We start from the raw sequence: 56603 nt of genomic DNA, 5'->3' as shown, positions 1-56603 counted from the left end.
GCTCCTTGGCCATCCAGGTGGTGAACTGGGCGGTCGTGCCGGAGCCGTCGGAGCGGACGACGGGGATGATCTGACGGGCGGGCAGGGTCAGCCCCGGGTTGTCCGCCTTGATCGCGCCGTCGTTCCAGCGGGTGATCTGCCCGGTGAAGATCTTCGCGAGGACCGGACCGGAGAGCCGCAGGTTGGTGACCCGCTTGCCGTTGATCTTCAGGTTGTACATGAACGACGTACCGCCGGCGACGATCGGCATGTAGGCGTAGCCGCGCTGCGGGGGCGAGTCGCGGACGCCCTGCTCGTACAGCCCGTACGGGATCTCGGAGACGGCGAAGTCCACCACGTTGTTGCGGAACTGCTCACGGCCCTGGGAGGAGCCGTTGTCGGTGAAGTTGACCGTCATGCCGAAGTTGGCCTTGACGTTACGGACCCACTGGGTGACCGCGTTGGCGCTCCAGGTGGAGCCGGAGCCGGTGATCTTCGCGTACGAGGCGGCCTCGGCGACGGGTGCCCGGACGGCCGAGAGCGCGCCGAACACCAGCAGCAGGGCCAGCAGCATCACCCCCGAACGGGCCGGGGCGTTGACGGGTCTCACGATGTTCTCCTTGGCGGTGTGCGGGTGCGCGGCACGCGGGTTCTGGGGGTGCGGGCAGGGGTGACGGCCGGACGGGGCGGGCGTCACGGTGTCGAGGGGTGTGCGTGCGGCGCCGGGCCGGTGGGCGGCTCGGCAGGGCGTACGGGGCGTACGGGGCCCCGCGCCGCGAAGCGGGCCGCGTCCCGGCGGGAGGCGGTGACCCTGCGGTGCTCCTGGCCCCGCGAGAGCTGCCCCGGGCCGCGTCCGCCCAGCACCCGGGCGAGGACGAACAGCAGCAGCACCAGGGCCATGAGCAGCGCGGCGGTACCGAATCCGCGCGAGATCATGTTCGGCTCGGGCGAGCGGACGAAGGTGAAGGTGGCCAGCGGCAGCGACACCATCGGCCCGGAGAACGGGTCCCAGTTCATCTCGGCGGTGAAGCCCGCGGTGAGGAGCACCGGCGAGGTCTCGCCGATGCCCCGGGCGGTGCCGAGGATCACCGAGGTCGTCAGCCCGGAGCGGCAGGTGGGCAGGACGACGTGCCAGACCGTCCGCCAGCGGGAGGTGCCGAGCGCGTAACTGGCCTCGCGCAGGGTGCCGGGCACCAGTCGGATGACGACGTCGGCGGCGCGGATCACGATCGGCAGCATCATCACGGAGAGCGCGAGCGCCGCCGCGAAGCCGGAGCGGTCCATGCCGACGGCGAGGATCACGGTGGCGTAGATGAACAGTCCGGCCACGATGGACGGCAGCGCGGTCATCGCTTCCACCACCGTGCGGACGAACCGCGCGAAGGGGCCGGGCACCTCGGTGAGGAAGACCGCGCAGACCAGCCCGACCGGGACGGTGACCAGCAGCGCGATGGTGATCATGATGAGCGTGCCCACGGCCGCGTGCAGCGCGCCGCCCACCGACAACGGCTCCAGCGGACCGGCGAACCGCATGTCCTCGGTGAAGAAGTTGAGGTGCGCCAGCGCCTGGCGGCCCTCGAAGAGCGCGTAGACGACGACGTAGACGAGGATCGCCACCAGCAGCAGTCCGAGTGAACGGATCACGGCGGCGGCGACCCGGTCCACGACCGCCGGGCCGTCCTCGTCCAGCGAGACCACCAGGGCGTACAGCCCGAGGAAGAGGACGTACGCCACGACGACGAACCCGACCGCGCCGTTGAACGGGGTGAGCCGGGCGAAGACCAGCCAGGTCAGCGAGAGCGATCCGGCGGCGGAGCCGAACAGGGCGTACAGGTCGCTCGCGCGCAGCGGGGGCAGGGCCCGCCGCCGTTCGCCGGCGGGGTCCTTCGTACGGGCGGGCCCGGGCAGGAAGGTACGGGGCGCGGCGCCGGGGGCCGGGTCGGCGCCACCGGACGCGCGGGGCGCTTCAGGGGCCAGAGTCATGGTCGTAACGCTCATTTCTGGGGCAAGAAACCGGGCAGAACCGGGCGCGTACCGCGCGGGGTGAGGGCGGCGCGCTCACGCGTCGCTGGACGCGCCGGAGCGGCTGCGGGCGACGATGGACGACGCCGCGAAGTTGACGATCAGCGTCATGACGAACAGGGCGAATCCGGCCGCCATCAGCGCCGACATCCCGAACTCGCCCGCCTCGCCGTAGCGGAGGGCGATGAGCGAGGAGACCGAGCTGGTACCGGCCTGGAGCACGTGCCACTGCACGTCGAAGGTGAGCGAGATGACCATGAAGACACCGATCGTCTCGCCGAGGGCACGGCCGAGCCCGAGCATCGTGCCGCCGATGATGCCGCCCTTGGCGAAGGGCAGGACCACGCTGCGGATCATGCCCCAGCGGGTCGCCCCGAGGGCGTAGGCACCCTCCCGCTCACCGGCCGGGGCCTGCGAGAAGACCTCGCGCATGATCGAGCAGATGATCGGCGCGATCATCATCGCGACGACCAGCCCCGCGAGCATCGAGGACGAGGTGTAGACGCTCGGCGGCGAGAGCGGGTCGTCCGGGTCCGCGCCCTCGACGCCGAACACCGGTATCCAGCCGAGGTAGGTGGCGATCCACCGCGCGGTGGGCACCACCTTGTCCTGGAGGAAGAAGAAGCCGAACAGGCCGTACACCACGGACGGCACGGCGGCCATCAGGTCGACCACGCTGATGAGCGTGCGGCGCAGCCTCGGCGAGGCGTACTCGGAGATGTAGAGCGCGGAACCGAGGGCCAGCGGGAACGCGAAGGCGATCGCGATCAGGGCGATGAGGACCGTCCCGACGAGCACGGCGGCGATGCCGAAGTTGCCCGCGTCGGGCGCCCATTGGGAGGTGGTGAAGAAGGACCAGCCGGCGTCCTCCAGCGCGAGCCGGGCCCGCGCGAAGAGGAACCCGCCGACGAGCAGCATCACCAGCAGGACGAGGGTCCCGCCGGAGCGGGCGACCGTGCGGAAGACCTTGTCCGGCAGGCCGGGGTCCGCGTACAGCCGCCGCGGAGCGTCGCCGGCCCGCCCGCCGCCCGCCGCCGGAGCTCCGAACGGGCCGGCGGCGGCTCCGGCGGCGGCTCCGGCGGACGGAGCGCCGTCAGCGCTTCCGGGGAGGACGCCGTCGTCCGTCAGGCGTCTGGATCTTTTCAGCGAAGGCACGCCCCGACGCTCGACCGATCCGGTGGACGGACACGTCCTGAGAGGTGAACGAGAGGGGCCCTGGGGGCAACTTCGGCATTCCTGGCACCGTTGTGCTCAAGAGCTACCCCAGAACGCCTCCTCTTCCACCTTCAGTCCGGGCAGCATCGCGCGGAATCGGTCATAGGCGGAGCGGCAGGTCGCATGCCGCTCGTACGTCCTCGGCGAGGCGGCCACCACGGTGCCCGACCCGTCCCGCAGCACCCAGACCCAGCCGCCGCCCCCCTGGCGGTGCTGAATCCCCCCGGAGTGGTGCGCGTGCGCCGCGCACAGCTCGACGAACGCCGCCCTGCACCGCGCGTGCGAGCCGAACGACACCCTCGCCACCGCCATCGGCCGGCCGTTCGACGCGACCAGCCGCCAGCCGTACCCCCCGTGTGTGTCGATGTCTATCTGACATCGCGTGCCCGTCGTACCGGCGGCCGATCTCGCCGCCTCCTTCGGCTGTTCCATGCCCCACCCCTCGCCGCCCCTTCACAGAAAAGACCGCAGGGTACGCACCTGCGTGGGCGGCAGAGGCAATCTACTGAGATGCGGGGAACCATGGAGAGGCAAAGGAGACCCCAAAGGTCACGATTCATGACGCGGTAACCATGCGGCCATGCTGGGGAAATCGCCCGAGACCGCCCCCTCCGCGCGGGAGTGCGCCGGGAGTGCGCCGAGGGGCGGAGCGGTGGGGGAGGGACGGGTGTTCCGGGGCGGAACTGGGGCCTCCGGATTGTTTCCGCGGCCGGGCAGGGCGGGGGCGCCCCGCGGGTGGGCGAACCTGGGCGTGTGCCGCCCGGGCCCTGAGTGCGTGGGGGCGGATCGGAGCCGTACACGAAGGTGCTCGGGGGCACGGGCGGGCGTACGGGTGTGGGCACAGGAACGGGCACGCGTACGGGCACGCGTACGGGCACGGCTGCGGGGCGGGCGGGGGCTCCGTCCGTTGCCCCCGCCCGCCCCGTACGCTCCCGCGCCGCCGCGCGTTCGCCTCAGCCGTGCAGGCGTACCGGCAGCCGCTGCACGCTGTTGCCCACGAAGGAGGCGTGCCGGGGCAGTTCGGGCTCGGGCACCGCCAGGTCGAGGTCGGGGAAGCGGGTGAACAGCTGCTCCAGTGCCGCCGTGCCTTCCATCCGGGCCAGCGGAGCCCCCATGCAGTAATGGGCGCCGTGGCCCAGCGAGAGGTGACGGGCCTTGCTGTCGCGGGTGATGTCGAAGCGCGCGGCGTCGGGGCCGTGGGCGTTCGTGTCGCGGCCGGCCGCCGAGTAACCGGCCAGCACCGGCGTCCCCTTGGGGATCACGGTGCCGTCGAGCTCCAGGTCGCGCGTCGGGTAGCGGAACGGGAAGTAGCTCACCGGGCTGTCCCAGCGCAGCGTCTCCTCCACCACGTCCTCCCAGCTCGCCTCGCCCGCGAGGACCAGGGCGAGCTGGTCGCGGTGGGTGCAGAGCGCCCGCACCGCGTTGGTGATGAGGTTGAGGGTCGTCTCGTGCCCGGCGATGATCGTGAGCATCAGAGTGCCGAGCAGCTCCTGCGGGGCCAGCCGGTCACCGTTCTCCTCGCGGGCCGCGATCAGCGCGGTGGTGAGGTCGTCCCCCGGCTCCTCGGTCCGGGCGGTGGCGACCGCGCTCAGCACCTCCACCATCTCCCGGTTGGCGGCCATCGCCTCCTCCGGGCCGATGTCCGTGGCGACGATCTGGTTGGACAGCCGGTGCAGCCGGTCGTGGTGTTCGGGCCCCACGCCCAGCAGTTCGCAGATGACGCCCATCGGCAGCGGCAGCGCGAAGTGCGTCCGCAGATCGGCGACCCCGTCCCCGGCCTCGGCGGCGGCCTCCAGGCCGTCCAGCAGCGAGGCGGTCAACGCCTCTATGCGCGGCCTGAGTTCCTCCACCCGGCGCGGGGTGAACGCCTTGCTCATCAGGGACCGCAGCCGCCGGTGGTCGGCGCCGTCGGCGGTCGTCATCCCCTGCACGGTGGCGAACGTCTTCAGCGGCCAGCCGTCCGCGATCTCACCGGCCTGGAGCGCCGCGAAGTGCGCCGCGTTCTTCGCGACGTCGGGGTGCTGGAGGAACTCCTTGAGCGCGTCGTGCCCCAGCACCGCCATGCCCGCCACCTCGCCGGGCATGATCACCTCGGTGACCGCGGAACGCTGCAGCAGCCGTGCGTTGGCCGCGTGCGGGCAGCCGCCCGCAGGGTCGAGGCGGTACGGCCCGTCGGCCGCGGAGTTCACCGGTGACGTGTTCAACAGAGCTCTCCAGATTCGAGGATGAGTGGTCGCGGGGCGGTACGCCGTGCTCCGCGGAGCACGGGTCCTCGGCGCGGGCCGACGGCGCGGAGTCGTCGGCGGGGGCGGCGGCGCGGGGTCGTCGGCGCGGGTGGTGGCGCGGGTTCGTCAGTACGGCACGGTCGAGGACGGCCGGGGCACGGCGGTGCTCCAGGGCGCCGTCCGGGCCGGCGCGAGGTCCCTCGCCGACTGCGGGGAGACCTCCCCCTGCGGCAGCTGCGGCGTGCCGAACCGTACCGGGAGCGCACCCAGACCCTTGCTCCAGGGAGACTTGATCCACTCCAACTCCGATTCGGCCACGGCGAGTTCCAGATCAGGAAGCCGGTGCCGGATGGTGTCCACCGCGGTCCGGGTGATCAGCCGGGCCGGGTCCTGCGCGGGGCAGGTGTGCGGTCCGGCACCGAACGCCAGATGGGAGCGGTTGCCGACCACCGGCACACCGTCGGCCGGCAGGATCTCCGGGTCCGCGTTGGCCGCCGCGAGGCCCAGGATCAGCATGTCGCCGGTACGGACGTCCTGTCCGCCGAACCGCATGTCGCGGGTGGCGTAGCGGGCGGGGAAGTTCTGGGTGGGCGGGAAGCGCCACAGCACCAGGTCGAGCGCGTCGTCCACGCTCAGGTGGCCGCCGGCCAGCGAGGAGCGGAACGCCGGGTCGCACAGGAGGATGCGCAGCGTGGTGGCGATCCAGTTCACCGTGGTCTGGTTGCCCGCGACGAACATCACCACCAGGTTGTGCAGCACCTCCTCGTCGGTGAGCTCCGCCGGGTGGTTCAGCAGCGTGGAGGTGATGTCCTCGCCGGGCTCGCGCCGCTTCTCCTTGATCAGCCCGTAGAGGATGGCGCCCATCCGGCGGCTGGCGTCCGCCGAGCCGCTGGTGGCGGAGACGGTGCCCGCGACGGCCTCCACCAGCTCCCGCCCGGTGCGGTCGTCCAGCCCGAGCAGTCCGGTGATCACCCGCAGCGGCAGCGTACGGGCGTAGTCGGCGACCAGGTCCGCCTCGCCCCGCGCGGCGAACGAGGCGATCAGCCCCTCGGAGGCGGCCCGGACGCTGCGGCGCAGCTCGTGGCCGTTGATCCCGGCGAGCCCGTCCGAGACGGCCGCCCGCATCCTGCGGTGCTGCTGCCCGTCCGCGAAGAGCAGCGCGGGGCGCCAGCCGACCATCGGGAGGATCGGCGAGTCGGCGGGCACCCGGCCTTCGCGCAGCAGACGCCAGTGGCGCGGGTCGTGCGAGAAGTCCCCTTCGTCGCGGGTGAGCTTGAGCAGCTCGCGGTGGCCCAGCACCAGCCAGGCGTCGATGCCCGGAGCCACGGAGACCGGGGCGACCGGTCCGTGCGCGTCGCGCATCTGCTCGTACAGCAGGGGCATCCGGTCACCGTCGAGATCCGGCCCGTACAGCGGCGTCGCCGTGGACGCGGACGGGGCGGCGGGCCAGGGGCAGCCGGCGGCGGACCCGGCCGGGGAATGCGGGGTGCTCATGAAGGCTCCGTGGCGACATGGATGAGGTGGCTGACGAGGGCGATCAGGGCCCGGATCGACGACTCCTCGTCGCGCGCGTCGCACAGGACCAGGGGCGTCCCGGGCAGCAGATCGAGCGCGTCGCGCAGTTCGTCCGTGTCGTGCAGAGGACTGCCGGGGAAGACGTTCACGGCGACGGCGAACGGCAGATCCAGGTCCTCCAGGTTGCCCAGCGCGTCGAAGGAGGCGGTCAGGTCCCGGGTGTCGACCAGGGCGAGCGCCCCCAGCGCACCCTTGGCGAGGTCCCGCCAGGCCGGCAGGAACCGCTGCTGCCCCGGCGTACCGAACAGGTAGAGCACCAGATCGCCGTCGACGGTCAGCCGACCGAAGTCGAGGGCGACCGTGGTGGTCGTCTTGGTGCTGTCCACGACGGTGTCGACCCGGGCGCCCGCCTGGGTCATCGCGGCCTCGGTGAAGAGCGGCTCGATCTCCGAGACCGTCCCGATCAGCGTGGTCTTGCCCACCCCCAGCGGGCCGACGACCAGGATCTTCGCCGCCCCCGCCACGCTGGACGCGACGTACTTCCCGGAGGTGGGACCGGCCGGGGTTCCCCGGCCCGGGGCGGGTGCCGGACCGGCCTCGACGAAGGCTTCAGATACGGCTTTCGAGACCATCGAGGACCTTTCTGAGCATGGTCACATCGGCGCGTTCGGCCGCGGGAATGGGAGGGCGGGTCACGATCAGCCCCCACTGGACGAGATCGGCGAGCAGCACCTGCACGACCGAGGGCGGCTGGCGCAGGTGCGCGGCCACTTCCGCGACCGAGATGAGCCCCTCGCAGTGCGTCAGGATGGCGAGGTGCTCCGGCTGGAGGGACGCCGGGAACGCCGCCTCCGTGGCCATCACCAGCGACTCCCAGGACAACGGCTCGGCGCCGGACTCCGCACGGCCGCGGGTGATGACGTAGGGGCGTACCGCCGAGGCTCTCGGCTCCTCGGACCGTCCCGTCATGACGACGCGATGGCCTGATCCCGCGGCAGACTGCTCAGGTGCGCGCCGATCTTCGCCACCAGCAGCTGCATTTGCTGCGCCACGAGACCGACGTCCGCCTCCAGGTCCGTGGCGACACCCAGGTGCGCGCCGACCCCGGCATGGGTGAACAGGACGAACCCGTGGTCGGACTCGAGCATCAGCTGGCGCAGCCCCACACCGGAGCCGAAGAGCAGGGTCGTCGTGGAGCGGCCCGTCATGGTCATCGCCGCGCAGGCCGCCGAGAGCGACTCCGCCTCGGCGACGCTGAGACCCGACACCGGGCCCTTGAGGTTCTCCGCGGACGCGTGGCCGAGACGCAGGCCGTCCTCCGAGACGACGACCGCGTGCCGGACGCCGGGGATCTCGGTGAGCGGGCGGAGCATCCAGCCCAGGTCGGGGAGTCGAGTGATGGTTCCGGTCACGACCGGCCTCCGTGCTGCTGGTTCGGGCTACTGGGCAGAGACGGTTCGCCGGGCGGCGCCGCCTCGGGTTGAGCGGTGGCCGGCCGGGGCCGCGCCTCGTCCGCGCCGAGGGCGGCGCGTCCGCGCAGGGTGCCGGAGACCACGCTGGCGATCGACGCGCGGGCCGCCTCCGGCGTCCACGGTGCGGACTCGGGGGCGGGCCGCGCCGGGGGCACCGAGTGCCGGGCCGCCCGCGGCGGCACGGCGTCCGGGGCGTCCGCGGTACGGGCCGGGCTCCGCCGGCTGCGGCGGCGGGGGAGACCCGCGGTCCGCGGGCCGTCCTCCGAGGACGGCCCGGCCGGGCCGAGGCCGTCGTCCCGGGTTTCCGCCCGGGTGTGCTCCGCGTACTCGGCGCTGCCGGCGCTGCCGGCGCTCCCTGCGTACACGTCGTGCTCGGCCTCGGCGTCCCCGGCCGGTCGCGGCTCTTCCCGCGCCGGGAGCTCCAGGGACTCCGGACCGTCCCCGGGCCACGTGTCCGGACGCCGGTGCGCCGGGACGCGCGCCGCCGGCTCGGTCAGCAGCCGGAACGGTACGAACATCACGGCGCGGGTCCCGCCGTACGCGGACGTCCCGCTCAGCTCCACGTTGAAGCCGAGCTCGCGCCCCCACCGGCCGACACAGGCCAGGCCGAGCCGGGGCACCGCACCCAGCCGGGTCAGGTCCAGATCGTCGTGCAGCTGGCCCCGGGCCTGCTGCAACACGTCCGGCGGCATGCCGAGCCCGGCGTCGTCGATCTCGACGACCGCACCGGCACCCACCTCCCGCACGCTGACGATGACCTGGGAGCGCGAGGGCGAGAACACCGTGGCGTTCTCCAGGAGTTCGGCGATGGCGTGCATCAGCCCTTCCGCCGCCGGAGGCGCCGCGTACAGCGTCTGCCCGCCGTGCACCTCGATCCGCCCGAACTCCACGATCCGCGACTGAGCGCCGCGCACACAGTCGTACAGCGAGACCGGACGGGTCTCCCGGCGCGCGGGCCAGATGCCGCACATCACCAGGAGCGTCTGCGCCTTGCGGGTCATCTGGGAGGCCGCGTGGTCGGCCTTCATCACCTCGGCCATCAGGCGGGGATCGTCCAGCGAGCGTTCCACCTGGTCCAGCACCTGCTGCTGCACCGTGGCCATCACGTGCATGGTGCGCGCCACCGACTCGAAGGCGGCCATCACCGAATCGCGCAGGACGCGTTCGCGGTGCACCGCCTCGTCGGAGCCGAGCACGTCCACCACCAGGTCCAGCGACCGTGCGAACTCCTCGCCCGTCTCGCGACGTTCACGCAGCGGACCCGGCGCCCCGTCCACCCGCTGCCCGGTGCGCAGCAGTTCGGTGATGGCCGGTACGCGCACCTGGGCGAGGTGCGCCACTTCCGCGTCCCGGGCGGCGGCGAGCGACACCGCCTCGGCGCGGTGGGCGCGTTCGGCGTTCAGCTTCCGGGCGAGCAGCACCACCGGGGCGATCAGCAGCACGGCGACGGCGACACCACCGGCCGCCAGCACACGCCGTGCGTCGCCGGTGACGACCAGGGCCGACACCGCGCAGCCGGCCGCGAGCACGGCGGCGGCCGGCCAGACCACGGCGGGGCGGAGCACTCTCTCGTACACCGGCCGCTCGGTCCGCTTCGCGGGACGCGCTGTGCCGGTCTGCGGTCTCACCACGACGGCCTCGCCCCGACGGCCTTGCAGAACACAGCGCCAGCCACGAGGAATGGACCCTTCCAGGACACGTCGAACTCCCTTGCGAGATCAAAGGCATGCAGAGCCTAGACCAAACGGTCTGACTTCCAAGGGGGGTGAGGAGGACTGCTCGTCAAGATCGCAACAGTTATGGCGACTTGTCGTACACGTACTTCCGGAATTCGAGATGTCGCGGGGGTGCTGCTCCTCGTGCCACCCATGGGCCGGTCCACCAGCGGCGATGGACCGGCCCGGGGGCGGGGCCGGGTGACGTCGTCGCGCGGACGGACGCGCGGACGGAGCTCCCGGCGCGGGAATTCCCGACGGCATCACCCGGTATCGCCGGGAACTCCACATACGAGCCGCATTTCCGGCCGGCTCTTTCCGGCCGACTTTTCGCGGCCCTGTCCGGCCGCCCCTGCCCTGCGTTGCACACAGGCAGGGGCGGCCGTCACGGGCGGGGCTGCCCGTCCTTCGTCGCCGTGGACCTGGCGGCGGCCTCGATCAGGTCGAGGACAGCGCCGGGGTGGGAGACGAGGGCGGCGTGCGAGCTGTTGATCTCCACGGTACGGGCCCGGGCGCGGCGCGCTTCGAAGCGCTCCAGGTCGCTCCCGAGGGTCTTGTCCTGCCGGGCGACGAGCGCCCAGCTGGGGATGGTGCGCCAGGCCGCGGCGGTCGCCGTGGCACCGAACGCGGCTTCCGCGACGGGGCGTTGGGCGGCGGCCAGCACGCGCGTCGTGGCCTGCGGAAGATCGGCGGCGAAGACGTCCCGGAAGAGGGCGGGGTCGATGAAGAGATCGGCGCTCCGGTTGCCTTCCCCGGCGGTCCCGGTCGGGATCCGCCGCAGGGCCGGGGCCAGCTGCGACTCGGTCGAGCGGGCGGCGAGCGCGCCGAGGTTCTCGCCCTCGTCGGGCATGAGCGCGGCGATGAAGACCAACGCCTCGACCTGCGGATTTCCCGCCGCCGCCTGGCTGATCACGGCACCGCCGTACGAGTGCCCGACCAGCACGATCGGACCGTCGACGGTGGCCAGCACACTGCTCAGGTAGCCGGCGTCGGAGGCGAGGCCGCGCAACGGGTTGGCGGGGGCGAGGACGGTGTATCCCGCCTGCTGGAGCCGGGCGGAGACGGTGTTCCACCCCGAAGCGTCGGCGAACGCGCCGTGTTCGAGCACGATGGTCGGCCGGTGGGCCGCACGGTCCGCCCCCGCGGGGGCGGCGGAGGCGTGGGGCGTCAGAGCGAGGGCCAGCAGCCCCGCGACGGCGGGCAGGGCCGCCAGGCTTCGGATGCGTCGGAGGTGCACGGGTTCTCCCGGGTGGGTCGTTTCGGTCGGTGAGAGACCCGAAAGCGTATCCAAATCGGTCAAAAATGAACGTAACGGCACGGCAGATGTTCGCCGGGTGGTGGAGCTTCGCGGAGCGGCGGAGCTTCGCGGGGGCGGGCGTGCACCGCGGGGAACGGCAGGGGCCCCCGGAAGGGTGCGGGGGTCGATGGTGACGGAGGAGCCGGCCCCGGGGAGCCCGGGATCACCCTTCCCCGCGCGGGCGGATGGTGGGATCTGGCGCGCGCAGACGTCTTGTCACTGAGTGACACCCGGACCTACTCTCCAGTATGACTCGCGAGTAACCAGCGTGTTTCCGCGGGGTTTTCGGGCTCGGCGCACCCCTGTCCGACCCGGAGCCCGGCGCGGCAGCCCCCAGTGCACACCCCGGTGCGGGATCAGGGTCCCGGTGCCCCCGCGGCACGAGTCGCCGGTAGCGAACTCTCGTCCTTCCCCCCGAACCGAGGAGTGAGCCGCATGGAACGACCGAGCAGCGCCCGTCCCCCTCACGCGTCCCCGCCGGCGGGCCGACGCCGGACCGCCCGACCGGCCCGGCGCGGCACCATGGGGGTGATCACCGGGCGACTGCTGGCGGCCGGACTCGCCGCCGCGGCCTGCCTGGGCGCCCAGACGCTTCCCGCGTCCGCCGCCACCGCCCCGGTGGTCTCCCGGGGCGTGGAGATCCCGGCCTTCTACACCCCGCCCCAGACCCTGCCCGCGGCGGACGGCGCGCTGGTGCGTACCGAGCCCCTCAAGCTGGCGCTGAGCCTGCCCAGCCTGGGCGGCCCGCTCCCGGGCAAGGCGACCCGGCTCATGTACAAGTCCACCGACTCCAACGGGCTTCCGGTGGCCGTGACCGGCGCCTACATCGAACCGACGGCCGCGTGGAAGGGGAGCGGACCGCGTCCGCTCGTCGCCCTGGCACCCGGCACGATGGGGCAGGGCGACCAGTGCGCCGCCTCGCTGGGCCTCCAGAACCCGATCACGCTCAACGGCGACACGGTGTCGATCGGTTACGAGGACCTCTCCGTATACCGGCTGCTGGCCGCCGGTACCGCCGTGGTCGTCACCGACTACGCGGGTCTCGGCGCCACCGACCGGCTGCACACCTACGTCAGCCGGGTCGACGGCGGCCACGCGCTCCTCGACGCCGCCCGCGCGGCGCGCGGGGTGAGCGGGGCGTCCGTCACCGCCGCCTCCCCGGTGGGTCTCTACGGCTACAGCCAGGGCGGCGGCGCCAGCGCGTCGGCCGCCGAACTCCAGCCCGCCTACGCGCCGGACGTCAAACTGGCCGGTGCCTACGTCGGCGCGCCCCCGGCCGACCTGACCGCCACCATCAAGGGGATCGACGGCAGCGCCCTGGCCGGCGCCCTGGGCTGGTCCCTGAACGGCTTCCTCCAGAGCGACCCGTCCCTCCAGCCCATCGCGGACGCCCAGATCAACGCGGCCGGCAAGGCGGCCCTCGCCGACCTCTCCACGATGTGCATCGGCGACGCGCTCTTCGGGTACGGCTTCAAGAAGAGCAGCTCCTGGACGACCAGCGGCAAGTCCCTGAGCCAGCTGGTCGACACCATCCCGCAGCTCAAGGCCACGCTCGACGCGCAGCGCATCGGCAACCTCAAGCCCACCGCCCCCGTGCGGGTGGCCACCGGCATCCAGGACGACATCGTGCCGCACGCCCAGGCCCGCCAACTCGCCGTCGACTGGTGCCACAAGGGCGCGAACGTCACCTACGACGCCGTCATCCTCCCCAACCTCGGGGACAAGATCGTCACCAACCACCTGGTCCCGCTCCTCACCGACCAGGGCGACGCCATCTCCTGGCTGACCGACCGGCTGGCCGGCAAGTCCGCGAGCTCCAACTGCTGGACCATGCCCCTGCAGCCCTGACCCGCACCGAAGAACGCCGAGGGTCCCCCCGCCCCGCGCGGAGGGACCCTCGGTCGTGGTGCCCGGAACGTCAGGGCTTACGGGCGACGAGACCCCACTGGTCGACGCCGGGGCCCTCGGGCTCGCCGTCCGGGCGCCAGAACGTGATGGAGAGGAACCCGGGGTCGACCAGCTCCAGCCCCTCGGCGCAGCCGGTGATCTCCTCGGGCTCGCGCACCAGGTAGGGCGGGTTGTCGCCCGAGTCGTACGCCTCCTGGGCCGCGAGGGTCTCCGGGGTCTTGATGGTGTCGCAGATGACCAGGTAACTGCCCGACGGCATCCGGGACATGTACGACTGGACCACCTTGATGCCGTCGTCGGGGAGCAGGTGACCCAGGGTCGACAGCAGCAGCACCGCCACCGGCTGGGTGAGGTCGAGGGTCTTCGCCGCCTCGTCCACCACGGCGTCCGTGTTGGTGAGGTCCTCGTCCACGAAGGCGGTGGCGCCCTCGGGCGAGCTGGTCAGCAGCGCCGCGGCGTGCACCAGCACGATGGGGTCGTTGTCCACGTAGACGATCCGGGACGTCGGGTCGACGGTCTGCGCGACCTGGTGGGTGCTGTTCTCCACCGGCAGCCCGGTGCCGACGTCCAGGAACTGGCGGACGCCCAGACCGCCGAGGTAGCGGATCGCCCTGGCCTGGAAAGCGCGCGAAGCCTTCGCGATGGCGGCCGTCGCCGGGTAGGCGGCGGTGACCGCGTCCGCCAGCTCCCGGTCGACGGGGTAGTTGTCCTTTCCGCCCAGCCACGCGTTCCACACCCGCGCGGAGTGGGGTATGTCGGCACGGATCTTCTTGCGGAACTCAATGTCGTCAGGGGCCATCAGAATCTCCTACTCGCGCTTCAACGGGTGCAGTTGGCCGGGAAGTGACCGGCTGCCCGCACGGCATGACCGTACCTCCACGTGCACCGTGCGCGCGGGTGCCCCCGGAAACCCGTGATCGGAAATGAGTCGTGCCTGGTGAAAGGGCGGGTGACGGCCCGTCACACCGTCGGGTCCGGCGACCTGTGTGCCGGGCGATCGGGGGCCCGGGATCGTGACCCGGCGCGGGGAACGGGGGCCAGGAACCGTGACCGGGCGCGGGGGAGCGGAGGCCCGGAACCGGAGCCGGGCGCGGGGGGAACGGGGGCCGGAACCTGAGCCGGGCGCGGGGGGAACGGGGGCCGGAACCGTGACCGGGAGGCCTCGCGCACCCGGGTCTGTTCGATTCGGCCAGTGCGTCCGGTTCGGCCCCCTTTCGCGGCACCCGGACGCCGAGGACCCTTCCCGCAGGAGAACCGTGCCGACGGCGCCCGGGAGCACCTCCCCCGGCGGGGAGAGCCTCCTCGGTACGAACGCGCCGCGCCGCCGGAACGGCCGTCAGGGATCGCAGGACCGCCCCCAGGGGAGCCGCCATGCCGAGACTTCTGTACGTTCCCGTACTCCCGGTGCGCAGCCATGCCGCCCGGGCCTACCGCGATCTGAGGCCCGCCGTCCGGGACGGCGTCACGCCCCTGTGGAGCCTGCCGCCCCGCCCCGAAACGCGGGGTGCCTCGCTTGCCGCCGCCGTCCGCCGGGAGGTCGCGGAGGTGAGCCGGGTCCAGTCCGGGGGGCCGGCGTGGCTCGACGCCCCCTTCGCCGACGAGGCGCAGGTCGAGGTGCTCGCCGAAGTGTTCGCCGCATACGTGGAGTTCGGCGCGTTCCGGCCGGTGACCGGGCCGCTGCGGCCCGCCGCCCAGCAGGGCGCGGCGCTCGCGACCGCGACGGAGTACGGGCGCCCGCTCGGCATCCGGGTGCCGGTGCCCGGCGAATGGGACCACGGGCTCACCGAGGCGGTGGCCCGGCTGGCGGCACGGGCGGGCCGTGCCGTGGAGCTCGACCTGCTGATCGATCTCGGCAGTGTCCTCGCCGGCCGGCCCGGCGCCCCCAAGGAGGCGCTGCGCGCCCTCGACGCCCTGGTCCCGCTGGCCGACTGGCGCTCCGTCGTCACCATCGGCGGAGGATTCCCGCAGGTGACGGCCGAGATGCTGCACCGGGGCGTACGGGAGGAGCCCCGCAGGGACTGGCAGCTCTGGCAGGAGATACGGCGGAACCCCGCCGGCCGCCTCACCGCCCTCGGGTTCGGGGACTACGGGGTCCAGCCGGCCACCGCCCTCGCCCGCCCGTACCGGCCGGACCAAGGAGGCGGGCCGGAGTGGGGGTACCTGCGCTACACCACCGACCGGACCTTCGCGCTGGTCAAGGTCCTGCACAGCGGACCGGACCGGGCGAGAGCCAACCGTGAGGCCGCACGCGCACTCCTCCGGCTGCCCGACTTCCGTGGCGCGCTGGCCAGTTCGGGGGAGTGCTGGCTGCGCGACTGCGCCCGCTCGCTGACCCACCCGGCCGTGCGCACCGGCTCGGACGGCCCGGGCACGGGCAACGCCGCCACCTGGCTGCGGGTCGGAAACGTCCAGCACATGACCCATGTGGTGCGGAGCCTGGCCAAGGCGTGAGACGCCCGGTCCGCCCGCCGGGCCCAACCTCGGCGTGCGGGCCTTTGGGTCTCGGCTCCGGCGCGCGGGCCTCAGCTCCGGCCGTCGCCGCGCGGGTCCTCCAGTTCGGCGAGCCACGCGGTGAGGGCGCCTTCCAGCGCCTCGGCCCGCGCCGGGGGCAGCGCGGCGAGGAGGCGCCGCTCGTTGTGCATGTGGTCGGTGAACGCCCGGTCGATGAGTTCCCGGCCCGGCACGGTGAGGGCGACGACCCGGCCCCGGCCGTCACCGTCCCCCCGGCGCCGGGTCACCAGCCCCGACCGCTCCAGCCGGTCGATGCGCTTGGTCATCGCCCCGGTGGTCACCATGGTGTGCGCCGCCAGCTCCCCGGGGGCCCGCTCGTACGGGGCGCCGGCCCGGCGCAGCGCCGCGAGGACGTCGAACTCGCCCTCGCTGAGGCCGTACCGCTGGTACACCACGCACAACTCCCGGGTGAGCAGGGCCGCGAGGCGGTGCAGACGGCCGATGACGGCCTGCGGACCGACGTCGAGGTCGGGGCGCTCGCGGCGCCAGGCGGCCTGGATGCGGGCCACGTGGTCGGGCGGCGGGTCCTGGTGCTCGTGGGGCTGCTGCATGGCCCCACCCTAGTGATTAGCTTCCTGGGAAGCTAATATGTCTTCCATGGAAGCCAACGTGCGAGGCCTGCTCATCGCCGCCGTGGCGCCGGTGGCCTGGGGTACCACCTACTACGTCACCCGCCACTACCTCCCCGCCGGAAACCCGCTCTGGGGAGCCGCCCTGCGCGCCCTGCCCGCCGGAGGCCTGCTGTTCATCCTCGCCCGGAGCCGGCCCACCGGCGCCTGGTGGTGGCGGTCCGCCGTGCTGGGGCTGCTGAACACCAGCGCCTTCTTCGTGCTCGTCTACATCGCCGCCCAGCGCCTGGCCACCAGCACCGCGTCGATGGTGATGGCGCTCTCCCCGCTGGTCATGACGGTGACGGCCTGGGCCCTGCTCGCCCAACGCCCCCGCGCCGCCCACCTGGCGGGCGGCGCGAGCGGGCTCGCCGGGGTGGTCCTGATGATGTGGGGCCGTACCGGAGGCGGCGGGACCGGCGGCCTGATCGCGTCCGTGCTCGCCATGCTGGTCTCCTCCCTGGGGTACGTGCTCTCCCAGCGCTGGAGCTCCGGCGCCGGGGTCCTCGCCACCACCGCCTGGCAGCTCTGCTTCGGCGGGGTCCTCCTGCTGGTTGCGGCGGTCGTACGCGAGGGAGCGCCGCCACCGCTGGACCGCCGGGCGCTGCTGGGGTTCGGCTACGTCACGCTCGTCGCCACCGCCCTCGCCTTCCTCGCCTGGTTCGCGGCCCTGCGCCTGCTGCCCGCCGCCACGGTCGGCCTCGTCGGCCTCCTCAACCCGGTCACCGGCGTCCTGCTCGGCACGCTCCTGGCGTCGGAGGGCCTCACCGGCCGACAGCTCGGCGGGATGGCGCTGATCCTCGCGGGCGTGCTGCTCGGGCGGCCGGGCCGGGCGGCCGTCGAACCCGAAGAGGCGACCGCTTCCGGTCCTGCTCCGGGGAAGGGCCGCCCTCGGGCGCGGCTTCGAGGCGGGCCGCGTCAGCTGAAGGCGCGACGGTAGGTCTGCGGGCTGACGCCGGTGGTCTTCTTGAACCGGTCACGGAAGGCGGTGGGCGAGCCGAACCCGACCTGAACACCGATGCGTTCGACGGAATGGCGGGTGGTCTCCAGGAGGTGCTGGGCCTGGCGGACACGTGCGCGGTGGAGCCACTGGAGCGGGGTGGTGCCGGTCTGTTCGCGGAAGCGCCGTATCAGGGTCCGGGTGCTCGTTCCGGCCCGGGCGGCCATGTCGGCGAGGGTGAGATCGGAGCCCAGGTTCTCCCGCAACCAGTCGAGCAGCGGATCGAGCGTCGCCCCCTGGGGGGCGGGCACGTGATCGTGGACGATGAACTGCGCCTGCCCGCCCTCGCGTTCCAGAGGCATGACGGACAGTCGGGCCGCGTCGGCGGCGACGGCCGAGCCGTAGTCACGGCGGATCATGTGCAGACACAGGTCCAGGCCCGCGGCGGCGCCGGCGGAGGTGAGGATCTGACCGTTGTCGACGTACAGGACGTCCGGGTCCACCTCGATGTCCGGGTGGGCGGCGGCCAGGAGACCGGCCGCGGCCCAGTGGGTGGTGGCACGCAGGCCGTCGAGGAGTCCGGTGGCGGCCAGCGGGAACGTGCCCGAGCAGATGGAGGCGATGCGCGTGCCGTTCGCGGCGGCCGCGCGCAGCGCGTCGCGGACGACGGGAGCGAGCGGGGCCGAGAGGTCGGCGGTACCGGGAACGATGATCGTGTCCGCGGCCGCGAGACCTTCCAGCCCCCAGGGCGCGCGCACGGTGAAGGCGCCGGCATCGATCTCCGGCCGTTCGCCGCAGACGCGGATCTGGTAGCCGGGGCGTCCGTCCGGGAGACGGGTGCGGGAGAAGACCTCGATCGGCGTGGACAGATCGAAGGGGATCACCTGTTCCAGGGCGAGGACGGCAATGACGTGCATGGCGAGAAGATACCTGACCCTCGGTAGCCATGACACGGCCCCAGTGCCCCGAGTCCGGTGGTTTGGCCAGTTCAGGGCCTTACCCAGCGTCATGGCGCTATCCCGTTGAAAGGTGTCACTCTTGCCACTGGGGCGCGGGTCGACGCCGGACTAGCGTCGGGAGCGACTCCGGCATCGGCCGGATGCCGACCGCCCGCGAAGGAACTTCCCCATGCATGCCCAGATCGTCCTGTACGACGGCTTCGATCCGCTCGATGTCGTCGCCCCCTACGAAGTGCTGTACGCCGGCGGCACCGCCTCCAACGGCGCGGTGAGCGTGGAACTGGTCTCCGCGGAGGGACCCCGGGACGTGGCCGGCGGCACCGGGGGCCTGGTGCTGCGCGCCACTGCCGCCCTGGATCCCGCACGAGCGGGCCTGATCCTGGTCCCCGGCGCCTCGGGCCGCGTGGGAGAGCCCGGCGAAGTGCCCGACCGCGCGGTGTCGGCCGGGGCAGAGGGGCAGAAAAGCGAGGCTGCGGCCGGGGAAGGGCGGCAGGAACGCGCGACGGAGGCCGGGGAGGCCGGCGAAGGGTGGCAGGACGAGTTCATCCCCGTACTGCTGGGCCGCGCCCTGACGACCGAACTGCCCGCACTGCTGAAGGCGGCCAGGGACAACCCCGAGGTGACGCTCGGCGCGGTGTGCGGCGGCTCCCTCGTCCTGGCCATGGCCGGCCTGCTGGAGGGCCGCTACGCCACCACCCACCACCTGGGCCTGGACCTGCTCGACGCCACCGGCGTCCACGCGGTCGGCGCCCGCGTCGTCGACGACGGCGACCTCGTCACCGGGGCCGGCGTCACCTCCGGCCTCGACCTGGGCCTGTACCTGCTGGAGCGCACGGTGGGCCCCCGGATCGCCCACGCTGTCGAAGAGTTGTTCGCCTACGAGCGCCGCGGCACCGTCTGGCGCAACGAAGGCCCCGCGCCCGCCGGCCTCTGACCGCACGGGCCGCACCGCACCTCAACCGCACCGCACGTCAACCGCACCGCACGCGTAAGGAAGAACAGCACCATGGCCGCAGAAGGCGTCTGGGACCTGTCCGTCTCCACCCCCATCGGCAGGATCGAAGCCGTGGTCGAATTCGCCCGGCAGGAGGGTGTCCTGACCGGGGCAGCCCACGGAGCGGGCGAGGTCGTCCCGCTCAGCGACATCACCCTCGAAGGTGACCGGATCACCTGGAAGCAGGCCATCACCAAGCCCCTGCGCCTGAACCTGGCCTTCGCGGTCACGGTGGACGGCGACACGCTGACCGGCACCTCCAGGGCCGGACGTCTTCCGTCCTCGAAGGTCACCGGCCGGCGCCGCCCTGCCGACCCCGCGACCGCGGAGCGTCGAGCATGACGAAACTTCTCCTCTCCCTGCACGTCCTGGCTGCGGTACTGGCCATAGGGCCGGTCACGGTCGCCGCGAGCATGTTCCCCGGAGCGCTGCGTCGCGCTCACGGTGCCCCGGGCGACCGTGAGGCGCTCGCGGGCCTGCGCACCCTGCACCGCATCTGCCGCGTCTACGCCGGCGTCGGCATCGCGGTTCCCGTCTTCGGGCTCGCCACGGCCGGCAGCCTCGGCGTCCTCGGCGACGGATGGCTGATCACCTCGATCGTCCTGACCACCGCGGCGGCCGCCGTCCTGGGCCTGCTGATCCTGCCCGCCCAGGACCAGGCCCTGACCGCGGCGCAGGCATCGGGACCCGGCGCCACACTGCCCCCGGCCGCCCGACTCGCCATGCTCACCGGTGTCTTCAACCTGCTGTGGGCAACCGTCACCGTTCTGATGATCGTCCGCCCCGGCTCCACCACGGGAGCGTGACCGTGCACCGTCGCCCCCTGCGCATCGCGGCGCACACCGAACTCATCTCGTTGATCGTGATGCTGGCCAACCTCGCCACCGCCCACCTCCGGCCCATCTCCTCCCTGATGGGCCCCACCCACGGCTGCGCCTACCTGTTCGTCGTGATCGCCACCTGGCGGTCGGCGTCGGCCACGACCACCACCAAGGCCATCGCTGTCGTCCCCGGCGTGGGCGGCCTCCTCGCACTGCGCAGGCTCCACCGTCCCGGTGCCACCGGCCGGCCCGCCAAGGGCCCGGCGTGCCCGGCATGATCCGGACACCACCTAACGCGTGGCCGTCGACTGCGCCGTCGCCCCCGCCCGGTAGAGCCGGCGCAGCCGCACCACGCCCAGGTCGTGCTGGTACAGGTTCTCCCGCTGGTCCGCGTCGGCGGGCAGCGCCTCCAGCATCACGCGGTCCTGTTCCAGCACCTCCCAGTGGCGCTTCTCGATCAGCGTCCGGTAGAGGAAACGCCAGGAGGCCCGCTGCCAGTCCGCCACCCGGCGGTAGCGCCAGAAGAAGACACCGGAGCGCTCCTCGTCGACCGGGCAGACCATGCCGACGATGCCGAACGGACCGCCGGGGCCCGCCGACGGCGGGTACGGGATCGACAGGTCGACCCAGTCCACGCCGGTGCGGCAGAGCTCCACCCAGTCGAAGTTGACGCCCCGCTGGTCGGTCTTCTCGAAGAAGTAACCGCGATCGGTCTCGCGGATGCGGAACTTGGCCGTGGTGTCGCCGTCGAACATCGTGTGGGAGTCGTGGTGGAGGAACGCCCCGTGCATCGGGTCGAGCAGGTTCTCCACGGCGTAGCGCCACGGCACGTTCCACTCGGCGTAGCAGAGGAAGGCGGACACCCCGTCGTCGACGAGCGGATCCGGCAGCGTCAGCTCCGGCGGCTCCGGGTGCTCCTCGTCGCCGAAGTACGCGAGGACCGCGCCCGCCACCTCCCGTACCGGCAGCGAGGCGACCAGCTTCTTCCCCTCCAGGCTGCACCCGGGCAGGCCGGGGACGGACGACACGGTGCCGTCGCCCGCCACCTCCACCCCGTGGTACCAGCAGGCGACCCGGTCGCCGAGGTGCTTGCCCAGGGAGAGCGGTGCGCCCCGGTGCGGGCACCGGTCGGCCAGCATCGACAGGGCGCCGTCCGGGCGGCGGAACAGCAGCCACTGCTCGCCGAGCGCGGTCACCCGGCGCATCGCGCCCGGGGCGACGAAGTGCGAGGGGACGACGGGGTGCCACTGGTTGCGCAGCCCCGTGGCGTAGATGTGGTCCGCGGTGGCGGAGGACGACAGCGTCATGGTCAGGCTCCCAGTCGGGTGATCTCGGCGCGGAAGGACTCCTCGGTCCAGGGCGTGCCGTCGGCGGTGTGCACCTGACGAGCGTTCAGGCCACGTACCACGTCGGCGAGTTCGTGGCCCTCCTTGGTGAAGACCTCTTCGAGGGTCGCGGCGAGTTTGTACTCGTACGGGGTCGGCTCGTGGGTCCGGGACTGGTGGACGTCCAGATACGGCCAGGCGCCGGTCGTGGTGTCGGTCATGGTGTCTCCAGGAAGTGCGGGGGGAGGTGTCACAGGTCGAGGACGAGACGGCCGGAGGCGCACCGCGAGACGCAGATCATCATCGTGGCGCTCGCGGCGTGCTCCGCCTCGCTGAGCAGGAAGTCGCGGTGGTCCGGGGTGCCTTCGAGGACCCGGGTCTCGCAGGAGCCGCAGATACCGTCGCGGCAGGAGCTGGCGACCGACAGCCCGGCCTCCTCGGCGGCTTCGAGGACGGAGGTGTCCGCGCCGACGGTGAGGGTCACCCCCGACGTACGGCACTCCACCTCGAACGAGGCGTCGTCGCCGCCGCGTTCGACCACCGGGGCGGCGAAGCGCTCCAGCCTGAGCCTGCCCTCGGGGCAGCGTTCCTGGACGGCGGCGAGCAGCGGCTCGGGCCCGCAGCAGTACACCAGCGCGTCCTCGGGCAGCCCGGCCAGCGCCGCGTCGAGGTCGATGTGGCCCCGCTCGTCCTGCGGGACGAGCGTGACGTCCCCGGCGAGCGCGTCCAGCTCCGAGGTGAACGCCATGGAGGCGCGGCTCCGGCCGCCGTGGACCAGCCGCCACGGCACCTCGCGCCGGGCCGCCTCCCGGGCCATCGCCAGCAGCGGGGTGATGCCGATGCCGCCCGCGACGAACACGTAGGAGCCGGCCTCCTCCAGCGCGAAGTGGTTGCGCGGCTCGGAGGCGGTGACCGGCTGTCCGGGGCGCAACCGGGTGTGCACGTACCGCGAACCGCCCCGCGAGGACGGCTCGTCGAGCACCCCGATGCGGTAGACGTCCAGCGCCTGGGGGTCCCCGCACAGGCTGTACTGGCGGACCCGGCCGCCGACATGGACGTCGAGGTGCGCGCCCGGGGTCCAGACGGGCAGGGGTTTGCCGAGCGGGTCGGCGAGCTCGACGGACAGTACGCCCTCGGCCTCCCACGTCATACGGCGGACGAACAGCTCCAGCGACTTCTCGCTCATGGCCAGGTGCCTCCTTACCGGCGGTTTTGGCGACGGGATCCAGCGGACACGGACTACTGCCCGGGAATCCGCACGGGCGGGGTGAACGGGTTCTTCATCGGCCCGAGGGCCGCCAGGTCGACCTCGACGAGCATCGGACCGCCCGAGGCGACGGCGTGGTCGAGCACCGGGGCGGCGTGCTCCTCGGCGGAGATCCGCGCGTACGGCAGACCGCAGGCGCGCGCCAGCAGCTCGAAGTCGGGGGTCACCAGGTCCACCCCGGAGCGCCGCTCGCCGTACCGGTCCTGCATGTTGCGGAGCACCCCGTACCCGCCGTCGTTGAAGACGATCAGGGTGAGGGGCGGGCGTTCCTGGGCGAGGGTGAGGAGTTCGCCGAGGTGCACGGCGAGCCCGCCGTCGCCCGCGATCACCACGGTCGGGGAGTCCGGGCGACCGAGCGCGGCACCGATGCCCATGCCGAGCCCCTGGCCGATGCCGCCGCCGCGTGGGAAGACGTTGTCGCGCGGGTCGTACATCTCCAGCAGCCGGTTGCCCCAACTGCTCGACGCGATGGTGACATCACGGGCCACCACGGCCTCGCGGGGGAGTGCGGCGCGGATCGCGTCGCAGATCGCCGCCTGCGGGCCGATGGAATCGCGCAGGTTCGCCCGCACCTCGGTGCGGACGGCCGCCACGCGTTCCGTCCAGCCGTCCTCGGCCGGCCGGGCGTGCGCGAGCAGCGCCGTCAGGGCCGCCGACGCGTCCGCGTGCAGGGCGTGGGCGGCGGGGTATACCCGGCCGAGCGCTGCCGCGTCCACGTCTATCTGGATGTGCGACCCGGGGAGTCCGAGGGTGTAGTCCGCCGTCTCGTTCGAGCGGAAGTGCGTACCGACCGTGAGGAGCAGGTCCGCGTCGGCGAGGAGCGCACGCACCGCCGGGGTGGTGGCGAAGTTGCCGATGACCTGCCCGTGGTCCTCGGGCACCGCCCCCCGGCCGGAGTTGGAGGTGAGCAGACCGGCACCCGTCGCCTCCAGCAGCCGGGCCAGCTCGTCCCGGGCGCCGTTCGCCCCGCCGCCCGCCCAGATCAACGGGCGGCGCGCGGCGGCGAGAAGGGCCCCGGCGGCGGCCGCGTCGCTCTCCACGAGCGGGGCAGGCGCGCGGACGGCCGGCTCGGCCGCCTCGTCGGTCTGCGCCGCGTACTGGAGGTCGATCGGCCACTCCACGCTCGCCGGACCGCCGGGCGAGGCGAGCGCCGCACGCGCCGCCTCGCGCAGGATCAGGCCCGCCCGGACGCTGTCCGGCACGCTCGCCGCGTACACCGAGACCGCGTCCAGCATGCCGAGCTGGTCCTTGGTCTCATGGATGAACCCCCGTCCGCTGCCCAGGAATTCGCTCTCCACCTGGCCGGTGATGTGCAGTACCGAACTGCCCGCGGCGAGCGACTCGACCAGCGAACCGGCCGCGTTGCCCGCGCCCGTACCGGTCGAGGTCAGGGCGCAGCCGATCGAGCCCCGGGCACGCCCGTAGGCGTCGGCGGCGTTGACGGCGGACGCCTCGTGCCGCACGGGTACGAACCGCAGTTCGCGGTCGACGGCTTCCACCAGCGGCAGGTTGTGCACGCTGACGATGCCGAAGACGGTGTCGATGCCGAGTTCCCGCAGGACGGCGACGAGGAGATCGCCTCCGTTGTCGTGACGCATGGTGTCTCCTCAGAGGATGGAACGGCCGACGCCGCCGCAGACGTCGATGGCGGTGCCGGTGATGTACGAGGCGCGGGGCGAGAGCAACGCGACCACGGCGTAGGCGACTTCCTCGGCGCGGCCGAGCCGGCCGAGCGCAACCCCGCGGTCGGCGGCCAGTTCCGCCTGCCAGTCCTCGTAGGACTGCCCGGTGCCGGCCGCCGTGTGGCGGCGGGTCCACTGGCCGGTGTCGATGAGCCCGAGGCAGACGGAGTTGACCCGGATGCCGTCGCCGGCCAGCTCCACCGACAGGGACTTGGAGAGGTTGAGAATGCCGGAGCGGGCGGCGCTCGTCGTGATGAGCCGGGTCTCCGGCTGCTTCGCGAGCACCGCGTTGATGTTGACGATGCTCGCCGCAGGAGAGGCGGCGAGATACGGGCGGGCGGCCCGCAACGGGTGCAGCACCCCGGCGAACTTCAGCTCCAGCTCGTCCCGCCAGTCCTCGGCGGTCGAGTCGTCGAGCCCCTTCATCCGGGACTGCCCCGCGTTGTTGACGAGTCCGTCCACGCCGCCGAACTCCTCGGCGGCCCGCTGGACGAAGCCGTGCACCGCCTCGGCGTCCCGTACGTCGCACACCTCCGTCAGCAGCCGGCCGGGCCGGGCGCCGAGTCCGTCGGCGGCCGCGGCCAGCCGTGCGGCGTCGCGTCCGCACGTCGCCACGTCGGCGCCCTCGTCGAGCAGGGCGCGGACCGTGGCCAGGCCGACGCCCGAACTGCCGCCGGTGACCACGTAGGTGCGGTTCGCGAGGCCCAGATCCATGGTTCGTATCTCCTGCGCTTCAGTTCATGGTGAAGCCGCCGTTGACGGCGACCACCTGTCCGGTCAGATAGCGGGATTCCTCGCCGAGCAGGAAGGAGACGATCCCGGTGAGGTCGTCGGGCCGCTGCGGCCGGGAGATGGCCCGGTTCGCCCGGTAGAGGTCGTGGCGCTCGGCGGGCACGGTCTCGGTCGCCTCGCACTCGGTGAGGCCGGGGGCCACCGCGTTCACGGTGATCCCCCGCTCGCCGAGCTCCCGCGCCATCGCCCGGGTGAGCGCGATGACCGCGCCCTTCGAGGCGATGTAGTGGGCGAGCCGGGGCGAGCCGTAGAGCGCCGCGTCCGAGGCGAGGTTGACGATCCGGCCCACCGGGCCGAAGAGCGGGTACAGCGCCTTCGACACCAGCCACGGGCTGCGGGCGTTGACGGCCATCAGCCGGTCCCACACCTCGACGTCGAGGTCCCAGAACTCCTTGCCGCCCACCCCGTTGGCGAGCGCCGCGTTGTTCACCAGGCCGTACAGCGGACCCAGTTCGCGCACCGCGCCGGCCAGGTCCGCCACCGAGGCGGGATCGGCCACGTCGCACCGTACGAAGTGCGCGTCGGTCCCCTCCGCGCGCAGCCCGGCCACCGCGCGCTCGCCCCGCTCCCGCTCCAGCTCGGCGACGACGACCCGGAAGCCGTCGGCGCCCGCCCGGCGGGCCATGGCCAGTCCCAGGCCACGGCCCGCACCGGTGACGACGACCGTGCGCACGCCGTCCGGGGAACGGTCAGCCACGGGTGACACCGTGCATCGGGGAGTACTCCGGGTACGACGGCACCTGCGGCTTCTGGGTACCGATGACCACGCAGAACAGTGCGTCGGTGTCGCCCTCGTTCTTCAGCGAGCGGGTCACCCCGGCCGGCACGACGATCATGTCGCGGTAGCCGAGGGTGCGGTACTCCGCCTCGTCCGGGCCGCGGTGGATGCCGACCTTGACCTCGCCCTCCAGGACGAAGAAGGCCTCCTCGACGTCGTGGTGGGTGTGGGCCGGGCCCTCGGCGCCGGGGGGCAGCAGCATGTTGGAGAAGGTGAACCCGCCGGACGGGATGATCCGGCTGTCGCCCTCGTGGTCGCCGGTCGCGCCGGAGCCGACGTAACGGATCTGGCCGCGCCGGTACTGCGGGCCGGCCTTCTCCTGGAAGGACAGCGTGTCGAAGTCGGCGACGCGCGACTCCTTGGAGGCGATGAGCGAGTCGGTGTACGCGGAGAGGTCGTCGCCGTTGTCGTACGCGGTGGTGGTGAGCGGCATGGGAAGAGCTCCTATTCGGGGATGGACGCGGTGATCCGGAGGTGGGCGAGCACCCAGGCGTTGAAGTGCCCGGGCTGCTCCTGGTTGGCCAGGTGACCGGCGTCGCGGACGATCACGTAGGCGGACTTGTGGACGGCCCCGGCGATGACCTGGCTCGCGTCGACGCCGGTGACCCGGTCCTGGTCGCCGCAGAGCACCAGCGTGGGCGCGGCGACGGAGGGAAGCTCGCTCCGCAGGTCGGCCGAGGCCATCGACTCGGCGGCGTGTGCGTAGCCGGGCAGCCGGACCGAGGCGGCCATGGTGTCCACGACCCGCCGGACCAGCTCGTCCGGCGCGTCGGGGGAGACCAGGCGGGGGCCGCGGGCCTCGGCGAAGGCGCGCGGGCCCAGCTCCGCCAGCTCGGCGGCCCTGGCGCGCATCCCCTCGGCCTTCGCCGGATCGGTGCCGGAGCCGGCGCTCGAATCGGCGACGATCAGGGACGCCACGAGCTCCGGATGGCGGGTCGCGAGGCGCAGCGCGATCACCCCGCCCCAGGAGACGCCGAGGACGTGGGCGCTGCCGCCCCGCTCCCGGATCAGCCCGGCCGCCGCGTCCGCGAAGTCGTCGAGGGTGAGCGGCCCTTCGGGGTCGGGCGAGGCCGCGTACCCGGGGGCGTCCCAGGCCACCACCCGGGCGTGCGCGGAGAGTTCGGCGAGCTGCGGCGCGAACGCCGCCGACGAGGAGCCGATGCCGTGCAGGCAGAGCAGCAGCGGCCCCCGCTCCCCGGCCTCCGCCACGTGGACGGCGACGGGCGCGGTCACAGGATCTGCCCGCTGCGGCCGGCCAGCGCCGCCAGGCCGCGCAGCACCGCGTACGGCACGACCTGGCTGGTCGCCGGGTTCTCGGGGTCGGGCCGGTGCGCCACCTCGAACCGGTACGAGCCGTGCGGGCCGGACGCCTCGATCAGGTGCCGGGTGCGGTGCGCCGCCGGATCGGCGACGACCTGGACCCGCACAGTGTCCAGGTCGCCGACGGCCAGCGCGACCGAGGCGGCCACGTTCGTCGACTTGGGGAATTTGACCGGGACATCGCGCGCGGTACCGGACATGACCTCGACCGGTCCCGTCGCCGTCCGCATCCGGGTCAGCAACTCCTCGTCCATCCACGGCTGTTCGAGGGTCGACGGCAGCTTGGTGGTGGTGAGGCGGACCTCGTCCAACGGGCCGAGCGAGCACGCGGCCTGGAGCAGGTCGAGCCCGCCGACCGCGCCCCCGGTGAAGTACACCCGGCCGGGCCCGGTGTTCAGCAGCCGCTTCGCCAGGTCCTCGTCGGTCAGCGCCCCGCTGGAGGCGATCAGCAGGTCGGTGCCGGAGGCGAGGACACGCTCGCCCCACTCGCGGACGACGCCCTGCCCGGCCGCCTCCACGATCAGGTCGCAGAGCTCCAGGGCCTCCTCGAAGGAGACCTGCCGGGCGGGCGCGGCCTCACCCAGCGGGCGGTTGTCGACGATGCACGCCAACTCGGCCCCCGCCACCCGGCCTTCGGCGAGAGCGGTGCCGACCACGCGGCCGATGGCCCCCCAGCCGACCAGGCCAACCTTGCGTACGGCGCTCATGCGGCGGTCTCCTTCGGTGCGGGTGCGGGTGCGGGTGCGGGTGCGGGTGAATCGGTTGTCGGCAGGGCGTCCACGGGGGCGAGCGGGCCGGGATCGGGCGCTCCGGCCATGTGGCAGCGGATCTCCTTCGAGGGCGCCCCGGCGGTCCCCCAGAGGTCGGACAGCTCCGGGACCCGCCGCCACACCCGGGCGATCCAGGCGTCCTCGACGATCTGGGCGACCTCGGAGGTGTACTCGCAGACCAGCCCGGAGGGATCGGTGAAATACGAGAAGGTGTTGTCGCCCGGACCGTGGCGGCCCGGGCCCCACTGCGGGGTGATGCCGTGGTGGCGCAGCCGGCCGATGCCCCGCATGAAGTGGTCGACCGAACTCATCTCGTACGCCACGTGGTTGAGCGAGGTCCACTCGGCCTGGTTGAACGCGATGCAGTGGTGGTCCGCGTTGCAGCGCAGGAACGCCATCTGGTGCTCCGACCAGTCGGAGACCCGCAGCCCCAGCACCTCGCGGTAGAACGCCACCGCCGCGTCGATGTCCGTGGTGTTGAGCACGGCGTGCGTCACGCCGACCGGTACGGCCTCCTCGCGGCCGCGCGGGGTGACCGCGTGGACCTGGGCGCTGATCTCGATCAGCCGCCCCTCGGGGTCGGTGAAGCGCAACCCGTAGCCACCGCCCACCTGTTCCAGCGGACCCGGCCCGAACACCGGCACGATGGCCCGCGCTTCGAGACGGCGGGCCGCCTCGTCGACCTCGGCGGGGGTGGCCACGGCGAACGCGAGGCGGCCGAGGCCGACCCGGTCCCGCTCGGTCAGGTGGAGGACGTGGTGCTCGTCGCCCGTGCCCCGCAGCCAGCGCGCACCGGTGTCCGACTCCACGGTCGCCAGGCCCCAGACCTCCTCGTAGAAGTCGGCGGCCTCCGAGAAGGCGGGCGTGTGCAGCTCGACGTAGCGCAGGGAGCGGAGCCGGGCGACCGGTCCGGGCGGTGGCTGGTGCATGAGTGTCTCCAGGGGGCGGTGGGGTAGTTCGGCGGCACGCCCTGAGGCGTCCGTCAGAGCGCCCAGGGGAGGGGGAGTTCGGAGGTGCCCCAGTACAGGGACTTCTGGCGCTGGTACGCGCGGATCGCGTCGCGCCCCTTCTCCGTACCGAGGCCGCTGTCCTTCCAGCCGCTGAACGGGGTGGCCGCGCTGAACTGCTTGTACGTGTTGATCCAGACGGTGCCGGCCTGGACCCGCCGGGCGATCCGTGCGGCGGCGCGGTGGTCGCGGGTCCAGATTCCGCAGGCCAGGCCGTAGACCGAGTCGTTGGCCTGGCGGACCAGGTCGTCCTCGTCGTCGTACGGGAGGGCGACGAGTACCGGGCCGAAGATCTCCTCCTGGCAGGTCCGCGAGGTGTTCGGCAGGCCGTCCAGCACGGTCGGCAGGTAGTAGGCGCCCCCGGCGTACTCCTCGCCCTCGGGCACCGCGCCGCCGCAGAGCACCCGGGCGCCCTCGGAGCGGGCGAGATCCACGTAGGCGGCGACCGAGTCCCGGTGGCGGTGGTGCACCAGAGGCCCCACCTGGGTCCGCGGATCGGTACCGGGTCCGACACGCAACTTGGCGACACGTTCGACCAGTTCACCGACGAAGGAGTCGTAGATCTCCCGGGCGACGAAGAGCCGCGAACCGGCGATGCAGGACTGGCCGCTGGACGAGAAGATCCCGAAAAGCACCCCGGCGAGGGCCTGTTCGACATCGGCATCGGCACGCACCACGGTCGGCGACTTCCCGCCGAGTTCGAGGGAGACCGGGATCAGTCTCTGGGCCGCGGCCTTCGCGATGGAGCGCCCTGTCTCCGTACCGCCGGTGAAGCCGATGCGGCCGACCAGCGGGTGACGTACGACCGCGTCCCCGACCACCCGGCCGCTGCCCGGCAGCACCGAGAGCAGCGCGGTGGGGAGTCCGGCCTCCTCCAGCGCCCGGGTGATCAGGCGGCCGAGCGCGAGGGAGACCAGCGGGGTCCAGCCCGCGGGCTTGAGCAGCACCGCGTTGCCCGCGGCGAGCGCCGGGGCGATCTTCTGGGCGTCGCTGGCGACGGGGGAGTTCCACGGGTTGACCGCCGCGACGACACCGATCGGCTCGTGCGTACTCACCGTGACGTACGGGCCCCGGGACGGGGTGACCGTGTCCTCGGCGGTCTCCAGCGCACCGGCCAGGTAGCGGAAGGTGCCGGCCGCGCTGAGGGCGAGGGCCCGCGTCTCGGCGAGGGTCTTCCCGGTGTCCGCCGTCTGGATCGCGGAGAGTTCACCGGCCGCCTCCTCGGTCAACTCCGCTATCCGGTGGAGGAGTCGGGCGCGCTCGTGGGGGAGCAGGTCCCGCCAGGCCGGGTCCTCCACCGCCACGGCGGCGGCCTCGGCCGCCTCGGCGACATCGGCGGCGGACGCGGAGACGACGGTGGCGAGGACCTGGCCGGTCGCCGGGTCCACGGTGGCGACGGGCTCGCCCGTGCCGGGCCGCCACACGCCCGCGACCAGGATGTCGGTGGAGAAGGGGGGCACGAAGAGACCTCCGGACGGCGGGATTTCGGATGGGTCCTGCGGACGCGATCCAGGTGCGAAGGCGCTCGGCGCACTCGGTCCACCTGGGGTGTCGAAGTGCTAGAAATCTAAGCGCTTAAATTTATTCGCGCAAGACCCCGCTCCCGGAACTTCTCGTTCCGGCTGCTCCGATCGCCTGTTCTGTCGAGATGTGAACGCCGGTGTTGTCGCGTTACGTTGAGATTACTAAGGGCTTAATCATTGACCGCTTAGGTACATCACCCTAGGGTCGCGGGAACTCCTGTCATCCGCGGAAGGACCCCCATGACGACTGTGGCCGGCAAGCAGGCCTCTGGTTCCATCTCCGCCCGGCTCGAACGGCTGCCGCACTCCCGCTGGCACGTCAAGGTCCGGTTCCTGATCGGCGCCGTCACCTTCTTCGAGGCGTTCGACCAGCTGCTGGCCGCGTCCGCGCTGCCGGTCCTCACGAAGCAGTGGCACCTGACCACCGGCCAGGCCACCTTCGCGGTGACCTCCGCCTCCGTCGGCATGCTGCTCGGGGCACTCGCGGCCGGCTGGCTGGGGGACCGGATCGGCCGGGTGCGCACCGTCGGCCTCGGCGTAGCCGTCACCGGCCTCGCCAGCCTCGCCGTCGCCCTCTCCGGCGGGATCGAGACCTTCTCGCTCTTCCGCTTCGTCCAGGGGCTCGGCATCGGGGGCGTGGTGCCCGTCGCCGCCACCTACATCAACGAGATCGCCCGCTCCGACAAGCGCGGCCGGTTCGTCCTGCTCTACGAGATGATCTTCCCCGCCGGCCTCGCCGCGGCGACCCTGATCGCCGTCTGGGTCGTGCCCCACCTCGGCTGGCGCGCCATGTTCGTCGGCGGCGCGCTGCCCGTGGTGATCGCCGCAGTCCTGCCCCGCCAGGTCGAGGAGTCACCGCGCTGGCTGCTGGCCCGGGGGCGTACCGAGGAGGCCGAGGCGGCCCTCGCGCGCATCGAGGCCGAGGTCGTCCGCTCCACCGCCGAATCGCTGCCCCGGGCCACCGATAGCACCACCGAGGACGTCACCGAGGGCCGGCTCGCCGACCTGTTCCGCGGCAGGTACCTGCGCCGCACGGCCGTGCTCTCGGGCCTGTGGTTCGTCGCCTACTACGTCAACCACGGCATCTCCACCTGGCTGCCGTCGCTCTACACCAAGGAATTCGGCCTGGACCTGACCACGGCTCTCGTCTACACCCTGGTCAGCAACGTCACCGGCCTGCTCGGCACCTTCGTCGTCGCGCTCCTCATCGACCGCGTCGGCCGCAGGCCCGCCCTGGTCGGCGCGCTCGTCGGCACGGTGCTGTCGCTCGGCGTCCTCGCCCTGGCCGGAGCGACCTCGGGCGGCCAGGTCGCCCTCTTCGCGTCCTGCACGACCTTCTTCCTCTACGCCATCAACGCGGCGCTCTACCTCTACTCGCCCGAGCTCTACCCCACCTCCAACCGGGCCAAGGGCGCGGCCTTCGGCGGCCTGTGGAACCGCGTCGGAGTCATCCTCGGCCCCATCACCGTCGGCGCGGTCATCGGCTCCGGCGGCGGCCTCCCCCTCGTCTTCGCCCAACTCGCCCTGGTCGCGGCGGTGGGCGCGGTGATCGCGTGGTTCGCGGTGGAGACGAAGGGGCGGACGCTGGAGGAGCTGAACGCGTGAAGCGGGCGGGGCCGGACCGCGGACCGGCCCCGGTCGGCCGTACCGCCGGGCCCGTGCGACGGCCCCGCCGTCGTCCCGACCGCCAAACCCGTGCGGCGGCTCCGTGATCACCCGTCCCCGCCCCCATCGTCTCAGCAGTAAGATTCTCGGCACCGTGATAAATCGGCACGAGCCGTACGAGGTGATGACGATGGCCGCACCGAGGCCTGGAGACCGCGACGCCGTCGCGAAGGTGATCGAGGACTGGGCCCGCGAGCGGCCCGAACTGGACACGAGCCCCCTGGAAGTCCTCGCACGCCTCCATCGCTCGTTCCTCCGCTACAGCACCCGCCTCACCGCCTCCATCGAGCGCCACGGTCTCTCCGTCGCCGGGTTCGACGTCCTGACCGCGCTGCGGCGTGCGGGCGCCCCTTATCGACTGACGGCGGGTCAGCTCGCCGATTCGGGGCTCGTCTCCTCCGCCGGGGTCACCCTGCGCATCGACCGCCTGGAGAAGGACGGGCTCATCGTGCGGGAGCGGGTCGCCGACGACCGTCGGGTGGTCTACTCCCGGCTCACGGAGAAGGGCCTCGCCACGGTCGACACCGTCTTCTCCGAGCACCTCGACAACGAGGACCGGATGCTCGCCGGGCTCTCCCCGGCCGAGCGGCGCCGGCTGGCCGTGCTGCTGCGGAAGCTGGAGATCTCGATCCTCGACTCCGACGAGGAGCCGGCGGAGGAGTCCGCCCGGTAGACACGGCGGTCCGGTGGGCCCCCGCCGACCGCACTCGCCCGGTAGACACGGCGGTCCGGCGCGCCCGGCCGACCGCACTCGCCCCGCCGCCCGACCGCACTCGCCCCGCTGCCCGACCGTGGTGGCGGGGCTTTCGTAGGTCCGCGAACGGGGCCGGATCCTCCGGTGGGGGTGGTACCGGTTCCTCGCGCCGACCTCTCGGCCAACAAATGTCCCCTCGGGACATTTGGGTATACGCTGAGGTCATGCAGGCAAGGGAGCCCCATTCCGGTACGGACGGTGTCGTCGAGGACCGCAGGCGTCACAGGACCCTGCGCACCCGCGAGGCGCTCGCCGAGGCCGCTGTCGACCTGCTCCTGGAACAGGGGCTGGCGGCGCTGGGTGTCGACGCGATCGCCGAGCGCGCACGGGTAACCCGGCGCACCTTCAGCCGGCACTTCTCCGGCAAGGAGGAAGCGGCTCTCTGGTTCACCCGCGCGGACGGCCTGCGGATCAATGAGCTGCTCCGCGTCCGGCCTCCGGCCGAGCCGCCGCTGGTCGCCTTCCGGGCGGCCGTGCTGGCCTGGCTGGAGGATCCCGCGCAGGCGGCCTGGCACAGCCGGCCGAAGGAGCGCGCGGTGTTCGCCCTGATCGACGACGAGCCGGCGCTGTTCGCCGCCTATCAGCGGATCAGGATCGACGCGCAGGCCGACTCGGTGCGCGTCCTGGCCGAACGGATGGGTGTCGACCCGGCCGCCGACCCGCTCCCCGGGGTCGTGGTCGCGGCGGGTGCCGGCGTACTGGCCGGGGCGCTGCACCGGTGGGCCGGGGACGTGGACAGCGGCCCCGAAGAGCTGGACCACCAGGTGCGCGAGGCGTTCGACCTGCTGATCGGTGAGGCGCTCGTCGCCCACCGGAGCGGTGCCGGTCGCGATTGCGCGCCGGACCCGGGCGGTCCGCCGGAAGGCTGACGCAAGACTTCCCGCGTCCCATTGCCGGGGCGCGGGGCGAAGAAAGAGGTACAGACATGACATTCCCGGTACTCGAAGGCAAGGTGGCCATCGTCACCGGCGCCGCCATGGGCATGGGCGCCGCCACCGCGATCCTGTTCGCCGAAGCCGGTGCCAAGGTGGTCGCGGCCGACCTGAACGAGGAGCGCGGCCGCGCGGTCGTCGCCGAGATCGAGGCGGCCGGCGGCACCGCCGTCTTCCACCAGGTGAACATCGCCGACAGCGCCCAGGTCAAGGGCATGGTCGACGCCACCGTGGCCGCGTTCGGCCGGCTCGACGTCGCCGTGAACAACGCCGCGCTGACCCCCGACGACAAGTTCACCGCGGAGTTCGACGAGGACTACTGGGACCGCCTGATGTCGGTCGACCTCAAGGGCACCGCGCTCTGCCTCAAGTACGAGCTCCAGCAGCTCATCGCGCAGGGCGATGGCGGCTCGATCGTCAACATCTCCTCGGTCAGCGGATTCCGCCCGCAGCCCGCCAACCCGGCCTACGTCGCCGCCAAGCACGGCGTGAACGGCCTGACCAAGACCGCCGCCATGGAGTACGGCGCGCAGAACATCCGCGTCAACGCGGTCGCGCCCGGTGCCATCGACACCCCGATGCTGCGCGGTGCCCTGGACCAGTTCGGCTTCACCGAGGAGGAGTACGCGCCGCAGCTCAGCCTGCTGAACCGCTTCGGCCAGCCCCGTGAGGTCGCCCAGGCCAGCCTGTGGCTCGCCTCCGACCAGGCGTCGTACGTCACCGGCTCGGTCATCCACGTGGACGCCGGCTACACCAGCCGCTGACCCCCGGGGGTCGGCCGCGCCGACGGCCGGCCCTCGCGGAGCAGGTGCGGTTCCCCGGACCGGAATGCCGGGAACCGCACCTGCCGGTCGTGCGGGTGACGGTGCGTGCGCAGCCAACTCCGTGCCACCGTCCGCGAATTCATCCGATGACCTCATGTCCCACCCCTTCTCCGCGATGCCGTGCGCCGCTACCATCGGGCTGCGTTTGGGAGCGCTCCCACCACCCGCATCGGCCCACTGCCACCCGTGTGGCGGTCCAGCTCGGAGAGGACTTTTCCGTGCGCTTGAGAGCCAGACCCTTTGCTGCCCTGCTGGCGGTGTTCGCCCTGTCAGCAGGCCTGTCGGGCATCGCCACCCCCTCGGTGGCGCAGCCCCGGACGTCGGGGACCGTCGCCGCCGCGGCGGAAGCATCCGATCTGTCGTCGGCCACCACCCTGGCGGCGGACTCGTACACCTGGAAGAACGTCCGCGTCGACGGCGGCGGTTTCGTCCCCGGGATCATCTTCAACCGGAGCGAGAAGAACCTCGCCTATGCCCGTACCGACATCGGCGGGGCCTACCGCTGGGACCAGTCGGGCAAGCAGTGGAAGCCGCTGCTCGACGCGGTGGACTGGGACCACTGGGGCTACACCGGTGTGGTGAGCCTCGCTTCCGACCCGGTCCAGCCGAACAACGTGTACGTCGCCGCCGGGACGTACACCAACGACTGGGACCCCAACAAGGGCGCGGTGCTGCGCTCCACCGACCGGGGCGCCACCTGGACGACGTCGGTGCTCCCCTTCAAGCTCGGCGGCAACATGCCCGGGCGCGGGATGGGTGAGCGGCTCGCCGTCGACCCGCACAAGAACTCGGTGCTCTACCTCGGCGCCCCGAGCGGCAACGGCCTCTGGCGGTCCACCGATTCGGGCGCCACCTGGTCGAAGGTCACCTCCTTCACCAACCCCGGGAACTACTCCCAGGACCCGACCGACACCAGCGGCTACGGCAACGACAACCAGGGCATCACCTGGGTGACGTTCGACGGGCGCGGCGGCACCTCGGGTACGGCGACGAAGAACATCTACGTCGGGGTGGCGGACAAGGACAACACCGTCTACCGCTCCACCGACGCGGGCGCCACCTGGACGCGGATCGCCGGACAGCCCACCGGCTACCTGGCACACAAGGGCGTCCTCGACGAGGGCACCGGCTACCTCTACCTCTCGCTGAGCGACACCGGCGGCCCGTACGACGGCGGCAAGGGGAAGATCGCCCGCTACGACACCGCCACCGGCACCTGGCTCGACGTCAGCCCGGTCGCGGAGGCCGACACCTACTACGGCTTCAGCGGCCTCACCGTGGACCGGCAGAAGCCCGGCACGCTGATGGCGACCGCCTACAGCTCCTGGTGGCCGGACACCCAGATCTTCCGGTCCACCGACAGCGGCGCGACCTGGACCACCGCCTGGGAGTACACGAGTTACCCCAACCGCTCCACCCGCTACACCCAGGACGTCTCCTCGGTGCCCTGGCTCACCTGGGGCGCCAACCCCTCGCCGCCCGAGACCAGTCCGAAGCTGGGCTGGATGACGGAGTCGCTGGAGATCGACCCGTTCGACTCCAACCGCATGATGTACGGGACCGGGGCCACGCTCTACGGCACCGAGAACCTCAAGAACTGGGACACCGGCAGCAAGTTCACGATCACGCCCATGGTGAAGGGGATCGAGGAGACGGCCGTCAACGACCTGGCCTCCCCGCCCTCCGGCGCCCCGCTGCTCAGCGCGCTGCTCGACGTCGGCGGCTTCCGGCACACGAACCTCGACGCCGTGCCCGCGATGATGTACACCTCGCCCAACTTCACCTCCTCCACCAGCCTCGACTTCGCCGAGGCGTCCCCCAACACCGTGGTGCGCGTCGGTGACGCGGACGCGGCCCCGCACGTCGCGTTCTCCACCGACAACGGCGCCAACTGGTTCGGCGGCACCGACCCCTCGGGCGTCACCGGCGGCGGCACGGTCGCGGCCGCGGCGGACGGCAGCTCCTTCGTGTGGAGCCCGGCGGGCACCGGGGTGTACCGCACCACCGGCTTCGGCTCTTCGTGGACGGCCTCCACCGGCATCCCGGCCGGCGCCACCGTGGAGTCGGACCGCAAGAACCCGAAGAAGTTCTACGGCTACAAGTCCGGTGTCTTCTACGTCTCCACCGACTCCGGCGCCACCTTCACCGCGAAGCCGTCCACCGGCCTCCCGGCCGAGGGCAACGTCCGCTTCAAGGCCGTCCCCGGCATCGAGGGCGACGTCTGGCTGGCCGGCGGCGCCACCACAGGTACGTACGGCCTGTGGCACTCCACCGACTCCGGCGCCACCTTCACCAAGCTGTCCAACGTGGCGCAGGCGGACTCCATCGGATTCGGCAAGGCGGCCCAAGGCGCCTCGTACCAGACCCTGTTCACCAGTGCGAAGATCGGCGGGGTGCGCGGCATCTTCCGGTCCACCGACGCGGGCGCGAGCTGGACCCGGATCAACGACGACGCGCACCAGTGGGGCTGGACCGGCGGCGCGATCACCGGTGACCCGCGGATCTTCGGCCGGGTGTACGTCTCCACCAACGGCCGCGGCATCCTCTACGGCGACTCCGCGGCGGGCGACACCGGCACCACCGACCCGGGCACCGACCCCGGTACGGACCCGGGTACGGACCCCGGGACCGATCCGGGTACGGACCCCGGGACCGACCCCGGCACCCCCGCCGGTGCGGCCTGCAAGGTGACGTACAAGATCACCAACCAGTGGTCCGGCGGCTTCCAGGGCGACGTCACCCTCACCAACACCGGCGACACGGCGATCGACGGCTGGAAACTCGCCTGGAGCTTCTCCAACGGGCAGCAGATCTCCCAGGCGTGGAACGCGACGGTCCAGCAGTCCGGCACCTCGGTGACGGCCACCGACGCCGGCTGGAACGGCAAGCTCGCGGTCGGATCCTCCGCGTCCTTCGGCTTCACCGGCAGCTGGACCGGGAGCAACGGCACGCCGAGCGCCTTCACGCTGGGAGGGAAGAGCTGCACCCTCGGCAGCTGAGGTGAGTGTCGCTTCCGCGCGTACCTCCGCGCGGAAGCGACGCTTTTCCCCGCTCCGAGTCGCGCCGGAGGGGCGTGACTGGTCTCGTACAGGTTCGTGGACCATACTGCCCGCCGTGGAGCAGAGCATAGAAGCGAAGACGAAGCCCGAGTTCGCCGCGGGAACCGACCCGGCGTACATTCCCGGCCTCACGGCCCCTGTTCCGGTGCGGACGGAGGGCGACGACGAGGCCGGCACGTCGGTGAACGCGGCGGCGGGCGCCGCCGGGGAGGCCGACATCCAGGACGCCGTGCCGACGGCGGAGCCCGTACCCTCCGACTCCGCCGAGGCGGACGCGGAGCCGGAGGACGCCACCGGCGGGCCCGACGCGGCCGGTACGGAGCCGACGGCGGACGCCGACTCGGCCGACTCGGCCGACACCGACGACGCCGACGCCGAGGTGTCCGGCACGCCGGCCTTCGAGATCAGCGACCGGCGCGGGTCCATCCGCGTGGACAGGGCGGGAATCCGGTTCACGCTCGATGACCAGGAGGCCGACTTCGACTGGTCCGAGGTCTCCGCGGTCGAGGTGAAGACGGCCGGCCTCGCCCGCCGGTTCACCCTCACCGTCCACGTCTCCTCGCGCCGCTGGTTCAACGCCGAGGTGGTCGCGGAGAGCCGGAAGCGGCTCAAGGAGTGGCCCGAGGAGCTCGACGTGGTCCTGGACGCCTACTTCGAGGAGTCGGAGGAGTCCTGACACGGAACGGCGAACGGGAACGCCTGATTCCACCACCAGGAGGGCCGGGAGGCCGTGGAAGCCACCCGGCCCCCCGTCATGCGCGGGTGCCGAATTCCCCGACGGGGTGCACGGCCCGCCCCGGGCGCGCGGCATAATCGCACCATGCCGATCACGGGTGGGGACATCGTCGACCTGGGCCAGGGACTGTACGTCTGGCTGCCGCCGGAGAGGGGCTGGGGGCTGGCCAACTGCGGCCTGCTCGCCTCGCCCAAGGGGGCGTTGTGGATCGACACCCCCTACGACCGGGCGCTGGCCGGGCAGTTCCTCGCGGCGAGTGAGGAACGGCTGCCCGAGGGCGTGTCGATCGACCGGGTGATCGTCACCCACGCCAACGGCGACCACTTCTGGGGCGCCGGGGTCGTACCGGACGCCGAGATCATCGTCACGCGCGGGGCCCGCGAGCACATCCACTTCGAGCCCACCCCCCAGCAGCAGCACTCCCTGATCGCCTCCGGCGACCCGGAGACACCACTCGGGTCGTATCTGGCCCGGCACTTCGGGCCCTTCGACTGGTCGGACACCGAACCCGTCGTGCCCACCACGTACTTCACCGGCGAGCTCGAACTGACCCTGGACGGCCACCCGATACGGATCACGGCGCTGCCGCCCGCCCACACCGCGGGCGACCTGATCGTCCATCTGCCGGACCACGAAACGGTGTTCACCGGAGACGTGATCTTCGGCTCCACGCCCGAGCGGCCGGGCGACCACCCGTGCCACTGGGCCGGTCCGCTCGCCCATGTGATCGAGGCGTGCGAACGCGTCCTGGCCACCGGCGCCAAGACGATCGTGCCGGGCCACGGGCCGCTGCTCGGCCCGGCCGGAGTCCGTGACCACATCGACTACCTCGGCCACGTGCGGACACGCGCCCACGCCTTCCACGCGGCCGGAATCCCCGCACCGGAGGCGGCCCGCCGGATCGTCGCCGAGGGCCGCCACCCCGACCTGGGCCTGCCCGAGCGGCTGGCCGTGACGGTCGGCACCGAGTACCGGCATCTGAACAACTCCGAGCAGACGGGCGTGTTCGAGGTGATGTTCGAAGTCGCCTCGCTGGCACAGGACATCGAGCGGGGACTGGTCGGACCGGCCCGCACCTGATCCCGAAGCCGCGCACCCGGTCGGACGACCGCCCCGGTCACGGCCGGGACCATCCGTCCCGGCCCCGGCCGGTCCGCCCCGCCGTACGCCCGCCCGGCCCGTCCGTCCGCCCGCGCGCAGGGCGACTGGATCGGCCCCGGCCTCTCCGGCTACGTTGATGCCGCGGCCAGAGCCGACCCGGTACGCGGCGGAGCCGATCCGGAGGATCGGATTCCCGGCCGTGTCGCTGGTGGGCCGAACGGGTGAGGAACGAGAGGATTGGCCGATGAACAGCGAGCGCAGCCGGCGCACCGTCGACCGGCACACGGACGAGGTGACCCTGTGAGCAGGTACGACAGGTACGACGCCACTGACGCACAGTGGGAGGGCCTGGCGCAGGTGGTACCGCTGCGGGGCCGCAACGAGTGGCCCTCCCGGGTCGACCACGGCGCGGTTCCGCAGGAGAGCGCCGAGGAGCAGCGCCGACTGGTGGTGCTGAGGGTCCAGGTCTTCTCCGACGCCCGCGAGGTGGCCGAGTACCTCGTCGCACAGGTCCCGGTCCTGCTGGACCTGACGGCGGCCGAGACGGACGTGGCCAAGCGCATTCTCGACTTCAGCAGCGGGGTCGTCTTCGGACTCGGCAGCGGCATGCACCGGGTGGACCGGAACGTCTTCCTCCTCGCGCCGATCGGCATGGAGGTGGAGGGGGTGACCCCGGCGGGCATCCCTCAATCGTAGGAAGCTCGTCCGGGCAAAACGGTTCGCCCGCCGAAGCCGTGCGTACGGTCCCGGCATGACCACCACAGCCCCTCCTCCGGGCGTCACCCGCGTCTGCCCGCCCCGCGCCGCTCCCGACGCCCCGGCCCGTCCCGTCCGCCCCGTCGTCACCGAACTGCGGCTGGCCGCCTTCGCCTCGCACTGGCGCCGAACCCTGCCGCTGGCGCCGCTGACCCTGCTCACCGGCCCCAGCGGCAGCGGTACCTCGTCCGCGCTGCGGGCCTACGAGGCGCTGGCCCGGCTCGGCGCGGGCGACGCGCTGGAGGAAGTGTTCCCCGACCCCGTCTCCTGCGTGCCCGAGCGCGCGGTGGCCGACGCCGAGGGCCGGCGCGGGTTCCGCATCGGCTGCACCGTGGACGGTCCGGCGGGGCCGGTCAGGCTCGACGTGGCGGTCCAGGCCGAACCCTCGCTGCGGATCGTGGGCGAGCGGCTCACGGCGGACGGCCAGACCCTGCTCAGCACCGCGCTCCGCGACCCGCGCCGCCCGACCGTGCAGGCCGCCTGGCACACGGCGGGCCAGGTGCCGGTGACCCGGGCCCCCCTCCCGGACGGCCGACTCGCCACGGCGCTGCTGCCGCTGCGGGTGGCCGGCACCACCGAGGGCCAGTTACGCGTACTCGCCGCCGCCGAGCAGGTGGTGGTGGGCCTGCACTCCGCCTTCCCCTGCGATCCGCTGCCCCGGGGGATGCGCGGACCGGCCCGCGCCGGGGAGGGGCGGCTCCGCCCCGGCTGCGACAACCTCGCCGCGGTGCTCGCCCGGACCCGTACGCAGTGCGCGCAGCGGCACGCCCGGCTGGTGGCCACCGCGGCGGCGGGGTGCGCGGGGCCGGTGACCGGGCTGACCACCCGGGACCTGGCGGACGGCACGGTGGAGGCCCTGGTGGGGCGCGGCGCCGGGCGCACCACCCCGATGGGGCGCCTCGGCGACGGCGAGCTCCGCTATCTCGCCCTCGCACTGGTCCTGCTGACGGGGCCCCACGTGCTGGAGGTGAACACCCCGGACGAGATCCCCTGGGCCATGCGTGCCCTCACCGTGCTGACCGACGGGTTCGACCGGGGGCTCGACGGGCGCCAGTCGGGCGAGTTGATCCGGCTCGCCGCCGGGATCTGCGCCGACGGGCACCTGCGGATGATCGGCACGGTGGGGGAGTCGGGCGCGGCACTGGCCGGCCGGGCCGAGGGCGCGACAGTGGTAGACCTGTCCGGGTGAACGAACTCGATGTGGCACAGCTCCAGCGGCGGCTCGCCGCCTTCGCCGAATCCAGAGAGTGGGGCCAGTTCCACACCCCCAAGAACCTGGCGGCGGCCCTCAGCGTGGAGGCCTCCGAACTGCTGGAGATCTTCCAGTGGCTGACACCGGAACAGGCCGGGGCCGTGATGAGTGACCCGGGGACGGCGCACCGGGTGGAGGACGAGGTGGCCGACGTCCTGGCCTATCTGCTCCAGTTCTGCGAGGTGCTGGGAGTGGATGCGCTGGCGGCGCTGTCGGCGAAGATCGACCGGAACGAGACCCGTTTTCCGGTGCCCGGGCGGTCCGAGGCCCCTGAGCATCACTCTTCGGAGTGATCGACTTATCCACAATCGTCTTCGTATCCACAGATTTCCGAATTCCTCTGTCCTTTCGGTACCGCCTCACTCACTGTGGGTAATGGACTGAGTGACCGGGTTTTCACAGTGACGGGGGATCGGATGGAAGCGGAACGGCTGGTCGAGATCGGACGGCGCGCGCTGGCGGAGAGCCGGGGCGCGGCGGACATCATGACCGAGGCATGGCAGGCCCAGGCGCTGGCGCGGGCCATCGGCGACCGGCTGGCCGTCGCCGGGCCCGCCGAGTTACGCGGTGACGCGCGTGGGCTCGGTGAGATCGGTGGGAGGGACTGGTCCGCGCCGGATTCGCCGGTGTACCTGCCCGGGCAGGCGCGTGCGGCCCGCCTCACGGAGGTGGCCGACGTGTCGCGCACCCTCGACGGGCTGGCGCTGCTTCTCGGCGAGGCGGGCATGGCGCTCGTCGGGGTCGCCTGCGACACCGGCGAGGACACCCTCTACTGGCAGTGCATCGAGGCGATAGACGCCGCCGACGAGTCGATGGACCGGGTGCGGGGCATGCTCGGCCGCCTCGCCGAACAGGCGCGGGAGCGGGCGAGGGAGCGGGACGGTCCGTACGGCGCGATCCGGGGATAGGGCCGCACGGTCGAAGTCGTGCCGGGCTCGCGGGCCCCTGGGCGGTGGCAGGTGGTGCCGCGCGGTGCCGGGGACAGCGACCCCGGCCCGGACGGCCTGTGCGGAGGCGGCGCGGACGGCCCGTGCGGAGGCGGCGCGGAGGGAGCCGCGCGAAGGGAGCAGGGCGGGAAGAGGCAGGATGGAACCATGGATCTGCGCATTTTCACCGAGCCCCAGCAAGGGGCGAGCTACGACACCCTGCTGACCGTCGCCAAGGCCACCGAGGACCTCGGGTTCGATGCCTTCTACCGCTCCGACCACTATCTCCGCATGGGGGCCGGTGACGGCCTGCCCGGCCCGACCGACGCCTGGATCACGCTGGCGGGCCTGGCCCGCGAGACCAAGCGCATCCGCCTCGGCACGCTGATGACGGCGGGGACCTTCCGCCTTCCCGGGGTGCTCGCCATCCAGGTCGCCCAGGTCGACCAGATGTCCGGCGGGCGGGTCGAGCTGGGACTGGGCGCGGGCTGGTTCGAGGAGGAGCACAAGGCGTACGGCATCCCCTTCCCGAAGGAGAAGTTCGGACGCCTGGAGGAGCAGCTCGCCATCATCACCGGTCTGTGGGCCACCGAGATCGGCAAGACCTTCAGCTACGACGGCACCTACTACCAGCTCACCGACTCGCCCGCGCTGCCCAAGCCGGCCCAGCCCAAGGTGCCGGTGCTGATCGGTGGACACGGCGCGGTCCGTACCCCGCGGCTGGCCGCGCGGTACGCGGACGAGTTCAACATCCCGTTCGCCTCGCTGGAGGACACGGAGAAGCAGTTCGGCCGGGTGCGGGAGGCCGCGAAGGCGGCCGGGCGCGGACCCGACGACCTGGTGTACTCCAACGCCCTCGTGGTCTGCGTCGGCAAGGACGACGCGGAGGTGGCCCGCCGGGCCGCCGCCATCGGCCGGGACGTGGAGGAGCTGAAGGCCAACGGCCTCGCCGGTTCGCCGGCCGAGGTGGTCGACAGGATCGGCCAGTTCGCGGCGGTCGGGTCCTCGCGGATCTACCTCCAGGTCCTCGACCTCGACGACCTGGACCACCTGGAACTGATCTCCTCGCAGGTCCAGTCGCAGCTGAGCAGCTGAGCCGATGAGCCGCTGAGCCGTAGGTAACGCGGAGGAGGAGAAGGAGTACCTGTGCGCCCCGTCCGGAGATCTCTCGCCGACGCCCTCGCCGAGGGCCCGGTGGTGCTCGACGGAGGGCTCTCCAACCAGTTGGAGGCCCAGGGGTGCGAGCTGTCGGACGCGCTGTGGTCGGCGAGGCTGCTGGCGGATGCGCCCGAGCAGATCGAAGCCGCGCACACCGCGTACGCACGGGCGGGCGCACAGGTACTCATCACCGCCAGCTACCAGGCGACGTTCGAGGGGTTCGCCCGCCGGGGGATCGGACACCGCCGGGTGCGGGAGCTGCTCGCGCGGAGCGTGGAGCTGGCCCGCCGCGCGGGCGACCGCCCGGGACGCGAGACCTGGGTGGCCGCCTCGGTCGGTCCGTACGGGGCGATGCTCGCGGACGGCAGCGAGTACCGGGGCGGGTACGGCCTCTCCGTCCAGGAGCTGGAGCGCTTCCACCGCCCCCGGGTGGAGGCGCTGGCCGCGGCCGGGCCCGACGTACTGGCGCTGGAGACGGTGCCGGACACGGACGAGGCGCGGGCGCTGCTCCGGGCGGTCGCCGGCACCGGAATCCCGGTGTGGCTCTCGTACACCGTCGCGGGCGGGCTGACCCGGGCGGGGCAGCCGCTGCGGGAGGCCTTCGCGGAGGCCGCCGGGAACGACCAGGTGATCGCGGTCGGGGTCAACTGCTGCGACCCCGCCGAGGCGGACGGCGCGGTCCGGTGCGCGGCGGAGGCGACCGGCAAGCCGGTGGTCGTCTACCCCAACAGCGGGGAGCGGTGGGACGCGCGGGCGCGGCGGTGGACGGGCGCGAGCACGTACGGCGGCGCGGAACGGGTACGCACCTGGACGCGGCACGGCGCACGGCTGGTCGGCGGCTGCTGCAGGGTCGGCCCGGAGCGGATCGCCGCGCTGGGCCACGCCCTGGACCACGCGCCGGAGACGGGTGGGGGCGCGGAAAATCCCTGGTGAGGAGGGCCCGGCCCGCCCATACTCGGACAGGTGTTCATGACGATCAGTACGACTGGAACCCCGGAACGCCCAGCGACCGACCTCGGTTTCCTGCTGCACAAGCATCCCGAGAAGGCGCAGACGTTCTCCACCTCGCACGGCACGGCGCACGTCTTCTACCCCGAGGCGTCCCCCGAGCGGTGCACGGCCGCGCTGCTGCTGGAGGTCGATCCGGTGGCGCTGGTCCGGCGCGGCAAGGGGAAGGGGCGGGGCGGAGCTCCCGACGCGGCGCTCGCGAGTTACGTCAACGACCGCCCGTACGCGGCCTCCTCGCTGATGTCGGTGGCCATGACGACCGTCTTCAAGTCGGCGCTGCGGGGCGACTGCCGCGCCATGCCCGACCGGGCCGCCGCACCGCTGCCGCTACGGATCGAGGTGCCCGCCCTGCCCGCGCGGGGCGGCGCCGAGCTGGTGGCGAAACTGTTCGGGCCGCTCGGCTGGGCACGGGTGGAGGCGGAGCCCGTACCGCTGGACGAACGGTTCCCCGAGTGGGGCGACTCCCGTTACGTACGGCTCGTACTGGAAGGGGAGTTGAAGCTCTCCGACGCGCTGCGTCAGCTCTACGTCCTGCTGCCGGTGCTCGACGACGCCAAGCACTACTGGGTGGCGCCGGACGAGGTGGACAAGCTGCTGCGGGCCGGTGAGGGATGGCTCGCCGCGCACCCGGAGCACCGGCTGATCACCAGCCGTTACCTCTCACGCCGCTGGGGGCTGACCCGCCAGGCCGAGCAGGCGCTCGAACTCGTACGCCTCGCGGAGTCCGACGACCTCGACGTGGAGAGCGTGGACAACGCGGTGGACGAGGCCACGGACACCCCGGAGCGGCCGGTGCCGCTCGCGCAGCAGCGGCGCGAGGCGATCCTGTCCGCGCTGCACGGTGCCGGGGCGGCACGGGTGCTCGACCTCGGCTGCGGGCAGGGGCAGTTGGTCCAGGCGCTGCTCAAGGACGTGCGGTTCACCGAGATCCTCGGGGTCGACGTGTCGATGCGCGCGCTCACCATCGCCGCGCGGCGGCTCAGGCTGGAGCGGATGGGCGAACGCCAGTCCCGCCGGGTCGCGTTGCTGCAGGGCTCCCTCACGTACACGGACAAGCGGCTGCGGGGATACGACGCGGCGGTGCTCAGCGAGGTCGTGGAGCACCTGGACCTGCCGAGGCTGCCCGCGCTGGAGTATGCGGTGTTCGGCTCGGCGCGCCCCCGGACGGTACTCGTCACCACGCCGAACGTCGAGTACAACGTGCGCTGGGAGACCCTCCCGGCGGGGCACGTCCGCCACGGTGACCACCGGTTCGAGTGGACCCGGGCCGAGTTCCGCGACTGGGCGGACGGCGTGGCGGACCGCTACGGCTACACGGTCGCGTTCACCCCCGTCGGCCCGGACGACCCCGAGGTGGGACCGCCCACCCAGATGGCGGTGTTCACGTCGGCCGAGAGCGGGGCCGCGAGCGACAGCGGCGAGAACAGGAACACGAAAGAGAGAGAGAAGGAGGCGAAGGCGGCATGACCACCCACGACGACAACACCGGCATCGACACCACCAGCGCCAACGCGGGGCCGCCGACAGCCAGGCCCCGGACCCTGCCGGTGCCCGACCTCTCCCTCGTCGTGCTGATCGGGGCCACCGGCTCCGGCAAGTCGACGTTCGCGCACCGCCACTTCAAGCCCACCGAGGTCGTCTCCTCGGACTTCTGCCGCGGCCTGGTGGCCGATGACGAGAACGACCAGAGTGCGAGCGCCGACGCCTTCGACCTGCTCCACTACATCGTCGGCAAGCGCCTCGAAGCGGGCCGGCTGACCGTCGTGGACGCCACCAACGTGCAGTCCGAGGCCCGCCGAAAGCTCGTCCAGCTGGCCAGGGAGTACGACGTGCTGCCGGTGGCCGTGGTCCTCGACCTGCCCGAGGAGGTCTGCCTGGCGCGCAACGCGAAGCGGCCCGACCGGTCGGACATGCCGCGCCACGTCGTCCAGCGCCACCGGCGCGAGCTGCGCCGTTCGCTGCGCGGTCTGGAGCGCGAGGGCTTCCGCAAGGTGCACGTGCTGCACAGCGAGGAGGAGACCGACCGGGCGACCGTCGAGCGCGAGCGCCGGTACAACGACCTGCGCCACCTCACCGGCCCCTTCGACATCATCGGCGACATCCACGGGTGCAGCGGTGAACTGGAGTCCCTGCTCACCGAGCTCGGTTACACGGACGGCAGCCACCCCGAGGGGCGGACCGCGGTCTTCGTCGGCGACCTCGTCGACCGGGGCCCGGACAGCCCCGGGGTGCTGCGCCGGGTGATGTCCATGGTCGCCTCGGGCGACGCGCTCTGCGTGCCCGGCAACCACGAGAACAAGCTCGGCCGCTACCTCAAGGGCCGCAAGGTCCAGCACACCCACGGCCTGGCCGAGACCATCGAGCAGCTGGAGCGCGAGGACGGCACCGACCCGGAGTTCCGCACGCGGGTGGCGGAGTTCGTCGCGGGGCTCGTCAGCCACTACGTGCTGGACGGCGGCGACCTGGTGGTGTGCCACGCCGGGCTGCCCGAGAAGTACCACGGCCGCACCTCCGGCCGGGTCCGCTCGCACGCCCTGTACGGCGACACCACCGGCGAGACCGACGAGTTCGGCCTGCCCGTGCGCTACCCGTGGGCCGAGGAGTACCGGGGCCGCGCGGCCGTCGTCTACGGCCACACCCCCGTCCCCACGGCCTCCTGGGTCAACAACACGCTCTGCCTGGACACCGGGGCCGTCTTCGGTGGCAAGCTGACCGCGCTGCGCTGGCCGGAGCGCGAGATCGTCGACGTACCCGCCGAGAAGGTCTGGTACGAGCCGGTCAGGCCGCTGGCGACCGAGGCGCCGGGCGGCAGGGAGGGCCGGCCGCTCGACCTCGGGGACGTCCACGGCCGCCGGATCGTGGAGACCCGCCACATGGGCCGGCTCTCGGTGCGCGAGGAGAACGCGGCCGCCGCGCTCGAAGTGATGAGCCGGTTCGCCGTCGACCCCAGGCTGCTGCCGTACCTCCCGCCGACCATGGCGCCGACCGCCACCTCCCACGAGGACGGGTACCTGGAGCACCCGGCCGAGGCCTTCGCGCAGTACCGGGCGGACGGCGTCACCACGGTCGTGTGCGAGGAGAAGCACATGGGTTCGCGCGCGGTCGCCCTGGTCTGCCGGGACGCCGCCGCCGCCCGTGAGCGGTTCGGTACGGACGGGCCGACCGGTGCGCTCTACACCCGTACCGGGCGGCCGTTCCTGGACGACGCGGAGCTCACCGGGACGCTCCTCGGCCGGATCGGGGCCGCCGTCACCGCGGCGGGGCTCTGGGAGGAGTGGGACACCGACTGGGTCCTGCTCGACGCGGAGCTGCTGCCCTGGTCGCTGAAGGCGGGCGGGCTGCTGCGCTCGCAGTACGCCGCCGTGGGCGCCGCCGCCGGTGCCGCCCTCCCGCCGGCGCTCGCCGCGCTGGAGGCCGCCGCGGGCCGGGGCGTCGACGTGGCCTCTCTCGCCGGGCGCCAGCGGGAGCGGGCCGGGGACGCCGCGGCGTTCACCGAGGCGTACCGGCGCTACTGCTGGAACACCGAGGGGCTGGACGGCGTGCGGCTCGCACCGTTCCAGGTCCTCGCGGTGCGGGGGCGTTCGCTCGCCGCCGAACCGCACGACGTGCAGCTCGGGTGGCTGGACCGGCTCGTCGAGCACGACCCGACCGGCCTGCTCCAGGTCACCCGCCGGCTCCTCGTCGACACCGGCGACGAGGCGTCCGTCCGCGCGGGCGTCGACTGGTGGCTGGAGATGACCGGAAGCGGCGGCGAGGGCATGGTCGTCAAGCCGCTCGGCGCCCTCGTCCGGGACGCCAAGGGGCGGCTCGTGCAGCCGGGGGTCAAGGTGCGCGGCCGGGAGTACCTCCGGATCATCTACGGACCCGAGTACACCCGCCCGGACAATCTGGAGCGGCTGCGCTCCCGCTTCCTCGGCCACAAGCGGTCGCTGGCGCTGCGGGAGTACGCGCTCGGTCTGGAAGCACTGGACCGGCTGGCCGACGGCGAGCCGCTCTGGCGGGTCCACGAGGCGGTCTTCGCGGTCCTCGCGCTGGAGTCGGAGCCGGTCGACCCCCGGCTGTAGCGGACCGGGGCCGTCGCGGCTGTGACGCACGCCCCGCGATCCGCGGACCGTTCGCGGGGTGAAGGGGGTGCCGCCCGGTGAGGATGAGGACATGGGATTCCATGTCGACTCCGAGGCCGGGCGGCTGCGCCGCGTCATCCTGCACCGCCCCGATCTGGAACTGAAGCGGCTCACCCCGAGCAACAAGGACGCGCTCCTCTTCGACGACGTGCTCTGGGTGCGCCGCGCCCGGCAGGAGCACGACGGCTTCGCCGACCTGCTGCGCGACCGGGGCGTCGAGGTCCACCTCTTCGGCGACCTGCTCCGGGAGGCCCTGGGCGTCCCGGTGGCCCGCCGGCTGGTGCTGGACCGGGTCTTCGACGAGAAGGAGTACGGCCCGCTGGCCACCGAGCACCTGCGGGCGGCGTTCGAGGAGCTGACCCCGGCGGAACTGGCCGAGGCGCTGGTCGGCGGGATGACCAAGCGGGAGTTCCTGGACCGGCACGCCGAGCCGGTCTCGGTCCGCTTCCACGTCATGGAGCCGGACGACTTCCTGCTCGGCCCGCTGCCCAACCACCTCTTCACCCGGGACACCTCCGCCTGGATCTACGACGGGGTCTCCATCAACGCGATGCGCTGGCCCGCCCGGCAGCGCGAGACCGTCCACTTCGAGGCGATCTACCGCCACCACCCGCTCTTCACCGGCCCCGACGCGGGCGTCTTCCACCACTGGTCGCAGGGTCAGCACGACTATCCGTCGACCATCGAGGGCGGGGACGTGCTGGTGATCGGCCGGGGCGCGGTGCTCGTCGGGATGAGCGAGCGCACCACCCCGCAGGCGGTCGAGATGCTGGCGCGCGGGCTCTTCGACGCCGGTTCCGCGCACACGATCGTGGCGCTGGACATGCCGAAGCGGCGGGCGTTCATGCACCTGGACACCGTGATGACGATGGTCGACGGCGACACCTTCACCCAGTACGCCGGACTCGGCATGCTCCGCTCGTACACCATCGAGCCGGGCGACGGTCCCCGTGAACTGAAGGTCACCGACCATCCGCCCGAGCACATGCACCGGGCCGTCGCCGCCGCCCTCGGCCTGGACACGATCCGCGTCCTCACCGCCACCCAGGACGTCCACGCCGCCGAGCGCGAACAGTGGGACGACGGCTGCAACGTACTGGCCATCGAGCCCGGGGTGGTCGTCGCCTACGAGCGCAACGCCACCACCAACACCCATCTGCGCAAGCAGGGAATCGAGGTGCTGGAGATCCCGGGCAGCGAGCTGGGGCGGGGCCGGGGCGGCCCCCGGTGCATGAGCTGCCCGGTCGTACGCGATCCGGTGTAGCGCCGCCGCCCGGCGATGTCCCGAGGAGCCGAGCCCACCCACAACTCTGTATAGCGATGCATTGTCTCGTATACACTTCCAGAGTTACGGTACGCCGAAGATCCCCGTCCGACCCAGGAGCAAGAACCATGGCCATAGACCTCGCAGGCCGTCACTTCCTCAAGGAGCTCGACTTCACCGCCGAGGAGTTCCTCGGGCTGGTCGAGCTGGCCGCGGAGCTGAAGGCGGCCAAGAAGTCGGGGAGCGAGGTCCAGCGGCTGCGCGGCAAGAACATCGCGCTGATCTTCGAGAAGACGTCGACCCGCACCCGCTGCGCCTTCGAGGTCGCCGCCGCGGACCAGGGCGCCTCCACCACGTACCTGGACCCCTCCGGTTCGCAGATGGGGCACAAGGAGTCCGTACGGGACACGGCGCGGGTGCTCGGCCGGATGTTCGACGGCATCGAGTTCCGGGGCGACAGCCAGCAGGCGGTCGAGGAGCTCGCCGCCTACGCCGGTGTCCCGGTCTTCAACGGCCTCACCGACGACTGGCACCCCACCCAGATGCTGGCCGACGTCCTCACCATGGTCGAGCACACCGCCAAGGACATCCGCGACGGCGGTTTCGCCTTCGCCTACCTCGGTGACGCCCGCTTCAACATGGGCAACTCCTACCTGATCACCGGTGCGCTGCTCGGCCTGGACGTGCGGATCGTGGCGCCCGAGGCGTACTGGCCGCACCAGGACATAGTGGCGCGGGCCCGTGAACTGGCCGCCGGCAGCGGCGCGAAGATCACCCTCACCGAGGACATCGCCGAGGGCGTGGCCGGCAGCGACTTCATCGCCACCGACGTCTGGGTCTCCATGGGCGAGCCCAAGGAGGTCTGGGCCGAGCGCATCGCCGCCCTCTCCCCGTACACCGTGACCATGGACGTGCTGCGCGCCACCGGCAACCCCGGGGTGAAGTTCCTGCACTGCCTGCCCGCCTTCCACGACCTCGGCACCGCGGTCGGCCGGGAGATCCACGCCGTGCACGGGATGACCGAGCTGGAGGTCACCGACGAGGTCTTCGAGTCCGCCCACTCGGTGGTCTTCGACGAGGCGGAGAACCGGATGCACACCATCAAGGCGATCCTCGTCGCCACGCTCGCGGGCGCCTGAGCGGAAGGTCCGCGGGCGTGTGAGCGGAGCGCTCGCGGTGCCCGAGGGCTGCGCTCGCGGTGTCCCGAATGCATGGTGATGCATCCAATTGGGTGAACATGCGCGTCGGCGGCTACCATGATTCGTCTCGTTGGGGTCCGAGCTTGCAGGCTCGGGCCCCATTGCCATGTACGGCACCGCCCCCACGGCGTGCCGCGCCCCCCACGGCGCACCGTGCGTGGTCCCCCCACCGCACCACCAGAGAAGAGAAACGCCGCATGAGCGCGCAGCGCACGATCCGGCCGGGCCCACCCAGCTCCGGCCCGCGCCGCAAGAGCCCCGAACAACTGGTCGCCGAGTCCGGTGCGGACCTTGAGGGGCACGGCCTCAAGCGGACCATGGGCCTGTTCCAGCTGGTCTGTTTCGGCGTCGGCGCGGTCGTCGGCACCGGTATCTTCGTCGGGCTCTCGGACAGCGTCTCGGAGGCCGGCCCCGCGGTCGTGATCTCGTTCGTGCTGGCGGCGATCACCTGCATCTTCACGGCGTTCTCCTTCGCCGAGCTGGGCGGCGCGATCCCCGTCTCCGGCAGCTCCTACTCCTTCGCCTACGCCACCTTCGGCGAGCGCACCGCGTTCCTCGTCGGCGGCTGCCTGCTGCTGGAGTACGGCGTCTCGGTCTCCGCGGTCGCGGTGGGCTGGAGCCAGTACGTCAACGAACTGCTGCACAGCCTCTTCGGGGTGCAGCTGCCCGAGGCGCTCTCCGGCGGCCCCGCCGACGGCGGTGTCGTCAACCTGCCGGCCGTCCTGGTGATCGCCATGGCCGCCGCGCTCCTCGTGCGCGGAGTCCGGGAGAGCGCGAGCGCGACCGCCGCGATGGTGGTCCTCAAGATCTCCATCCTGATCGCGTTCTGCGCCATCGCCTTCACCGCGTACAGCCACGACAACCTGTCGCCGTTCGCGGGCAGCGGCCTCTCCGGGATCACGTCCGGGGCCTCGCTGGCCTTCTTCTCGTACATCGGCTTCGACGCGATCACCACGGCCGGCGAAGAGGTCAAGAACCCCCGGCGGAACATCCCCGTCGCGATCATGATCTGCCTCGGCCTGGTCACGCTGCTCTACTGCGCGGTCGCCGTCGCCGCCATCGGGGCGCTCGGCCCGGAGAAGGTCGCCGACACGCCCGCCGCGCTCTCGGCCGTGGTCAACCAGGTCACCGACTCCACCGTGGGCGGCGGCATCGTCGCGTTCGGCGCGGTCGTCGCCATCGCCTCCGTGGTGCTGGCCGTGATGTACGGCCAGACCCGCATCCTCATGTCGATGGCCCGGGACGGACTGGTGCCGAGGATCTTCGAACGGGTCTCACCGAAGACCCATACCCCGGTCGCCAACACCTGGATCGTCGCCGCCGTCTTCGCGGTCCCGGCCGCCTTCTCCTCGCTCGACGCGGTGGTGAACCTGACCACCATCGGCACCCTGGGCGCGATGGCCGTCGTCAACCTCGCCGTCATCCAGCTGCGCCGCCGCGACCCCGGACTGAAGCGCTCCTTCCGGGTGCCGCTCTACCCGGTCAGCCCGATCCTGGGCGTGGCGTTCTGCGTGTACCTGATGTACGGGACCGGCTGGGAGGCATGGACCGAGTTCGCGGCCTTCCTGGTCGCGGGCTCCCTGCTGTACTCCTTCTACAGCCGGAGCCGCTCGCGCCTGGTCAGCTCCGAGGAGTCGGACCGGCCTGGGCAGGCACCACCGGCAGCGTGAACCAGACCGCCTTGCCGTGCTCCGTGGTGCGGTGACCGCAGGCGGAGCTGAGGGTACGGATGAGCAGCAGGCCACGCCCGTGCTCCTGCCACGGGTCCGGCATGGTGTCCGGGCCCGCGGCGGCCAGTCCGCCCGGCGGCTCGGGGTCGCGGTCGTGGACCTCCACCTGGCAGCCGGTCGGCAGCATCTCCACCACCAGCTCGATCGGCTCGTCGCTGTCGGTGTGCTCGACGGCGTTGGTGACCAGCTCGGCGGTGAGCAGCTCGGCGGTGTCACTGTCCGGGGGCGCTTCGATGTCGTTGAGCGCGCTGCGGACGAGGGCGCGGGCGATCGGCACGGCCGCGGTCGTGTGCGGCAGCTCGATGCGCCAGGAGGCGGGTGCGGGATCGACGGGCGGCAAGACGTCTTCCGTTCGGGTCGCGGGATTCCTTGCGCGGAAGCCGTCGGGTGACAGAGGGACCGTCGTGTGGTGCGCGCGGCCGTCCACGTCGGGATGGCTTCCGTGTTCCAACCTACGGATCGGGACGTCCATGTACAGGGGCCACCCGACCGGTATGAAAAGGACTTTCGGGCCACACTCTCACGAACCGCCCGACCCGTGGCTGTGAGGACAGTCACTCTACGCGGCACCGGGTGGTGCCCGTACCACCCTGTGCGGTCGGAAGAGCGCGAGCCCGGCGGGCCCGGACGCGGGACGGGGCCCGGTCGTCCGTGCGGACGGCCGGGCCCCGTCGGGGTGCCGGGTGGAGCAGGGCGGATCAGTAGGGCTTGACCAGCACGTGGGCGGCGCCCGGGATGCCGATCTTCAGGAGCTCGTCCTCCTCGGGCGTCGTCGGATTGCCGGTCTCCTGCTTGAGGACCGCCCGCGACAGGCTCTGTACGAACATCGCGCGGGGCCTGCGCCGGGCCTCCCACGCGGCGAGCGCCGCCGGGACGTCGTCGGCCTCGGCGTCCAGCGACCGCGCCAGCACCAGGGCGTCCTCCACGGCCATCGCCGCGCCCTGCGCCAGCTGCGGTGCGCTGGCGTGCGCGGCGTCGCCGGCGAGCACGATCCGGCCGACGTGCCAGGGTTCCTCGACGGTCACCTGGGAGATCCGGGAGTACACCACGGCCGCCGGGTCGGTGACGTGCTTCACCGCCTCGGCCACCGGCCCGCCGAACGCGGTGAGCCGCTCCGCCAGCTCCTCGTGGGCCCGCTCCGGGTCCGGCCGGAAGTCCGGCTCCTCGCCGAAGACCGCGCCCAGGTACATCAGCTCGTCGGTGATCGGGGTGAGCAGCGCCTTGGCGTCCTCGTTGCCCGCGCTCATCACGACACCCTGGACCTCCGGGAGCCGCGGCACGGTGACGCGCCAGTTGGCGAAGCCCGTGTACTCGGGGGTGTAAGCGTCGCCGTACAGCCGGTTCCGGAGCGGGGAGCCGATGCCGTCGAAGCCGACGACCAGGTCCCAGCGGGCGGACGAACCGTCCGACAGGGTCACGTCGACCCCGGCGCCGTCGTCGGACAGCTCGGTGATCGTCGTGCGGTAGGAGACGGACGCGCCGGCGGCCGTCGCGGCCTCGGCGAGGATCCGGGCCAGCTCGGGCCGGGGTATCCCGTTGTTCGAGGGGGCGTCGTCCATGCGCGGCTGCGGGATCTTGGCCAGCGGGGATCCGGCCGGGTCGCAGATGGTGAGGATCTCCCACTCGAAGCCCGCTTCGAGGCAGGCGTCCAGGACCCCGATCTCCCGCATGACGTGCAGGGCGTTGGACGGCTGGATGATGCCGACGCCGAGAGCCTCGACGCCGTCGCGCACTTCGGCGACCTGGACGGTGTGACCGCTCCGGGCGAGCGCGGTGGCCAGAGTGAGACCGCCGATCCCGCCGCCGTGGATCAGTACGCGCAGGGGTGTTGCCATGTCTGTTCTCTTTCCGAGGAGGTCGGGGGTTCCGGGAACGGGGGTTCCGGGAACGGGGGGTTCAGGAACAGGGGTTCAGGAACGGGATGCGCGGGCGGTACGCGGTCAGCCGACCGCCGCCGGCAGGGCCATCAGGTGGTCGACCAGGGCCAGCAGCACGTCGCGGCCGAAGGACCGCTCGCGCACGTCCCCGACGAGGAGGGGGACGTGCGGGTCCAGGTCGAGCGCCGCGCGGATCTCCCCGGGGCTGCGGGTGTTGTGCCCGTGGAAGCAGTTGATCGCCACCACGAACGGGATGTCCCGGCTCTCGAAGAAGTCGATCGAGGCGAAGCTGGTGTCCAGCCGGCGGGTGTCGGCGATGACGACCCCACCGAGGGCCCCGTTGACCAGGTCGTTCCACATGAACCAGAAGCGTTCCTGGCCGGGCGTGCCGAACAGGTAGACCACCAGCTCGGGGCTGACCGTGATGCGGCCGAAGTCCAGCGCGACGGTCGTGGTGCTCTTCTGGCCGACACCGGCCAGGTCGTCCACGCCGATGCTGGCCTTGGTCAGGAACTCCTCGGTGCGCAGCGGGGCGACCTCGCTGACCGCGCCCACCAGGGTGGTCTTTCCGACGCCGAAGCCACCGGCGATGAGTATCTTGACGGCGCTGGGCGCCGTTTGAGGCGTTGTCATCTTGCTCAGAGTCTCCGGAGTCCGTCACGTACGGCGGCCAGCAGGCCCATGTCGGCCCCGCCGGAGGCCCGTGCCACCGAGAGCGGGGCGCGGGCCAGCAGCAGGCCCTGGGAGACCAGATCCGCCAGCAGGATCTTGGTCACCGAGATCGGCAGGTCGAGATCGGCGGACACCTCGGCGACAGCGGCGGGGTGTACGCAGCGGTCGAGGATCATGCGGTGTTCCGGCTGGAGCCGGCCCGGCCGCAGCGGTGCACCGTGCTCGTCGCGCATGTCGTGCACGGTCGTCAGCACGGTGATGAGGGTGAAGTCGTCCCGCTCGGGAGCGGTCCGGCCCCGGGTGATCGTGTACGGGCGCACCATGGTGCCCGCACCGTCGTCCTCATAGCCGTCGGTCTCGTCGTCGTCCCAGTAGGGCGTCACACCCGCTGCCCGTCCCCGGTGCCGAAGGCGTCGAACTCACCGCGTACGGGCGCGGTGAGCTTCTGGCCGACCTGCTGGACCAGGTTGTGCATGGCGAGCGACATCACCTCGGCGTCCACCTCCTGCGAGGCGACGACGGCGAGGTGGGTGCCCTGGCCGGCGGTGATGATGAAGAGCCAGAGGTCGGCCAGCTCCACGATGACCTGGTGCACCGTGCCGCCCCGGAACAGCTGGCCCACGCCCCGGGCGAGGCTCTGCTGTCCGGTGCAGATCGCGGCGAGCCGCTCGGCGTCGGACCGGTCGATGGTCCGCGAGTGGCTCACGACCAGTCCGTCGTCGGACAGCAGCACGGCGTTGACGGTCTCCGCCACCGAGTCCACCAAGCCGTCGAGCAACCAGTCGAGATCCTGGAGCGTGGCCGTTGTGCGTGTCATGACCGTTCTTCTCTCGGGTTGAGGGGCGAAGGGGGAGGGGGAGTCTGCGCGGACGTCCCGTCGGCCGAGCGCGCCTCGCGCGACCGCCGCTGGAACGCTCCGAT

Annotated in this window: 56 protein-coding genes (2 of these 56 cut by a window edge); 25 read left to right on the top strand and 31 right to left on the bottom strand. The window is 72.5% G+C overall.

The features are described 5' to 3' along the window. The 11 genes from pstS to ACWCWD_RS15435 all read right to left on the bottom strand — a co-directional run. Window positions 1-589: the 5' portion of a phosphate ABC transporter substrate-binding protein PstS gene (gene pstS / locus ACWCWD_RS15485; protein ID WP_450773216.1), read on the bottom strand. 1154 nt of this gene lie to the left of the window's left edge; 589 of the gene's 1743 nt are visible here — the first part of the coding sequence; its start codon is at window positions 587-589; its stop codon lies off the left edge, out of view. A gap of 83 nt (window positions 590-672) precedes the next feature. Continuing rightward, window positions 673-1962 carry a phosphate ABC transporter permease PstA gene (gene pstA, locus ACWCWD_RS15480; RefSeq protein ID WP_450773215.1) on the bottom strand — a complete coding sequence of 430 codons (1290 nt, stop codon included), beginning with the start codon at window positions 1960-1962 and terminating at the stop codon, window positions 673-675. 75 nt (window positions 1963-2037) lie between these two features. Then, window positions 2038-3156, bottom strand: a complete 1119-nt coding sequence (gene pstC / locus ACWCWD_RS15475) for a phosphate ABC transporter permease subunit PstC (protein WP_450773213.1) — start codon at window positions 3154-3156, stop codon at window positions 2038-2040. Between the two features lie 96 nt (window positions 3157-3252). After that, entirely contained in the window at window positions 3253-3648 is a 396-nt protein-coding gene (locus ACWCWD_RS15470) for a hypothetical protein (RefSeq protein ID WP_450773211.1), read from the bottom strand. 521 nt (window positions 3649-4169) lie between these two features. Beyond that, window positions 4170-5420: a cytochrome P450 family protein gene (locus ACWCWD_RS15465; RefSeq protein ID WP_450773210.1), complete on the bottom strand. Its 1251-nt coding sequence runs from the start codon at window positions 5418-5420 to the stop codon at window positions 4170-4172. 147 nt (window positions 5421-5567) lie between these two features. After that, the gene (locus tag ACWCWD_RS15460; protein WP_450773208.1) at window positions 5568-6935 is read right to left on the bottom strand and encodes a cytochrome P450; all 1368 of its coding nucleotides are present in this window, start codon (window positions 6933-6935) and stop codon (window positions 5568-5570) included. Continuing rightward, window positions 6932-7480 carry a GTP-binding protein gene (locus ACWCWD_RS15455; RefSeq protein ID WP_450773405.1) on the bottom strand — a complete coding sequence of 183 codons (549 nt, stop codon included), beginning with the start codon at window positions 7478-7480 and terminating at the stop codon, window positions 6932-6934. The genes ACWCWD_RS15460 and ACWCWD_RS15455 overlap by 4 nt, the downstream gene beginning before the upstream one ends. A gap of 85 nt (window positions 7481-7565) precedes the next feature. Beyond that, the gene (locus tag ACWCWD_RS15450; RefSeq protein WP_450773206.1) at window positions 7566-7925 is read right to left on the bottom strand and encodes a DUF742 domain-containing protein; all 360 of its coding nucleotides are present in this window, start codon (window positions 7923-7925) and stop codon (window positions 7566-7568) included. After that, on the bottom strand, window positions 7922-8368 hold the full coding sequence (locus ACWCWD_RS15445) for a roadblock/LC7 domain-containing protein (protein WP_390957968.1): 447 nt from the start codon (window positions 8366-8368) through the stop codon (window positions 7922-7924). The genes ACWCWD_RS15450 and ACWCWD_RS15445 overlap by 4 nt, the downstream gene beginning before the upstream one ends. Further along, window positions 8365-10005, bottom strand: a complete 1641-nt coding sequence (locus ACWCWD_RS15440) for an ATP-binding protein (RefSeq protein WP_450773204.1) — start codon at window positions 10003-10005, stop codon at window positions 8365-8367. Before ACWCWD_RS15440 ends, ACWCWD_RS15445 begins: the two co-directional genes overlap by 4 nt. A gap of 523 nt (window positions 10006-10528) precedes the next feature. Then, window positions 10529-11380, bottom strand: coding sequence for an alpha/beta fold hydrolase (locus ACWCWD_RS15435; RefSeq protein ID WP_450773202.1), 852 nt, complete (start codon window positions 11378-11380; stop codon window positions 10529-10531). A 582-nt stretch (window positions 11381-11962) separates the two neighbouring features. Here ACWCWD_RS15435 and ACWCWD_RS15430 point away from each other — a divergent pair. Next, complete coding sequence (locus ACWCWD_RS15430) at window positions 11963-13288, top strand: lipase family protein (RefSeq protein ID WP_450773404.1); 1326 nt, start codon at window positions 11963-11965, stop codon at window positions 13286-13288. A gap of 70 nt (window positions 13289-13358) precedes the next feature. Here ACWCWD_RS15430 and ACWCWD_RS15425 read toward each other — a convergent pair whose 3' ends face one another. Continuing rightward, the gene (locus ACWCWD_RS15425) at window positions 13359-14147 is read right to left on the bottom strand and encodes an SAM-dependent methyltransferase (RefSeq protein ID WP_450773201.1); all 789 of its coding nucleotides are present in this window, start codon (window positions 14145-14147) and stop codon (window positions 13359-13361) included. Window positions 14148-14719: 572 nt separating this feature from the next. Here ACWCWD_RS15425 and ACWCWD_RS15420 point away from each other — a divergent pair. Then, window positions 14720-15799 carry a beta family protein gene (locus tag ACWCWD_RS15420; RefSeq protein WP_450773200.1) on the top strand — a complete coding sequence of 360 codons (1080 nt, stop codon included), beginning with the start codon at window positions 14720-14722 and terminating at the stop codon, window positions 15797-15799. Between the two features lie 71 nt (window positions 15800-15870). Here ACWCWD_RS15420 and ACWCWD_RS15415 read toward each other — a convergent pair whose 3' ends face one another. Next, window positions 15871-16410: a MarR family winged helix-turn-helix transcriptional regulator gene (locus ACWCWD_RS15415; protein ID WP_450773199.1), complete on the bottom strand. Its 540-nt coding sequence runs from the start codon at window positions 16408-16410 to the stop codon at window positions 15871-15873. 46 nt (window positions 16411-16456) lie between these two features. Between ACWCWD_RS15415 and ACWCWD_RS15410 the strand changes: the two genes are divergently transcribed. Continuing rightward, entirely contained in the window at window positions 16457-17407 is a 951-nt protein-coding gene (locus ACWCWD_RS15410) for a DMT family transporter (RefSeq protein WP_450773198.1), read from the top strand. On the opposite strand, the gene ACWCWD_RS15405 is transcribed toward ACWCWD_RS15410, so the two are convergent. Next, window positions 17386-18324, bottom strand: a complete 939-nt coding sequence (locus tag ACWCWD_RS15405; RefSeq protein WP_450773196.1) for a GlxA family transcriptional regulator — start codon at window positions 18322-18324, stop codon at window positions 17386-17388. The two genes, ACWCWD_RS15410 and ACWCWD_RS15405, sit on opposite strands and share 22 nt — an antisense overlap. Window positions 18325-18535: 211 nt before the next feature. Here ACWCWD_RS15405 and ACWCWD_RS15400 point away from each other — a divergent pair, with 211 nt between their 5' ends. The 4 genes from ACWCWD_RS15400 (at window position 18536) to ACWCWD_RS15385 (ending at window position 20459) form a co-directional block, all read left to right on the top strand. After that, window positions 18536-19300, top strand: coding sequence for a DJ-1/PfpI family protein (locus tag ACWCWD_RS15400; protein ID WP_450773194.1), 765 nt, complete (start codon window positions 18536-18538; stop codon window positions 19298-19300). Between the two features lie 72 nt (window positions 19301-19372). Further along, window positions 19373-19702 carry a hypothetical protein gene (locus ACWCWD_RS15395; RefSeq protein ID WP_450773192.1) on the top strand — a complete coding sequence of 110 codons (330 nt, stop codon included), beginning with the start codon at window positions 19373-19375 and terminating at the stop codon, window positions 19700-19702. Further along, a complete protein-coding gene (locus ACWCWD_RS15390; RefSeq protein WP_450773190.1) occupies window positions 19699-20166 on the top strand; it encodes a hypothetical protein in 468 nt (155 codons plus the stop codon). Before ACWCWD_RS15395 ends, ACWCWD_RS15390 begins: the two co-directional genes overlap by 4 nt. Beyond that, a complete protein-coding gene (locus ACWCWD_RS15385) occupies window positions 20163-20459 on the top strand; it encodes a DUF3817 domain-containing protein (RefSeq protein WP_450773188.1) in 297 nt (98 codons plus the stop codon). The genes ACWCWD_RS15390 and ACWCWD_RS15385 overlap by 4 nt, the downstream gene beginning before the upstream one ends. A gap of 12 nt (window positions 20460-20471) precedes the next feature. Here ACWCWD_RS15385 and ACWCWD_RS15380 read toward each other — a convergent pair whose 3' ends face one another. Genes ACWCWD_RS15380 through ACWCWD_RS15330 form a run of 11 tightly spaced genes read right to left on the bottom strand, consistent with a single transcriptional unit; the run spans window position 20472 to window position 30582 of the window. Continuing rightward, on the bottom strand, window positions 20472-21488 hold the full coding sequence (locus ACWCWD_RS15380) for a Rieske 2Fe-2S domain-containing protein (protein WP_450773186.1): 1017 nt from the start codon (window positions 21486-21488) through the stop codon (window positions 20472-20474). A 2-nt stretch (window positions 21489-21490) separates the two neighbouring features. Then, on the bottom strand, window positions 21491-21727 hold the full coding sequence (locus ACWCWD_RS15375; RefSeq protein ID WP_450773184.1) for a recombinase-like helix-turn-helix domain-containing protein: 237 nt from the start codon (window positions 21725-21727) through the stop codon (window positions 21491-21493). 29 nt (window positions 21728-21756) lie between these two features. Continuing rightward, the gene (locus ACWCWD_RS15370; protein ID WP_450773182.1) at window positions 21757-22692 is read right to left on the bottom strand and encodes a PDR/VanB family oxidoreductase; all 936 of its coding nucleotides are present in this window, start codon (window positions 22690-22692) and stop codon (window positions 21757-21759) included. 53 nt (window positions 22693-22745) lie between these two features. Further along, window positions 22746-24371, bottom strand: coding sequence for a thiamine pyrophosphate-binding protein (locus ACWCWD_RS15365; protein ID WP_450773180.1), 1626 nt, complete (start codon window positions 24369-24371; stop codon window positions 22746-22748). A 9-nt stretch (window positions 24372-24380) separates the two neighbouring features. After that, entirely contained in the window at window positions 24381-25169 is a 789-nt protein-coding gene (locus tag ACWCWD_RS15360; protein ID WP_450773178.1) for an SDR family oxidoreductase, read from the bottom strand. A gap of 19 nt (window positions 25170-25188) precedes the next feature. Further along, window positions 25189-25944 carry an SDR family oxidoreductase gene (locus ACWCWD_RS15355; protein WP_450773176.1) on the bottom strand — a complete coding sequence of 252 codons (756 nt, stop codon included), beginning with the start codon at window positions 25942-25944 and terminating at the stop codon, window positions 25189-25191. Continuing rightward, window positions 25937-26458, bottom strand: a complete 522-nt coding sequence (locus tag ACWCWD_RS15350) for a cupin domain-containing protein (RefSeq protein ID WP_450773174.1) — start codon at window positions 26456-26458, stop codon at window positions 25937-25939. The genes ACWCWD_RS15355 and ACWCWD_RS15350 overlap by 8 nt, the downstream gene beginning before the upstream one ends. An 11-nt stretch (window positions 26459-26469) precedes the next feature. Continuing rightward, a complete protein-coding gene (locus ACWCWD_RS15345) occupies window positions 26470-27258 on the bottom strand; it encodes an alpha/beta fold hydrolase (RefSeq protein WP_450773172.1) in 789 nt (262 codons plus the stop codon). Beyond that, a complete protein-coding gene (locus ACWCWD_RS15340) occupies window positions 27255-28052 on the bottom strand; it encodes an aspartate dehydrogenase domain-containing protein (protein ID WP_450773170.1) in 798 nt (265 codons plus the stop codon). Before ACWCWD_RS15340 ends, ACWCWD_RS15345 begins: the two co-directional genes overlap by 4 nt. Next, window positions 28049-29044, bottom strand: coding sequence for a VOC family protein (locus tag ACWCWD_RS15335; RefSeq protein ID WP_450773168.1), 996 nt, complete (start codon window positions 29042-29044; stop codon window positions 28049-28051). Before ACWCWD_RS15335 ends, ACWCWD_RS15340 begins: the two co-directional genes overlap by 4 nt. 53 nt (window positions 29045-29097) lie before the next feature. Continuing rightward, window positions 29098-30582, bottom strand: coding sequence for an aldehyde dehydrogenase family protein (locus ACWCWD_RS15330; protein WP_450773166.1), 1485 nt, complete (start codon window positions 30580-30582; stop codon window positions 29098-29100). Between the two features lie 303 nt (window positions 30583-30885). Between ACWCWD_RS15330 and ACWCWD_RS15325 the strand changes: the two genes are divergently transcribed. From ACWCWD_RS15325 to ACWCWD_RS15240, 18 genes are all read left to right on the top strand, one after another. Further along, window positions 30886-32250 carry an MFS transporter gene (locus ACWCWD_RS15325; protein ID WP_450773164.1) on the top strand — a complete coding sequence of 455 codons (1365 nt, stop codon included), beginning with the start codon at window positions 30886-30888 and terminating at the stop codon, window positions 32248-32250. A gap of 184 nt (window positions 32251-32434) precedes the next feature. Further along, complete coding sequence (locus ACWCWD_RS15320) at window positions 32435-32983, top strand: MarR family winged helix-turn-helix transcriptional regulator (RefSeq protein WP_450773402.1); 549 nt, start codon at window positions 32435-32437, stop codon at window positions 32981-32983. 245 nt (window positions 32984-33228) lie between these two features. After that, window positions 33229-33933, top strand: coding sequence for a TetR/AcrR family transcriptional regulator (locus ACWCWD_RS15315; RefSeq protein WP_450773162.1), 705 nt, complete (start codon window positions 33229-33231; stop codon window positions 33931-33933). Between the two features lie 56 nt (window positions 33934-33989). Continuing rightward, window positions 33990-34760 (top strand): SDR family NAD(P)-dependent oxidoreductase, encoded by a 771-nt coding sequence (locus ACWCWD_RS15310; protein WP_450773160.1) that lies wholly within the window; start codon window positions 33990-33992, stop codon window positions 34758-34760. Window positions 34761-35038: 278 nt separating this feature from the next. Further along, window positions 35039-37819 carry a cellulose binding domain-containing protein gene (locus ACWCWD_RS15305; RefSeq protein WP_450773158.1) on the top strand — a complete coding sequence of 927 codons (2781 nt, stop codon included), beginning with the start codon at window positions 35039-35041 and terminating at the stop codon, window positions 37817-37819. 115 nt (window positions 37820-37934) lie between these two features. Continuing rightward, entirely contained in the window at window positions 37935-38555 is a 621-nt protein-coding gene (locus ACWCWD_RS15300) for a hypothetical protein (protein ID WP_450773156.1), read from the top strand. A 144-nt stretch (window positions 38556-38699) separates the two neighbouring features. Then, window positions 38700-39695: an MBL fold metallo-hydrolase gene (locus ACWCWD_RS15295; RefSeq protein ID WP_450773154.1), complete on the top strand. Its 996-nt coding sequence runs from the start codon at window positions 38700-38702 to the stop codon at window positions 39693-39695. A gap of 321 nt (window positions 39696-40016) precedes the next feature. Continuing rightward, window positions 40017-40412, top strand: a complete 396-nt coding sequence (locus ACWCWD_RS15290) for a cell division protein SepF (RefSeq protein WP_450773152.1) — start codon at window positions 40017-40019, stop codon at window positions 40410-40412. Window positions 40413-40467: 55 nt separating this feature from the next. Then, complete coding sequence (locus tag ACWCWD_RS15285; protein ID WP_450773150.1) at window positions 40468-41661, top strand: ATP-binding protein; 1194 nt, start codon at window positions 40468-40470, stop codon at window positions 41659-41661. Then, a complete protein-coding gene (locus ACWCWD_RS15280) occupies window positions 41658-42017 on the top strand; it encodes a nucleotide pyrophosphohydrolase (protein WP_450773148.1) in 360 nt (119 codons plus the stop codon). Before ACWCWD_RS15285 ends, ACWCWD_RS15280 begins: the two co-directional genes overlap by 4 nt. 123 nt (window positions 42018-42140) lie before the next feature. Beyond that, entirely contained in the window at window positions 42141-42632 is a 492-nt protein-coding gene (locus ACWCWD_RS15275) for a DUF6099 family protein (protein WP_450773146.1), read from the top strand. Window positions 42633-42818: 186 nt separating this feature from the next. Beyond that, the gene (locus ACWCWD_RS15270; protein ID WP_450773144.1) at window positions 42819-43745 is read left to right on the top strand and encodes an LLM class F420-dependent oxidoreductase; all 927 of its coding nucleotides are present in this window, start codon (window positions 42819-42821) and stop codon (window positions 43743-43745) included. 51 nt (window positions 43746-43796) lie between these two features. After that, window positions 43797-44741, top strand: coding sequence for a homocysteine S-methyltransferase (gene mmuM, locus ACWCWD_RS15265; protein WP_450773142.1), 945 nt, complete (start codon window positions 43797-43799; stop codon window positions 44739-44741). A 30-nt stretch (window positions 44742-44771) separates the two neighbouring features. Continuing rightward, window positions 44772-46283: a 3' terminal RNA ribose 2'-O-methyltransferase Hen1 gene (locus ACWCWD_RS15260; RefSeq protein WP_450773140.1), complete on the top strand. Its 1512-nt coding sequence runs from the start codon at window positions 44772-44774 to the stop codon at window positions 46281-46283. Next, complete coding sequence (locus ACWCWD_RS15255; RefSeq protein WP_450773138.1) at window positions 46280-48880, top strand: polynucleotide kinase-phosphatase; 2601 nt, start codon at window positions 46280-46282, stop codon at window positions 48878-48880. Before ACWCWD_RS15260 ends, ACWCWD_RS15255 begins: the two co-directional genes overlap by 4 nt. Window positions 48881-48971: 91 nt before the next feature. Next, window positions 48972-50204 carry an arginine deiminase gene (locus ACWCWD_RS15250; protein ID WP_450773136.1) on the top strand — a complete coding sequence of 411 codons (1233 nt, stop codon included), beginning with the start codon at window positions 48972-48974 and terminating at the stop codon, window positions 50202-50204. Window positions 50205-50332: 128 nt separating this feature from the next. Next, entirely contained in the window at window positions 50333-51343 is a 1011-nt protein-coding gene (gene argF / locus ACWCWD_RS15245; protein ID WP_450773134.1) for an ornithine carbamoyltransferase, read from the top strand. Between the two features lie 257 nt (window positions 51344-51600). Then, window positions 51601-53073, top strand: coding sequence for an APC family permease (locus ACWCWD_RS15240; RefSeq protein ID WP_450773132.1), 1473 nt, complete (start codon window positions 51601-51603; stop codon window positions 53071-53073). On the opposite strand, the gene ACWCWD_RS15235 is transcribed toward ACWCWD_RS15240, so the two are convergent. The 6 genes from ACWCWD_RS15235 to ACWCWD_RS15210 form a co-directional block, all read right to left on the bottom strand. Continuing rightward, complete coding sequence (locus ACWCWD_RS15235; RefSeq protein ID WP_450773131.1) at window positions 53024-53473, bottom strand: ATP-binding protein; 450 nt, start codon at window positions 53471-53473, stop codon at window positions 53024-53026. The genes ACWCWD_RS15240 and ACWCWD_RS15235 overlap by 50 nt on opposite strands. A 358-nt stretch (window positions 53474-53831) precedes the next feature. Then, window positions 53832-54968: an FAD-dependent monooxygenase gene (locus tag ACWCWD_RS15230; RefSeq protein WP_450773129.1), complete on the bottom strand. Its 1137-nt coding sequence runs from the start codon at window positions 54966-54968 to the stop codon at window positions 53832-53834. A 105-nt stretch (window positions 54969-55073) separates the two neighbouring features. Further along, window positions 55074-55643, bottom strand: a complete 570-nt coding sequence (locus ACWCWD_RS15225) for a GTP-binding protein (protein ID WP_390957929.1) — start codon at window positions 55641-55643, stop codon at window positions 55074-55076. Between the two features lie 5 nt (window positions 55644-55648). After that, entirely contained in the window at window positions 55649-56065 is a 417-nt protein-coding gene (locus ACWCWD_RS15220; RefSeq protein WP_450773128.1) for a DUF742 domain-containing protein, read from the bottom strand. Further along, the gene (locus ACWCWD_RS15215) at window positions 56062-56499 is read right to left on the bottom strand and encodes a roadblock/LC7 domain-containing protein (protein ID WP_266710071.1); all 438 of its coding nucleotides are present in this window, start codon (window positions 56497-56499) and stop codon (window positions 56062-56064) included. The genes ACWCWD_RS15220 and ACWCWD_RS15215 overlap by 4 nt, the downstream gene beginning before the upstream one ends. Next, window positions 56496-56603: the end of a nitrate- and nitrite sensing domain-containing protein gene (locus ACWCWD_RS15210; RefSeq protein WP_450773126.1), read on the bottom strand. 2808 nt of this gene lie beyond the right edge of the window; only the last 108 of its 2916 coding nucleotides appear in the window; the start codon falls outside the window, past its right edge — the gene reads right to left on this strand; it ends in the stop codon at window positions 56496-56498. Before ACWCWD_RS15210 ends, ACWCWD_RS15215 begins: the two co-directional genes overlap by 4 nt.

Source organism: Streptomyces sp. NPDC001493 (assembly GCF_053597235.1).
This window is presented reverse-complemented; position numbering and strand designations above follow the sequence as displayed.

Coding starts and splice junctions, on each gene's coding strand:
- ACWCWD_RS15215 (WP_266710071.1), bottom strand. CDS start 56,499: ATGACACGCACAACGGCCACGCTCCAGGATCTCGACTGGTTGCTCGAC.
- ACWCWD_RS15285 (WP_450773150.1), top strand. CDS start 40,468: ATGACCACCACAGCCCCTCCTCCGGGCGTCACCCGCGTCTGCCCGCCC.
- ACWCWD_RS15390 (WP_450773190.1), top strand. CDS start 19,699: ATGACGAAACTTCTCCTCTCCCTGCACGTCCTGGCTGCGGTACTGGCC.
- ACWCWD_RS15360 (WP_450773178.1), bottom strand. CDS start 25,169: ATGGATCTGGGCCTCGCGAACCGCACCTACGTGGTCACCGGCGGCAGT.
- ACWCWD_RS15460 (WP_450773208.1), bottom strand. CDS start 6,935: ATGAGCACCCCGCATTCCCCGGCCGGGTCCGCCGCCGGCTGCCCCTGG.
- ACWCWD_RS15430 (WP_450773404.1), top strand. CDS start 11,963: ATGGGGGTGATCACCGGGCGACTGCTGGCGGCCGGACTCGCCGCCGCG.
- ACWCWD_RS15250 (WP_450773136.1), top strand. CDS start 48,972: ATGGGATTCCATGTCGACTCCGAGGCCGGGCGGCTGCGCCGCGTCATC.
- ACWCWD_RS15255 (WP_450773138.1), top strand. CDS start 46,280: ATGACCACCCACGACGACAACACCGGCATCGACACCACCAGCGCCAAC.
- ACWCWD_RS15380 (WP_450773186.1), bottom strand. CDS start 21,488: ATGACGCTGTCGTCCTCCGCCACCGCGGACCACATCTACGCCACGGGG.
- ACWCWD_RS15470 (WP_450773211.1), bottom strand. CDS start 3,648: ATGGAACAGCCGAAGGAGGCGGCGAGATCGGCCGCCGGTACGACGGGC.
- ACWCWD_RS15420 (WP_450773200.1), top strand. CDS start 14,720: ATGCCGAGACTTCTGTACGTTCCCGTACTCCCGGTGCGCAGCCATGCC.
- ACWCWD_RS15225 (WP_390957929.1), bottom strand. CDS start 55,643: ATGACAACGCCTCAAACGGCGCCCAGCGCCGTCAAGATACTCATCGCC.
- ACWCWD_RS15315 (WP_450773162.1), top strand. CDS start 33,229: ATGCAGGCAAGGGAGCCCCATTCCGGTACGGACGGTGTCGTCGAGGAC.
- ACWCWD_RS15400 (WP_450773194.1), top strand. CDS start 18,536: ATGCATGCCCAGATCGTCCTGTACGACGGCTTCGATCCGCTCGATGTC.
- ACWCWD_RS15425 (WP_450773201.1), bottom strand. CDS start 14,147: ATGGCCCCTGACGACATTGAGTTCCGCAAGAAGATCCGTGCCGACATA.
- ACWCWD_RS15270 (WP_450773144.1), top strand. CDS start 42,819: ATGGATCTGCGCATTTTCACCGAGCCCCAGCAAGGGGCGAGCTACGAC.
- ACWCWD_RS15310 (WP_450773160.1), top strand. CDS start 33,990: ATGACATTCCCGGTACTCGAAGGCAAGGTGGCCATCGTCACCGGCGCC.
- pstA (WP_450773215.1), bottom strand. CDS start 1,962: ATGACTCTGGCCCCTGAAGCGCCCCGCGCGTCCGGTGGCGCCGACCCG.
- ACWCWD_RS15230 (WP_450773129.1), bottom strand. CDS start 54,968: ATGGCAACACCCCTGCGCGTACTGATCCACGGCGGCGGGATCGGCGGT.
- ACWCWD_RS15370 (WP_450773182.1), bottom strand. CDS start 22,692: ATGAGCGAGAAGTCGCTGGAGCTGTTCGTCCGCCGTATGACGTGGGAG.
- ACWCWD_RS15340 (WP_450773170.1), bottom strand. CDS start 28,052: ATGAGCGCCGTACGCAAGGTTGGCCTGGTCGGCTGGGGGGCCATCGGC.
- ACWCWD_RS15410 (WP_450773198.1), top strand. CDS start 16,457: ATGGAAGCCAACGTGCGAGGCCTGCTCATCGCCGCCGTGGCGCCGGTG.
- ACWCWD_RS15320 (WP_450773402.1), top strand. CDS start 32,435: ATGACGATGGCCGCACCGAGGCCTGGAGACCGCGACGCCGTCGCGAAG.
- ACWCWD_RS15375 (WP_450773184.1), bottom strand. CDS start 21,727: ATGACCGACACCACGACCGGCGCCTGGCCGTATCTGGACGTCCACCAG.
- ACWCWD_RS15335 (WP_450773168.1), bottom strand. CDS start 29,044: ATGCACCAGCCACCGCCCGGACCGGTCGCCCGGCTCCGCTCCCTGCGC.
- ACWCWD_RS15450 (WP_450773206.1), bottom strand. CDS start 7,925: ATGACGGGACGGTCCGAGGAGCCGAGAGCCTCGGCGGTACGCCCCTAC.
- ACWCWD_RS15275 (WP_450773146.1), top strand. CDS start 42,141: ATGGAAGCGGAACGGCTGGTCGAGATCGGACGGCGCGCGCTGGCGGAG.
- ACWCWD_RS15295 (WP_450773154.1), top strand. CDS start 38,700: ATGCCGATCACGGGTGGGGACATCGTCGACCTGGGCCAGGGACTGTAC.
- ACWCWD_RS15240 (WP_450773132.1), top strand. CDS start 51,601: ATGAGCGCGCAGCGCACGATCCGGCCGGGCCCACCCAGCTCCGGCCCG.
- ACWCWD_RS15405 (WP_450773196.1), bottom strand. CDS start 18,324: ATGCACGTCATTGCCGTCCTCGCCCTGGAACAGGTGATCCCCTTCGAT.
- argF (WP_450773134.1), top strand. CDS start 50,333: ATGGCCATAGACCTCGCAGGCCGTCACTTCCTCAAGGAGCTCGACTTC.
- ACWCWD_RS15325 (WP_450773164.1), top strand. CDS start 30,886: ATGACGACTGTGGCCGGCAAGCAGGCCTCTGGTTCCATCTCCGCCCGG.
- ACWCWD_RS15365 (WP_450773180.1), bottom strand. CDS start 24,371: ATGCGTCACGACAACGGAGGCGATCTCCTCGTCGCCGTCCTGCGGGAA.
- ACWCWD_RS15350 (WP_450773174.1), bottom strand. CDS start 26,458: ATGCCGCTCACCACCACCGCGTACGACAACGGCGACGACCTCTCCGCG.
- ACWCWD_RS15415 (WP_450773199.1), bottom strand. CDS start 16,410: ATGCAGCAGCCCCACGAGCACCAGGACCCGCCGCCCGACCACGTGGCC.
- ACWCWD_RS15395 (WP_450773192.1), top strand. CDS start 19,373: ATGGCCGCAGAAGGCGTCTGGGACCTGTCCGTCTCCACCCCCATCGGC.